The organism is Bradyrhizobium sp. USDA 3364, from assembly GCF_054056355.1.
Genome location: NZ_JBSRYG010000002.1, coordinates 2093468 through 2148625, shown reverse-complemented (window position 1 = coordinate 2148625; position 55158 = coordinate 2093468). Strand labels below are relative to the sequence as shown.

At 65.4% G+C, this 55158-nt stretch carries 58 protein-coding genes, 1 tRNA gene, 1 other RNA gene and 1 pseudogene (2 of these 61 only partly in view); 26 read left to right on the top strand and 35 right to left on the bottom strand.

The window, feature by feature from the left end; all coding sequences use genetic code 11:
• Together ACVILL_RS10015 and ACVILL_RS10010 are read right to left on the bottom strand one after the other, a co-directional pair.
• Positions 1 to 178, bottom strand: the beginning of a protein-coding gene (locus ACVILL_RS10015) for a hypothetical protein (RefSeq protein ID WP_456728906.1). Its footprint begins 308 nt before the window's first position; the window shows 178 of its 486 coding nt (coding positions 1–178); it begins with the start codon at positions 176 to 178; its stop codon lies off the left edge, out of view.
• 9 nt (positions 179 to 187) lie between these two features.
• Positions 188 to 907 carry a hypothetical protein gene (locus ACVILL_RS10010; RefSeq protein ID WP_456728905.1) on the bottom strand — a complete coding sequence of 240 codons (720 nt, stop codon included), beginning with the start codon at positions 905 to 907 and terminating at the stop codon, positions 188 to 190.
• 97 nt (positions 908 to 1004) lie between these two features.
• Here ACVILL_RS10010 and ACVILL_RS10005 point away from each other — a divergent pair, with 97 nt between their 5' ends.
• On the top strand, positions 1005 to 1244 hold the full coding sequence (locus ACVILL_RS10005; protein WP_456728904.1) for a hypothetical protein: 240 nt from the start codon (positions 1005 to 1007) through the stop codon (positions 1242 to 1244).
• 331 nt (positions 1245 to 1575) lie between these two features.
• On the top strand, positions 1576 to 3075 hold the full coding sequence (locus tag ACVILL_RS10000) for a phosphomannomutase/phosphoglucomutase (protein WP_456728903.1): 1500 nt from the start codon (positions 1576 to 1578) through the stop codon (positions 3073 to 3075).
• A 120-nt stretch (positions 3076 to 3195) separates the two neighbouring features.
• Here the strand turns inward: ACVILL_RS10000 and ACVILL_RS09995 are convergent, their stop codons facing one another.
• The 7 genes from ACVILL_RS09995 to ACVILL_RS09965 all read right to left on the bottom strand — a co-directional run bounded on the left by ACVILL_RS09995 (position 3196) and on the right by ACVILL_RS09965 (position 8096).
• Complete coding sequence (locus ACVILL_RS09995; protein WP_456728902.1) at positions 3196 to 4017, bottom strand: methyl-accepting chemotaxis protein; 822 nt, start codon at positions 4015 to 4017, stop codon at positions 3196 to 3198.
• 28 nt (positions 4018 to 4045) lie between these two features.
• Complete coding sequence (locus tag ACVILL_RS09990) at positions 4046 to 4663, bottom strand: hypothetical protein (protein WP_456728901.1); 618 nt, start codon at positions 4661 to 4663, stop codon at positions 4046 to 4048.
• Positions 4644 to 4955, bottom strand: a complete 312-nt coding sequence (locus ACVILL_RS09985; protein ID WP_456728900.1) for a hypothetical protein — start codon at positions 4953 to 4955, stop codon at positions 4644 to 4646. Before ACVILL_RS09985 ends, ACVILL_RS09990 begins: the two co-directional genes overlap by 20 nt.
• A gap of 160 nt (positions 4956 to 5115) precedes the next feature.
• Positions 5116 to 5616 (bottom strand): Lrp/AsnC family transcriptional regulator, encoded by a 501-nt coding sequence (locus ACVILL_RS09980; RefSeq protein WP_076864535.1) that lies wholly within the window; start codon positions 5614 to 5616, stop codon positions 5116 to 5118.
• A gap of 76 nt (positions 5617 to 5692) precedes the next feature.
• Positions 5693 to 6640 carry a sugar kinase gene (locus ACVILL_RS09975; protein ID WP_456728899.1) on the bottom strand — a complete coding sequence of 316 codons (948 nt, stop codon included), beginning with the start codon at positions 6638 to 6640 and terminating at the stop codon, positions 5693 to 5695.
• Positions 6641 to 6719: 79 nt separating this feature from the next.
• A complete protein-coding gene (nudC, locus tag ACVILL_RS09970; RefSeq protein WP_456728898.1) occupies positions 6720 to 7670 on the bottom strand; it encodes an NAD(+) diphosphatase in 951 nt (316 codons plus the stop codon).
• Between the two features lie 6 nt (positions 7671 to 7676).
• A complete protein-coding gene (locus tag ACVILL_RS09965) occupies positions 7677 to 8096 on the bottom strand; it encodes an HIT domain-containing protein (protein ID WP_456734223.1) in 420 nt (139 codons plus the stop codon).
• Between the two features lie 111 nt (positions 8097 to 8207).
• Here ACVILL_RS09965 and ffs point away from each other — a divergent pair.
• From ffs to ACVILL_RS09940, 5 genes are all read left to right on the top strand, one after another.
• Positions 8208 to 8304, top strand: an RNA gene (gene ffs / locus ACVILL_RS09960) — signal recognition particle sRNA small type.
• Positions 8305 to 8414: 110 nt separating this feature from the next.
• Complete coding sequence (locus ACVILL_RS09955) at positions 8415 to 10256, top strand: DNA polymerase III subunit gamma/tau (RefSeq protein WP_456728897.1); 1842 nt, start codon at positions 8415 to 8417, stop codon at positions 10254 to 10256.
• Between the two features lie 23 nt (positions 10257 to 10279).
• Positions 10280 to 10600, top strand: coding sequence for a YbaB/EbfC family nucleoid-associated protein (locus ACVILL_RS09950; protein ID WP_018269493.1), 321 nt, complete (start codon positions 10280 to 10282; stop codon positions 10598 to 10600).
• A 91-nt stretch (positions 10601 to 10691) separates the two neighbouring features.
• Positions 10692 to 11297 (top strand): recombination mediator RecR, encoded by a 606-nt coding sequence (recR, locus tag ACVILL_RS09945; protein WP_456728896.1) that lies wholly within the window; start codon positions 10692 to 10694, stop codon positions 11295 to 11297.
• A 148-nt stretch (positions 11298 to 11445) separates the two neighbouring features.
• Positions 11446 to 11874 carry a hypothetical protein gene (locus ACVILL_RS09940; RefSeq protein ID WP_456728895.1) on the top strand — a complete coding sequence of 143 codons (429 nt, stop codon included), beginning with the start codon at positions 11446 to 11448 and terminating at the stop codon, positions 11872 to 11874.
• Positions 11875 to 12100: 226 nt separating this feature from the next.
• Here the strand turns inward: ACVILL_RS09940 and ACVILL_RS09935 are convergent, their stop codons facing one another.
• Complete coding sequence (locus ACVILL_RS09935) at positions 12101 to 13477, bottom strand: AmpG family muropeptide MFS transporter (RefSeq protein ID WP_456728894.1); 1377 nt, start codon at positions 13475 to 13477, stop codon at positions 12101 to 12103.
• Positions 13478 to 13774: 297 nt separating this feature from the next.
• Positions 13775 to 14983, bottom strand: a complete 1209-nt coding sequence (locus ACVILL_RS09930; protein ID WP_456728893.1) for a DNA recombination protein RmuC — start codon at positions 14981 to 14983, stop codon at positions 13775 to 13777.
• Positions 14984 to 15153: 170 nt separating this feature from the next.
• Here ACVILL_RS09930 and def point away from each other — a divergent pair, with 170 nt between their 5' ends.
• From def to truA, 3 genes are all read left to right on the top strand, one after another.
• Positions 15154 to 15681 carry a peptide deformylase gene (gene def / locus ACVILL_RS09925; RefSeq protein ID WP_456728892.1) on the top strand — a complete coding sequence of 176 codons (528 nt, stop codon included), beginning with the start codon at positions 15154 to 15156 and terminating at the stop codon, positions 15679 to 15681.
• A gap of 166 nt (positions 15682 to 15847) precedes the next feature.
• The gene (gene fmt / locus ACVILL_RS09920; protein ID WP_456728891.1) at positions 15848 to 16783 is read left to right on the top strand and encodes a methionyl-tRNA formyltransferase; all 936 of its coding nucleotides are present in this window, start codon (positions 15848 to 15850) and stop codon (positions 16781 to 16783) included.
• A 145-nt stretch (positions 16784 to 16928) separates the two neighbouring features.
• Positions 16929 to 17666: a tRNA pseudouridine(38-40) synthase TruA gene (truA, locus tag ACVILL_RS09915; protein WP_456728890.1), complete on the top strand. Its 738-nt coding sequence runs from the start codon at positions 16929 to 16931 to the stop codon at positions 17664 to 17666.
• A gap of 63 nt (positions 17667 to 17729) precedes the next feature.
• Here truA and dapE read toward each other — a convergent pair whose 3' ends face one another.
• The 11 genes from dapE to rpmH form a co-directional block, all read right to left on the bottom strand.
• Entirely contained in the window at positions 17730 to 18896 is a 1167-nt protein-coding gene (gene dapE / locus ACVILL_RS09910; RefSeq protein WP_456728889.1) for a succinyl-diaminopimelate desuccinylase, read from the bottom strand.
• A gap of 17 nt (positions 18897 to 18913) precedes the next feature.
• Positions 18914 to 19531 (bottom strand): DUF805 domain-containing protein, encoded by a 618-nt coding sequence (locus ACVILL_RS09905; protein ID WP_456728888.1) that lies wholly within the window; start codon positions 19529 to 19531, stop codon positions 18914 to 18916.
• A gap of 219 nt (positions 19532 to 19750) precedes the next feature.
• Complete coding sequence (gene dapD / locus ACVILL_RS09900; protein WP_021079579.1) at positions 19751 to 20596, bottom strand: 2,3,4,5-tetrahydropyridine-2,6-dicarboxylate N-succinyltransferase; 846 nt, start codon at positions 20594 to 20596, stop codon at positions 19751 to 19753.
• A gap of 143 nt (positions 20597 to 20739) precedes the next feature.
• On the bottom strand, positions 20740 to 21435 hold the full coding sequence (locus ACVILL_RS09895; RefSeq protein ID WP_456728887.1) for a pyrimidine 5'-nucleotidase: 696 nt from the start codon (positions 21433 to 21435) through the stop codon (positions 20740 to 20742).
• A gap of 190 nt (positions 21436 to 21625) precedes the next feature.
• Positions 21626 to 22612 carry a DUF1036 domain-containing protein gene (locus ACVILL_RS09890; RefSeq protein ID WP_456728886.1) on the bottom strand — a complete coding sequence of 329 codons (987 nt, stop codon included), beginning with the start codon at positions 22610 to 22612 and terminating at the stop codon, positions 21626 to 21628.
• A gap of 87 nt (positions 22613 to 22699) precedes the next feature.
• Positions 22700 to 23593, bottom strand: coding sequence for an acetylglutamate kinase (argB, locus tag ACVILL_RS09885; protein ID WP_456728885.1), 894 nt, complete (start codon positions 23591 to 23593; stop codon positions 22700 to 22702).
• 178 nt (positions 23594 to 23771) lie between these two features.
• Entirely contained in the window at positions 23772 to 24140 is a 369-nt protein-coding gene (locus ACVILL_RS09880) for a DUF423 domain-containing protein (protein ID WP_456728884.1), read from the bottom strand.
• A complete protein-coding gene (yihA, locus tag ACVILL_RS09875; protein WP_456728883.1) occupies positions 24137 to 24790 on the bottom strand; it encodes a ribosome biogenesis GTP-binding protein YihA/YsxC in 654 nt (217 codons plus the stop codon). The genes ACVILL_RS09880 and yihA overlap by 4 nt, the downstream gene beginning before the upstream one ends.
• 113 nt (positions 24791 to 24903) lie before the next feature.
• A complete protein-coding gene (gene yidC, locus ACVILL_RS09870; protein ID WP_456728882.1) occupies positions 24904 to 26784 on the bottom strand; it encodes a membrane protein insertase YidC in 1881 nt (626 codons plus the stop codon).
• Between the two features lie 3 nt (positions 26785 to 26787).
• Positions 26788 to 27198 carry a ribonuclease P protein component gene (gene rnpA, locus ACVILL_RS09865; RefSeq protein ID WP_456728881.1) on the bottom strand — a complete coding sequence of 137 codons (411 nt, stop codon included), beginning with the start codon at positions 27196 to 27198 and terminating at the stop codon, positions 26788 to 26790.
• Between the two features lie 32 nt (positions 27199 to 27230).
• Complete coding sequence (gene rpmH, locus ACVILL_RS09860) at positions 27231 to 27365, bottom strand: 50S ribosomal protein L34 (RefSeq protein ID WP_008542748.1); 135 nt, start codon at positions 27363 to 27365, stop codon at positions 27231 to 27233.
• Positions 27366 to 27729: 364 nt separating this feature from the next.
• On the opposite strand from rpmH, the gene ACVILL_RS09855 reads away from it, so the two are divergent.
• The 4 genes from ACVILL_RS09855 to ACVILL_RS09840 all read left to right on the top strand — a co-directional run bounded on the left by ACVILL_RS09855 (position 27730) and on the right by ACVILL_RS09840 (position 31674).
• A complete protein-coding gene (locus ACVILL_RS09855) occupies positions 27730 to 29208 on the top strand; it encodes a sensor histidine kinase (protein WP_456728880.1) in 1479 nt (492 codons plus the stop codon).
• 152 nt (positions 29209 to 29360) lie between these two features.
• Positions 29361 to 29437: transfer RNA gene (locus tag ACVILL_RS09850), tRNA-Arg, on the top strand.
• Positions 29438 to 29754: 317 nt separating this feature from the next.
• Positions 29755 to 31149 (top strand): MFS transporter, encoded by a 1395-nt coding sequence (locus ACVILL_RS09845; protein ID WP_456728879.1) that lies wholly within the window; start codon positions 29755 to 29757, stop codon positions 31147 to 31149.
• A gap of 255 nt (positions 31150 to 31404) precedes the next feature.
• A complete protein-coding gene (locus tag ACVILL_RS09840) occupies positions 31405 to 31674 on the top strand; it encodes a hypothetical protein (protein ID WP_456728878.1) in 270 nt (89 codons plus the stop codon).
• 227 nt (positions 31675 to 31901) lie between these two features.
• Here ACVILL_RS09840 and ACVILL_RS09835 read toward each other — a convergent pair whose 3' ends face one another.
• Together ACVILL_RS09835 and ACVILL_RS09830 are read right to left on the bottom strand one after the other, a co-directional pair.
• On the bottom strand, positions 31902 to 33908 hold the full coding sequence (locus tag ACVILL_RS09835; RefSeq protein ID WP_456728877.1) for a YgiQ family radical SAM protein: 2007 nt from the start codon (positions 33906 to 33908) through the stop codon (positions 31902 to 31904).
• Positions 33909 to 34072: 164 nt separating this feature from the next.
• Complete coding sequence (locus ACVILL_RS09830) at positions 34073 to 34237, bottom strand: hypothetical protein (RefSeq protein ID WP_456728876.1); 165 nt, start codon at positions 34235 to 34237, stop codon at positions 34073 to 34075.
• Between the two features lie 123 nt (positions 34238 to 34360).
• On the opposite strand from ACVILL_RS09830, the gene ACVILL_RS09825 reads away from it, so the two are divergent.
• The gene (locus tag ACVILL_RS09825; protein WP_456728875.1) at positions 34361 to 34741 is read left to right on the top strand and encodes a hypothetical protein; all 381 of its coding nucleotides are present in this window, start codon (positions 34361 to 34363) and stop codon (positions 34739 to 34741) included.
• 75 nt (positions 34742 to 34816) lie between these two features.
• On the opposite strand, the gene ACVILL_RS09820 is transcribed toward ACVILL_RS09825, so the two are convergent.
• The 6 genes from ACVILL_RS09820 to ACVILL_RS09795 all read right to left on the bottom strand — a co-directional run bounded on the left by ACVILL_RS09820 (position 34817) and on the right by ACVILL_RS09795 (position 42339).
• A complete protein-coding gene (locus tag ACVILL_RS09820; RefSeq protein WP_456728874.1) occupies positions 34817 to 36313 on the bottom strand; it encodes a sugar ABC transporter ATP-binding protein in 1497 nt (498 codons plus the stop codon).
• Complete coding sequence (locus tag ACVILL_RS09815) at positions 36310 to 37407, bottom strand: hypothetical protein (protein ID WP_456728873.1); 1098 nt, start codon at positions 37405 to 37407, stop codon at positions 36310 to 36312. The genes ACVILL_RS09820 and ACVILL_RS09815 overlap by 4 nt, the downstream gene beginning before the upstream one ends.
• A complete protein-coding gene (locus ACVILL_RS09810) occupies positions 37404 to 39527 on the bottom strand; it encodes an ABC transporter permease (RefSeq protein ID WP_456728872.1) in 2124 nt (707 codons plus the stop codon). Before ACVILL_RS09810 ends, ACVILL_RS09815 begins: the two co-directional genes overlap by 4 nt.
• 76 nt (positions 39528 to 39603) lie before the next feature.
• Positions 39604 to 40620 carry a sugar ABC transporter substrate-binding protein gene (locus ACVILL_RS09805; protein ID WP_456728871.1) on the bottom strand — a complete coding sequence of 339 codons (1017 nt, stop codon included), beginning with the start codon at positions 40618 to 40620 and terminating at the stop codon, positions 39604 to 39606.
• Positions 40621 to 40661: 41 nt separating this feature from the next.
• The gene (locus ACVILL_RS09800) at positions 40662 to 41633 is read right to left on the bottom strand and encodes an ABC transporter permease (protein ID WP_456728870.1); all 972 of its coding nucleotides are present in this window, start codon (positions 41631 to 41633) and stop codon (positions 40662 to 40664) included.
• 13 nt (positions 41634 to 41646) lie between these two features.
• Complete coding sequence (locus ACVILL_RS09795; RefSeq protein ID WP_456734222.1) at positions 41647 to 42339, bottom strand: TetR/AcrR family transcriptional regulator; 693 nt, start codon at positions 42337 to 42339, stop codon at positions 41647 to 41649.
• Positions 42340 to 42704: 365 nt separating this feature from the next.
• On the opposite strand from ACVILL_RS09795, the gene ACVILL_RS09790 reads away from it, so the two are divergent.
• Entirely contained in the window at positions 42705 to 42854 is a 150-nt protein-coding gene (locus ACVILL_RS09790; protein WP_456728869.1) for a hypothetical protein, read from the top strand.
• Between the two features lie 101 nt (positions 42855 to 42955).
• Positions 42956 to 43147: an MJ0042-type zinc finger domain-containing protein gene (locus ACVILL_RS09785; RefSeq protein ID WP_106324358.1), complete on the top strand. Its 192-nt coding sequence runs from the start codon at positions 42956 to 42958 to the stop codon at positions 43145 to 43147.
• Positions 43148 to 43179: 32 nt separating this feature from the next.
• On the opposite strand, the gene ACVILL_RS09780 is transcribed toward ACVILL_RS09785, so the two are convergent.
• The 5 genes from ACVILL_RS09780 to ACVILL_RS09760 all read right to left on the bottom strand — a co-directional run bounded on the left by ACVILL_RS09780 (position 43180) and on the right by ACVILL_RS09760 (position 46816).
• Positions 43180 to 44442 carry an MFS transporter gene (locus ACVILL_RS09780; protein ID WP_456728868.1) on the bottom strand — a complete coding sequence of 421 codons (1263 nt, stop codon included), beginning with the start codon at positions 44440 to 44442 and terminating at the stop codon, positions 43180 to 43182.
• Positions 44439 to 44768: a hypothetical protein gene (locus tag ACVILL_RS09775; protein ID WP_456728867.1), complete on the bottom strand. Its 330-nt coding sequence runs from the start codon at positions 44766 to 44768 to the stop codon at positions 44439 to 44441. Before ACVILL_RS09775 ends, ACVILL_RS09780 begins: the two co-directional genes overlap by 4 nt.
• Positions 44755 to 45330, bottom strand: a complete 576-nt coding sequence (locus ACVILL_RS09770) for an isochorismatase family protein (RefSeq protein ID WP_456728866.1) — start codon at positions 45328 to 45330, stop codon at positions 44755 to 44757. Before ACVILL_RS09770 ends, ACVILL_RS09775 begins: the two co-directional genes overlap by 14 nt.
• A 41-nt stretch (positions 45331 to 45371) precedes the next feature.
• Positions 45372 to 45824, bottom strand: a complete 453-nt coding sequence (locus ACVILL_RS09765; protein ID WP_456728865.1) for a MarR family winged helix-turn-helix transcriptional regulator — start codon at positions 45822 to 45824, stop codon at positions 45372 to 45374.
• A 71-nt stretch (positions 45825 to 45895) separates the two neighbouring features.
• Complete coding sequence (locus ACVILL_RS09760; protein WP_456728864.1) at positions 45896 to 46816, bottom strand: LysR substrate-binding domain-containing protein; 921 nt, start codon at positions 46814 to 46816, stop codon at positions 45896 to 45898.
• A gap of 269 nt (positions 46817 to 47085) precedes the next feature.
• On the opposite strand from ACVILL_RS09760, the pseudogene ACVILL_RS09755 reads away from it, so the two are divergent.
• From ACVILL_RS09755 to ACVILL_RS09715, 9 genes and pseudogenes are all read left to right on the top strand, one after another.
• Positions 47086 to 48125, top strand: a pseudogene (locus ACVILL_RS09755) (ABC transporter substrate-binding protein).
• Positions 48126 to 48208: 83 nt separating this feature from the next.
• Positions 48209 to 49252, top strand: a complete 1044-nt coding sequence (locus ACVILL_RS09750) for an ABC transporter ATP-binding protein (RefSeq protein ID WP_456728863.1) — start codon at positions 48209 to 48211, stop codon at positions 49250 to 49252.
• Positions 49249 to 50154, top strand: coding sequence for an ABC transporter permease (locus ACVILL_RS09745; protein ID WP_456728862.1), 906 nt, complete (start codon positions 49249 to 49251; stop codon positions 50152 to 50154). The genes ACVILL_RS09750 and ACVILL_RS09745 overlap by 4 nt, the downstream gene beginning before the upstream one ends.
• Entirely contained in the window at positions 50151 to 50957 is an 807-nt protein-coding gene (locus ACVILL_RS09740; RefSeq protein ID WP_456728861.1) for an ABC transporter permease, read from the top strand. Before ACVILL_RS09745 ends, ACVILL_RS09740 begins: the two co-directional genes overlap by 4 nt.
• 8 nt (positions 50958 to 50965) lie before the next feature.
• On the top strand, positions 50966 to 52102 hold the full coding sequence (locus ACVILL_RS09735) for an NAD(P)/FAD-dependent oxidoreductase (RefSeq protein ID WP_456728860.1): 1137 nt from the start codon (positions 50966 to 50968) through the stop codon (positions 52100 to 52102).
• An 11-nt stretch (positions 52103 to 52113) separates the two neighbouring features.
• Positions 52114 to 52410 (top strand): (2Fe-2S)-binding protein, encoded by a 297-nt coding sequence (locus ACVILL_RS09730; protein ID WP_456728859.1) that lies wholly within the window; start codon positions 52114 to 52116, stop codon positions 52408 to 52410.
• A complete protein-coding gene (locus ACVILL_RS09725; protein WP_456728858.1) occupies positions 52407 to 53819 on the top strand; it encodes an FAD-dependent oxidoreductase in 1413 nt (470 codons plus the stop codon). Before ACVILL_RS09730 ends, ACVILL_RS09725 begins: the two co-directional genes overlap by 4 nt.
• Entirely contained in the window at positions 53816 to 54937 is a 1122-nt protein-coding gene (locus ACVILL_RS09720) for an NAD(P)/FAD-dependent oxidoreductase (RefSeq protein WP_456728857.1), read from the top strand. The genes ACVILL_RS09725 and ACVILL_RS09720 overlap by 4 nt, the downstream gene beginning before the upstream one ends.
• A 10-nt stretch (positions 54938 to 54947) precedes the next feature.
• Positions 54948 to 55158, top strand: the 5' portion of a protein-coding gene (locus ACVILL_RS09715; protein ID WP_456728856.1) for a RidA family protein. It continues 137 nt past the right edge of the window; only the first 211 of its 348 coding nucleotides appear in the window; the start codon lies at positions 54948 to 54950; the stop codon falls past the right edge of the window.

Genomic DNA, 55158 nt, shown 5'->3' with positions numbered 1-55158 from the left:
TTCGGTCGCAAACTGCCTTGAGGGTCCGAAGTTCGATCCTCGCAAGATCCCCGCCTTGTTGATTTTTGAAAGTCAAAGTCACGACATCCGGCTTACACCAGGGGCCGGAGTTTGCCTTGCATACCGTTGAACTGGTGAGCAGAAGGCATAAGGCTCCCGCGAGCGCGACCGTTTTCATCGGCATGACTCAATATTTGTATCGATTCCAATCGGGCATTCTCGACCCCGTCGGCTTGCCGTGAAGCCAATACAAATAGCTCCCATCCCAAGATCCAACCCACGCTCGATAATCTGGAGTTTTCTGAGAATAAGCCTCCGCATTCTTTTTATCTCCATCACTTTCAAGCTGATTTTCCCAGTGCATGTGCCCACGCGCGACCGCATCCCTATCGCCAAGCCCCACACCACCGTTTCGCGCTCCGTCTTGGAATCCACGTGCTATCTGATCGTAGTAATATAGTCCGTCGCGCTTATAAATTTCCACGCCCAGTTCCGGGATAAAGCCCCTGCTCTTGGTCTCTTCCGGGTAATGTTGGGTCCCAAGGTCTATCATTTCCTTGCGGGCAGCGTCCCATGCGCGTTCCGCGCTCTCGAAACCGATCCCCGCATTGCGGCTCGGATAGTCACCACCTTCGTCGCCGCCGAAACGCTTGATGCCGACGATGCCACCCGATCCGCTGGGGCTGTTGCCAGTCGCTGGCCCATTGACGTCGGGCTGACCGGCTCCTGTCGCGGGCTGTTGCGGCAGGGTTTGCGGCTGCGCTGGTTGAGTCGGTGTCGGCGGCTGTTGAAGCTGCGCCTGTTGCGCAAGGCCATTCGCGGCGAACGGGTCGTGGTCAACCGGAACGAGCGAGTAGTCATCGAAATCCGGCTGATGGTCCACCGGCACCAGAGAGTAATCAGGCATGATCATCACCTACAGATATTGCGGACACGTCGGATGAGTCCGTGCGTGACCGCACCTCGCGGAGAGGGCTGGGTTGGCTTTGTATGTTTGAAGGCAAGTGCTTGAAGGCAAAGCGCTTGAAGGATGGCTTACGCAACGGCGCGGAAGTGTCGCTTCCGGTTCGGCTTGCGCATCGTCTTCGCCGGGCGCCCGTCTGTCGGTGGGGGCGGCCCTGGCTGTCAGCCAGTTCGGCACGCTCGGCAGCGTACTGGCCGACAGCGCCTGTCCGATTCAAAAAGCCCGCAGCGGATTTTCCGGTGCGGGCTTAGTTGTCGCGACGGTGAAAATGTATCGGTGAGTTGCCCGACGTGTCAACCATTCGATGCGCAGATCTATTCGACGGGCAGATTGCAGAGCGCCGGGAGCGGCTGAAATAACAACCGCACGGCAATGCCTCTCCATGCCTGGAGCTACCCCCTGCAGAAACTATGCAGGGTCGGAGCGGTTAGCGGTCAAGCAGCTCGCAGGGCACAAAAGCGCGGCGTATTGCGCCGGCGTGCTGGTATTTCGCCGACGCCAAATCTGCCGCAATTATTAGCCACAAGCCGTCAATCCTGCCTTCCGCTGCGGCGATGCATTCGCTAAAGGCTGCGGCGATGTCTTTTTGCATGCGACCATAAGGCCGACCCATGTTTCCCAAGCCGAAATCCGCGCTGGTCCCGAACACCTATGCCTTCGAATCCGAGCCGATGGTGAAGCCGACCGGGTTTCGCGAATACGACGCGCGCTGGCTGTTCAACAAGGAAATCAATTTGATGGGCGTGCAGGCGCTCGGCATGGGGCTCGGCGCGCTGATCGCGGAGCTCGGCGTCAGCCGGGAGATCGTCACCGGGCACGATTTTCGCGGCTATTCCGCGTCGATCAAATACGCGCTGATCTCGGGCCTGATGGCGGCGGGCTGCAAGGTGCACGACATCGGCCTCGCGGTGACGCCGATGGCCTACTTTGCGCAGTTCGATCTCGACGTGCCCTGCGTTGCGATGGTCACCGCCTCGCACAACGACAATGGCTGGACCGGCGTCAAGATGGGCGCCAACCGTCCGCTCACCTTCGGCCCCGACGAGATGACGCGGCTGAAACAGATCGTGCTCAACGCCGCGTTCGACAACAAGGCCGGCGGCTCCTACCAGTTCCACGAGAACTATCCGGCGCGCTACATCGCCGACCTCACCAGCCGGCCGAGGCTGAAGCGCAAGCTGAAGGTCGTGGCCGCCTGCGGCAACGGCACTGCGGGCGCGTTCGCGCCGCAGGTGCTGGAGGCGATCGGCTGCGAGGTGATCCCGCTCGACACCGAGCTCGATCACACCTTCCCGAAATACAATCCGAATCCGGAAGACATGGAGATGCTGCACGCGATCCGCGATGCGGTGCTGGCGCACAAGGCCGATGTCGGCCTCGGCTTCGACGGCGACGGCGATCGCTGCGGTGTGGTCGACAACACCGGCGAGGAGATCTTCGCCGACAAGGTCGGCGTCATGCTGGCGCGCGACATGTCGGCGATCAACGCCAACGCGCAGTTCGTCGTCGACGTGAAGTCGACCGGGCTGTTCGTGACCGATCCGGTGTTGCAGAAGCAGGGCGCCGACACGGTCTACTGGAAGACCGGGCATTCCTACATGAAGCGCCGCACCAATGAATTGGGCGCGCTCGCGGGCTTCGAGAAGTCCGGCCACTTCTTCTTCAACAAGCCGTTCGGCCGTGGCTATGACGACGGCCTGGTGTCGGCGATCGCGATCTGCGAGATGCTCGACCGCGCCCCCGGCAAGTCGATGGCCGATCTGAAGGACGCGCTGCCGAAGACCTGGTCGTCGCCGACGATGTCGCCGCATTGCGCCGACGAAGCGAAATACGGCGTCGCCGACGCCGTCGTGAAGCACTTCGAGACCTTGCAGCAGAAGGGCGCGCAGGTTGCGGGCCAGAACATCCGCGATCTCGTCACCGTCAACGGCGTGCGCGTCACGGTCGAGGACGGCAGCTGGGGCCTGGTGCGTGCATCCTCGAACAAGCCGGAACTCGTGGTCGTGGTCGAGAGCCCGGTCAGCGAGCAGCGCATGCGCGACATGTTCGAGGCGATGGATTCCGTGCTGCGCACGCATCCCGAGGTCGGCGAATACAATCAGAAGATTTGAGGGCGGCGACCAGCCTCGTCATTGCCGGGCTTGACCCGGCAATCCATCGCAAGAAATCCTTTCGTGAAGATCGATGGACACGCGGGTCAAGCCCGCGTGTGACGTCCGATGTCCGCTGCCTCACGCCGCCCGCAGCGAGGCCAGGAAGCGGTCCAGCTCGGTCTTCAGCCATTCCGACTGCGAGGTCAGGCCGTTCGCCGCATCGAGCAATTGCGCGGTCGCGCCGCCCGCCTGTTCGGACGCGCGGTTGACGTTGAGGATGCCTTTGTTGACGTCGCGGGTGCGATCGGCCGCCTGCTGCAGATTGCTGGAGATCTCGCGAGTCGCCGCACCTTGCTGATCGACGGCCGCCGCGATCTCGCCGGAGACGTGGTCGATTTCCGCGATGGTGGTGCCGATGGTCCCGATCGCGCTGACGGCGGCGCCGGTCGCGCTCTGGATGTCCTGGATCTGAACCGAAATCTCCTCGGTCGCCTTCGCGGTCTGGTTGGCCAGCGCCTTGACCTCGCTCGCGACGACGGCAAATCCGCGGCCATGCTCGCCGGCGCGCGCCGCCTCGATGGTCGCGTTCAGGGCGAGCAGGTTGGTCTGGCTGGCGATGCTCTGGATCAGCGTCACCACCTCGCCGATCTTCTGCGTGCCGTCGGCAAGACCCTGGACCACGGAGTTGGTGCGGCGCGCCTCGTCGGCGGCCTTGGCGGCGATTTTCGCCGAGCGGGTCACCTGCTCGGCGATGCTGTTGATCGACGCCGTCAGCTCCTCGGTCGCCGACGCCACGGTTTCCACGTTGCTCGATGCCAGCGTCGATGCGGAGGCGGCGGCGGTGGCCTGACGGATGGTTTCGGCGTTGCTGCCGTTCATGGTGGCCGACAGGCCCTGCATCGCGTTCGCCGCCACCGCGACGGCCTCGACGACCTCGCCGATCTTGCGCTCGAAGCCCAAGGCAAGTTCGCGTCGCGCGGCGTCACGGTCATGCTTCGCCCGTTCGGCCTCGATGCGTTCGGCATTGGCGCGCGCCTCGGCGCCACTTGCGGCCTCGGCCTCCGCCGCCTCTCTGCGCCGACATCTTGAACAGCTCGGCGAGGGTGTGTGCGAGCCAGATCAGCACGCCGGCCTCGATCAAGAGAATCACGGCGTGGAGAACGACGCGGCCGAAATCGGCACCGCCGGGATAGATCGCGGCCGGCAGGATGAAATTCAGCGTCAAATGATGCAGGGCAACCGCCGCGGTGCCGGCGACGATCGGCCGGTAGTCGCAATAGGCGACGAGGCAGGCCAGCGCGGCGAAGAAGTACATGTGCATGTCGACCTGCCAGCGGTGGCCCGCGAACTGGTAGACCAGCATCGACACGCCGGCCATCAGGGCGACGGCGACGATCAGGCGCGTGGAAACGCCGTTTCCCGACATGCGCCACGAGGCCGTCGCAGTCAGCGCCATTGCGACCATGAAGCCGGCCGGGATCAGCCAGTCGGTGTGCAACGACATGCCGACGATGATCGCGATCGGAACGTGCAGCCAGAGCACCACGAGCAATATCTTGCTGGCCGTCTCGCGCAGCGCGGCCATTTCATCGCCTTCGAAGGTCATCCCCACCCCCCAGATCGTCGTTCGCCTTGAAGCAGCCAGCGATCGCCCGCGGATCCATGGTCAGCAGGACGCCGGCCTCGTACAGCCGGCTCAGCCCGCCATCGCGGTCAGGCCGCACCACCAGCAGGGCCGGGATGGCGGTCATCCGAACGATCGACGCATTGGCGGATGCGGCGGCCAGCAGCGCGCGCTCGGCGCGCCACCACGGCGGAAACGCCACGGCCACCACGTCGCTGCCCGCACGCACCTGCAGCGACAGCATCGCGACCGCGATCCAGCTCGCAATCAGCAACGCAGCCGCGCCCAGCCATGCTGGCCGTCGCCTCGCTGGGATGATCTCCCCCGGCACCATGGCAGCACAATACCGCTGGCGGCTCTAACTTCAGGTAAATGCCGGTCAGACGAACTACCTGGGGGCGTATCGACGTTCGTATGGGGTCGTGCGGCGGCGCTTACGCCGCGGGCACCGGCAGCGCCGTCACCGACTTGATCTTCTCCATCGCGAAGCGCGAGGTGACGTTCTTCAGTGGCACGGCACTGATCAGCTTCTTGTAGAACACGTCGTAGGCCTGCATGTCCGCGACCACGACGCGCAGCATGTAGTCGACATCGCCGGCCATCCGATAGAATTCCATCACCTCGGGCATCGCGCTGACGGCGTCGGCGAATTTGCGCAGCCAGGCTTCCGAATGGTCGGCGCTCTCGACCGAGACGAAAACGGAAATGCCGAGCCCGATCTTGTTCTGATCGACCAGCGCGACGCGGCGCAGGATCACGCCGTCGGCCTCGAGCCGCTGGATGCGCTTCCAGCACGGCGTCGACGACAGTCCGACCCGGTCGCCGATTTCGGCGACGGAGAGCGAGGCATCCTCCTGTAATACGGTCAGGATCTTGCGATCGATGGCGTCAAGGCGGCGGTTATTGTCATGAAGCTGAACGGCGACGTCAGTCATAGAAGAAAGTTCCACATGAAGGTCCTGTATCCCTCATATAGAGAAGAATCTTCCAAATCAAGCGATTCGTAGCCGGTCAGGCCGGCCGGGCATCGGCGTGTTCGCCCAAAAACGCTTCAACTTCAGCACGTTGCGGTGCGGCATAAGCACCTCCGAAGCGGGTGCATTTCAGCGCTGCAGCGGCCGAGGCGAAGCGCAGCGCCTGCCGCAGCTCCTGCTTTTCGGTGACGGCCAGCGCAAACGCCCCGTGGAAGACGTCGCCGGCACCGAGCGTGTCGACGGTATGGACCGGGAAGGCCGCGGTCTCCTCGAGCTCGCCCCGCTCGTTGAGCCAGATCGTGCCCATCGGGCCGCGGGTGCCGGCCAGGAAGGAGGGCGTGAGCTTGGCGAGCTTGTGCAGTGCCTGGCCGTCGTCGGTGACATCGGCGGTCTCCTGCAGCGGCTCGCTGGAAAACACCAGATGCGAGGAGGCGGTGAGCAGCCCCTCCCGCATCGACATCGCGCGGTCGACGTCGACCACCACGGGAATGCCGCGCCTGACCGCCTCTGCGCACAGCTCGGTGCAGAACGGCGCGCAGCGGCTCTCGGTCAGGATCGCGGCGCAATCCTCCAGCAACAGCTCGGTCGGCGGCAGCTTCACCTTCCAGAGCTCGGGATCGCGGAACGTGACGATGGTGCGCTCGCCGCTGTCGTCGATCATGATCGCCGAGATCGGCGTCACCAGGTCCGGCATGTGGATGAGATGGTTGGTCTCGATGCCCTCCTCGGCGAGCTTGTCGAAGATGAAGCGGCTCGAGGTTTCCCGCGAATCGCCCATCGGTCCGCAGATCGAGGCGCGGCCGCCCAGCCGGACGATGCCGATCGCGGCATTCAGCGCGTTGCCGCCGCAGATCTCGTCGAAATGGGTCGCATTCTCCTTGGAGCCGCGCGCGGGAACGCCGACCCGGAACGTCAGGTCGCGCACCGGCAGGCCGATGCAGAGGATGCGGGGCGGGACTTTCGGGGCGCCGTCTTGAAAATTCATGCGGTGATCCGTCGCAATGGTTCCGTCAATTGGCACGAGCCGTGCCAGATTTAATCGGCAGAACGATGTCCGGTTCCCGCTATTGGTCCAACGGGTTTCGGTGGTGCACCCAGCGGCCGAGCAAATGGTGGGCGATCGCGAACGGATGCGGACCGGCGAGGCCGTCGGGGTGCTGGCGCTTGAGCATCATCGTCGCCTCGGCGTGGTCGAACCAGCGCGCATCCTCGAGCTCGGTGCGGTCGACCACGATGTCCTCGTTGGTCGCACGCGCGGTGCAGCCGATCATCAGCGACGACGGATAGGGCCAGGGCTGCGTCATGTAGTAGTTGACGTCGGTGCAGCGGATGCCGGACTCCTCGAAGATCTCGCGCCGCACCGCATCCTCGATGGTCTCGGCGGCCTCGACGAAGCCGGCGAGGCAGGAATACATGCCCGGCATGAACTGCTTCTGCCGGCCGAGCAGCACCTTGTCGCCATGCGTGACCAGCATGATCACGACCGGATCGGTGCGCGGAAAATGCTCGACCTTGCAGCTCGGGCATTCGCGCTTCCAGCCGCCGTCCTTCATCGCCGTCCGGGTGCCGCAGTTCGGACAGAAGCCGTGGCGCTGGTGCCACGTCACCATCGACTTCGCCATCGCGATCGCCGAGAGCTGCTCGGGCGGCACCACGCCCTGCATCGCCATGCCGCGCAACTCGGTGATCGCGACGTCGGCGCGCCCGATCAGCTTCTCGGCCGCCTGCGGCGCGATTCCCATGCCGAAGATCGGCGCCGAATCGCGCAAGCCGAGGAAGATTGTGCCGGGATTGGCGCCGTAGCCGCGCGCTTCTTCCAGCGAGAGCAGCGCGCGGGCGCCGCCATCCTCCTGCTTCACGACCAGCGAGTCGCGATAGATCACGTAGGCTCTGGCCTGGTGGTGGCCTTCCAGCGCGAACAGTTTCTCGTCATCGGTGCGCAGATGCGCGGCGCGGTCCAGCACATGGGTGACGAAGGCCGGCTGGCCGAGCGGAAATGAATCGAATGCAGACATTGAATCTCAACCCAACCAGATCTTGCGGCGAAGCGCGCCGATGAAATTTTGCACTTCCTCGGCGTCATGCGCCAGCGGCGGCATCACGCCCCAGACGGGACGCGGCCATGCCGCGTCGCTGGTGCGGCGCGCGATGACGTGGACGTGAAGCTGCGGGACGAGGTTGCCGAGCGCGGCTACATTGAGCTTGTCGCACTTGGTGACCTCTTTGAGGGCCCGCGAGACGCGGGTGATTTCCGTCATCAGCTGTGCCTGCTCGACCTCGTCGAGGTCGATGATCTCGACCGCGCCGTCGCGCCGCGGCACCAGCAGCAGCCAGGGATAGTGCGCATCCTTGATGACGAGCACCTTGCACAACGGCAGGTCGCCGATGTCGATGGTGTCTTTCTTGAGCTGCGAATGCAGCGACCAGTTGGAGGCGGGCATGAGGGGCAAATAATGCCTTTCCATGTTCCCAGACAAGCCCCACAAAGCCAGCCTTACAAAGCCGGGTCAGGCCGCTTGCTTTCCGGCGGTTTTGGCCCCAAATAGGGACCGGGAGATTGGCGGTGGACGAGCCACTCGCCAACCGGGTCAGGTCCGGAAGGAAGCAGCCCTAACGAGGTCCGGATCGGGTCGCTCGTCAGTCTCCTACCTGTTTTTCCGAGCGAATCGCGCTGGAATGGCGGTCTCCGCGCCCGGCGCTTGATTTCGGCTCCCATCCGCACGCCGGCTGCAAGAGACCCCTAAGTTGCGGATCGACGCATGAATGACGCTGGCGACCCCTCCCACCCGTCCGACGGCGCAGGCCAAAGCGGCTTTGATCTCGGCGGCGCGCCGGATGCCGCCAAGCCCTACCGCGTTCTCGCGCGCAAATACCGCCCCTCCAGCTTCGAGGATCTGATCGGCCAGGAGGCCATGGTGCGCACGGTCTCGAACGCGTTCGAGACCGGGCGGATTCCGCAGGCCTGGATCCTCACCGGCGTCCGCGGGGTCGGCAAGACCACCACCGCGCGCATCCTCGCCCGCGCCCTGAACTACGCCAAGCCGGACGGCTCGGTGACCGGGCCGACCATCCACATGCCCGACCTCGGCGTGCACTGCCAGGCGATCATGGAAAGCCGGCACATGGACGTGCTGGAGATGGACGCCGCGTCCCACACCGGCGTCGACGATGTCCGCCAGATCAATGACAGCGTACGCTATGCACCGGCCAGCGCGCGCTACAAGGTCTACATCATCGACGAAGTCCACATGCTGTCGACGGCGGCCTTCAACGCCTTCCTGAAGACGCTGGAGGAGCCGCCGGAGCACGCCAAGTTCGTGTTCGCCACCACCGAAATCCGCAAGGTTCCGATCACGGTGCTGTCGCGCTGCCAGCGCTTCGACCTGCGCCGCGTCGAAGCCGACGTGCTGATGAAGCATCTCGGCAACATCGCCGCCAAGGAAGGCGTCGAGGTCGAGCCCGAGGCGCTCGGCATCATCGCGCGCGCGGCCGAGGGATCGGTGCGCGACTCGCTGTCGCTGTTCGACCAGGCGATCGCGCATGCCGCAGGCAACGTGAAGGCCGACGCGGTCAGGCAGATGCTCGGCCTCGCCGACCGCACCCGCGTCATCGATCTGTTCGATTCGCTGGCGCGCGGCGATCTCGCCGCCGCCTTCGCCGAGTTCCGCGCGCAATATGATGTCGGCGCCGATCCGGTCGTGGTGTTGTCCGACCTTGCCGAGTTCGTCAATTTCGTCACCCGCGTGAAGGTCGTGCCGGGGACCGCCGACAATGTCGCGTTCGGCGAGACCGAGCGCGTCCGCGCGCGCGAATTCGCCGCAAAACTGTCGATGCGAGTGCTGTCGCGGATGTGGCAGATGCTGCTCAAGGGCATCGCCGAGGTGCAGACCGCGACGCGCCCGGCCGCTGCCGCCGAGATGGTGCTGGTGCGGATCGCCTATGTCGCCGATTTGCCGACGCCGGATGAGGCGATCCGGATGATCGAGCAGAATGGCGGCGGCGCGGCTCCCTCGACATCAGGCTCCGCCGCATCGTCGCCGGCACGCGGCGCACCGGCTTCGTCCGTGTCGGCGATGCCGTCGGCCCCGGTGCGCGCGCCGCAGGCTTCCCCGCGCGCCGATCTCGCCGCGCGCCCGCAGATGGCGGCGCCGGCCAGCAATGCCGCGCCGGCGCTGCGGATCACGAGCTTTCCGCAGTTGATCGCGCTCGCCGGCGAGAAGCGCGACATCATGACCAAGGCCGCGCTGGAGGCCGATGTGCGGCTGGTGCGCATCGAGGACGGCCAGCTCGAGATCGCACTCGAGCCGAAGGCACAGCGCGCGCTCGTGACCGATCTGTCGCGCAAGCTCGAGCTGTGGACCGGGCGGCGCTGGACCGTCATTATTTCCAACGAGGCCGGCCAGCCGACGGTGCGCTCGCAGAACGAGCAGGCACGCAGCGAGCATCAGCGCGCCGCCGAAGCCGATCCGCGCGTGCAGGAGGTGCTGGCGCGCTTCCCCGGCACCAAGGTGGTCGAGGTTCGCCGTCTTGCCGCCGAGGTTCCGGCCGAGGATGCGACCGGCGAAGACCCGATTGAAACTTCCGACAGCGACGACGATTGATATTTGACGATAGGAACGCACGCATGGCTGATTTTCTCGGCATGATGAAGCAGGCAGCGCAGCTGCAATCCAAGATGCAGGAGATGCAGGAGCAACTCGGCAATGTCGAGGTCGAGGGCATTTCCGGCGGCGGTCTGGTCGCGGTGCGCATGACCGCCAAGATGGAAGTGAAGGGCATCAAGATCGATCCGTCGCTGATGAAGCCGGAGGAACGCGAGGTGCTCGAGGATCTCCTGGTCACCGCGCATGGCGATGCCCGTCGCAAGGCCGAGACCGCGATGCAGGAGAAGATGATGGCGCTGACCGGCGGGCTCGGCCTGCCGCCGGGATTTGGTCCGACTTAGAGCGCAGCGAGATGGAGATGAATCATCATCGCTCTTTAGTGAGCATGACCTTTTCGGAAAACCGCTTCGCACTTTTCCGGGTCATGCTCTAATGGCTGCAAGCGTTGCCGGCCCCGAGATTGAACGCCTGATCCAGTTGCTGGCGCGGCTGCCGGGCCTCGGGCCCCGTTCGGCGCGGCGCGCGGCGCTGCATCTGATCAAGAAGCGCGAAGCGCTGATGACGCCGCTGACCGCGGCGCTGCAGGTCGCGATCGACAAGATCGAGGTCTGCAAGACCTGCGGAAACATCGATACACAGAATCCCTGCACGGTGTGCACCGATCCGCGCCGCGATCCCTCGATCATCGTCGTGGTCGCCGATGTCGCCGATCTCTGGGCGCTGGAACGCGCCAATGCGACCAATGGCCGCTATCACGTGCTCGGCGCAACGCTGTCGCCGCTCGACGGCGTAGGTCCGCAGGATCTCACCATCGATCAGCTGGTGGCGCGCGCGCATGCGTCCGAAGTCACCGAGATCATCCTGGCGTTGAATGCGACCGTCGATGGCCAGACCACCGCGCATTACATCACCGACCTGTTGTCGGAGGCCAATGTGCGGGTGACGCGGCTGGCGCATGGCGTGCCTGTCGGCGGAGAGCTTGATTACCTCGATGAAGGTACGCTATCGGCTGCCATGCGGCAGCGGACGCTGTTCTAGCGCGCGCTCGAGAGCCGGGCGGGGCAGCATTTTGCCAAGCGATCAGTCACAAGTCGAAAAGATCGCGCTTAAACAAAATGGTAGGGTTGGATGACGATTCGGGGACGGTCATTCACGCTCTGACGGATCAGCTACGGAACACCTGAAAATGACGACACACCGATTCGGCGTACGCTTGGGCTTTGTGCTTCTGGCGGCGACATTCGTCGCGCCCTGTGCGATCGCGCAGCAGAGCGATGCGCCGCAGAAGCCCGGCAAGATGATTCGGGCCGGCGACGTGCTGTCGGGGGAGCTCAGCGCGATGAAGGTGCGTGACGCCAAGAACCGCGGCAAGCGCGTCGCGACCTACCAGATCACCAGCGAGCCGCGCCGCCTGCCGCCGCCGAATGGCCTCTGCGATCTCGAAACCGGGCCGGAGACATTCCAGCTGATCCCGACCAACGACACCCAGGCCGCGCAGCTCAAGAGCCTCTCCGGCAAGGCCATCTCGGTGAAGGTCGACGAGGTCGCCTGCGCCAAGGATGCCGGCGAGATGAGCGAAGCCATCGTCACGAAGTGGAGCGTGGTGGCGAAGTAGGTGCCGCGCCGCAATCGCCGCTCGGATGTGCAGGTGATGACACCGCGCTATTCGACATCTTGAATTGCGACCCATCCTCATCGTCGTCCTGGCGAAAGCCAGGACCCATAACCACCGGTCTTGGTTGGCGGATGGATCGCGGCCCCATCGTCGCGCAACAGTTCGCATTTGGGGTAATGGGTCCTGGCTTTCGCCAGGACGACGATCGCGGGTGACGACAGTCGGACTAAACCCGTACCGGCCCCAGCTCCTCAAAATGCCCGCGCCGCTGCAGCCAGGCGAGCAGAATCAGGCTCGGGATCGCGACCAGCACGCAGATCACGAAGAACATCGGCCAGCCGACCGCCTTGGCGACATAGCCCGCGCCTGACGACAGATAGGTGCGGCCGACCGCCGCCAGCGCGGTGAGCAGCGCATACTGGGTCGCCGTGTGCAGCGGATTGCGGCACAGCGCGGAAAGATAGGCGACGAAGATCACGGTGCCGATCGCGCTGGTGAAATTCTCCGCCGTGATCGCGAGCGCGAGCGCCCATTGATCGACGCCGACATGCGCGAGCCAGGAGAACGAGAGGTTGGCGACCGCCTGTAGCACGCCGCCGATCCAGAGGCTCTGCGCGAGCGAATAGCGCCGCGCCACGAAGCCGCCGGCAAAGCCGCCGATCAGGGTGGCGGCGAGGCCGACGCCTTTCACGATCGCCGCGTAATCGACCTTGGAAAAGCCGATGTCGATCACGAACGGCGCGGTCATGGTGCCTGAGAACGCGTCGGTGAACTTGAACAGCACCACGAAGGCGAGCGCGGCGAAGGCGTCCTTGCGGCTGAGGAACTCGGAGAACGCGCCGAGCGCGGCGTGAAACACGCGTTCGGCTGCGTTCTGCTCGTGCGTGGCCGTCTCCGCGCCTTTCGATTGCGCCGGCTCGGTCGCCGCAAGCGCGGTGACGATGCCGATCACGACCAGCCCGGCCATCACCACATAGCCCCACATCCACGCCGACGGGCGCGCGAGGCCGGCGGACTCGAACCCGCTGACGATGAACAGCGCGCCGGCGGTCGAGACCAGCATGCCGACGCGATAGGCCGCGACATAGGACGCCATGCCGGCGGCCTGCTCGCTTTCGGGCAGGCTTTCGACGCGGAACGCGTCGACCACGATGTCCTGGGTCGAGGAGGCGGTTGCGACCAGCAGTGCGGCGAAGGCCGCGAACCAGGGCGAGCGTGCCGTATCCGCCATCGCCAGCACCAGGATCGCCGCGATCAACAACAGTTGCGAGAACAGCAGCCAGCCGCGGCGGCGTCCGAACATCTGCGTGAACAGCGGCACGTGCAGCGCGTCGACCAGCGGCGCCCACAGGAACTTCAGCGTGTAGGGCGTGCCGATCAGCGCCAGCAGTCCGATGGTGCCGAGATCGACCCCGGCCTCCTTCATCCACACCTGCAGCGTCGAGCCCGACAGCGCCAGCGGCAGGCCCGACGAGAAGCCGAGCAGCAGCACGATCAGCACCCGCGGCTGCAGATACACCGCGAAACTGTCGCGCCACGAGGTGGCGGCGGGCTTTGGTTCCGGCCTTGCGGACGTGTCCGACGTCGCTTCAGGTGCTGTCATAGATGAGGTGTTACCAGATTCGGCCCCAAAAAGACTGTCATCGCCCGGCTTGACCTCCAATACGCATGCCGGGCGGCCTCCGCCGTCGTTCTGGCGAAAGCCAGGACCCATTACCCCAAATCTCAATTGTTGCGCGACGCTAGGGCCACGATCCCCTTCGCAATCCAATGCGGTGGTTATGGGTCCTGGCTTTCGTCAGGACGACGTGCGGGGAGACTCACCCGCGCTCCGGTGTCGTCGCCCGGCTCGACCGGGCGATGACACTGATTATGCCGTGCGACCTGTGGTCAGCAACGATCACTCCCCTGCCTGCAGCTTGCGCGGGGCGGGGAACAGGTCGGGGGCGGCGGGCTTGACGAAGCGCGGCACCTCGATCGGGGTCTCGACCTTGCTGAAGTCGAGTTCCTCGATGCGGCCGGCGCGTTTTTCGATCTTGTCGGCGGAGATCAGGATCTGCCTGACATCCTCGTTGACTTGGCCGAAATGGGTCTGCAGCTTGAGCACGCGGTCGCGCAGGCGGCCGAGATCATCACCAAGGTGCATCACCTCGTTGCGGATCTGGTCGGCGGCGTCGCGGATGCGGGCGTCCTTGAGGATCTGCTGCATCACCTGGATCGCCAGCATCAGGAGCGAGGGCGACACCAGCACGACGCGGGCGCGATAGGCTTTCTGGATCACATCGTCGAAACCATCATGGATTTCGGCGTACACCGATTCCGACGGCACGAACATCAGCGCGGTGTCCTGGGTCTCGCCCGGGATCAGGTACTTCTCCGCGATGTCGCTGACATGCTTGAGCACGTCGGCGCGCAACCGCTGGCAGGCCGATTTGCGCTCCTCGTCGCTGCGCGCATCGTGCAGCGCGGTCATGGCCTCGAGCGGGAATTTCGCGTCGATGCAGAGCGGGCGCTGATCGGGCAGGAACACCACGCAGTCCGGCCGCTTGCCTGATGTCAGCGTGTACTGGAACTCGAACGAGCCCTTCGGCATTCCGTCTTGGACGATCGCCTCCATCCGCGCCTGGCCGAACGCACCGCGCGATTGCTTGTTGGCGAGCACGTCGCGCAAGGTCGTCACCTGGGTGGTGAGCTCGTTGAGGTTCTTGTGCGCATGGTCGATGATGCCGAGCCGTTCGTGCAGCACGCGCAGCGAATCCATGGTGTTGCGGGTCGATTGTTCCATCGACTGGCCGACCCGGTGGGTCACCGAATCCAGCCGCTCGTTGACCGCGCGGGCCATCTCGGCCTGGCGGCCGGCCAGCGCCTGCGCCATGGCGTCGACCCGTCCGGAGGACTCGCTCTGGGCCCGCAGCATGTCGGCGAGCCGTTCCTCCAGTTCGTCGGCGCGGATGGCCTGGGCCATCGCGAGTTCCGCGCCGCGCCGGCTGGCGCGGGCAATCACCATCGCAATGGCGAACAGCAGGATCAGCGCCAGCGCGCCAAGGCCGATCAGCGCGTCGGAGACGCGGACCGGCAGGTCGCCAATGGTGAGGAGAATCTCGTTCATGGCATCCGTTGTAGCCGATTCGCGGCCAAGCGCGAACGAAGAGGGAACGCTGATGGTAAATGCTTCTCTAACCTTCTTGGTTAATGGGCCGTGAAGAAACGTGGTTAAGGTTGTCCTAACGGGTTCCTGAGCGCATTGACCCCATGAAGTCAGCAGCTTAAATCGCGGCCATGGCTTTAAGAGAAATCATTATCCTGCCGGACAAGCAGTTGCGGCTGGTGTCGAAACCGATTGAGAAGGTGACGCCGGAGATCCGCAAGCTCGCCGACGACATGCTCGAGACCATGTACGACGCACCCGGCATCGGGCTCGCGGCGATCCAGGTCGCGCAGCCTCTGCGGCTGATCACCATGGACCTCGCCAAGCGCGACGAGAACGGCGAGACCACGCCGCAGCCGCGGGTGTTCATCAATCCCGAGATCATCTCGCACTCGGAACAGTTGTCGGTCTACGAAGAGGGCTGCCTGTCGATCCCCGAATATTACGAGGAGGTCGAGCGCCCGGCGCGGGTGCGTCTGCGCTTCACCGATCTCGACGGCAAGCTGCATGAGGAGGATGCCGAGGGGCTCTACGCCACCTGCATCCAGCACGAGATCGACCACCTCAACGGCGTGCTGTTCGTGGACTATCTGTCGAAGCTGAAGCGCGACCGCGTGTTCAAGAAATTCGAGAAGGCCGCCAAGCGCGCGGCGGAGTAGGCTGGGTCGCCCTTCCGGACGCGTCATGGCCGGGCTTGACCCGGCCATCCACGTCTTGCTTCGCTGATGCTGAAAACGTGGGTGCCCGGGACTTCTTGTGCGAAGACGCGCTTCGCGCTCAAGCCCGGGCGTGACGGAGCACTCCAACTCCTGCCGAGTTCTTTCGATGCCTCTCCGCCTGATCTTCATGGGCACGCCCGATTTCGCGGTGCCGACGCTGCTGGAGCTCGTGGCCCATGGCCATGAGGTCGTGGCGGTCTATACCCGTGCGCCGAAGCCGGGCGGGCGGCGCGGCCTGCAATTGCAGCCGACACCGGTCGAGCAGGAGGCGCGCCGCCTCGGCATATCCGTGTTGACGCCGAAAACCCTCAAGACGCCGGAGGCGCTCGACGAGTTTCGTGCGCATGACGCCGATGCGGCCGTCGTCGTCGCCTATGGCATGATCCTGCCGCAGGCCATTCTCGATGCGCCAAAACTCGGCTGCTTCAACCTGCACGCCTCGCTATTGCCGCGCTGGCGCGGCGCCGCGCCGATCAACCGCGCCATCATGGCTGGTGATGCCGAGAGCGGCGTGATGGTGATGAAGATGGATGTCGGCCTCGACACCGGCGACGTCGCGATGGCCGAGCGGCTGCCGATCACGGACAGCATGACGGCATCCGACCTGCACGATGCGCTGGCGCCGCTCGGCGCCGATCTGATGGTGCGCGCGATGGGCGGGCTGCAGCGTGGCGGACTGCAGCTGGCCAAGCAGAGCGAGCACGGTGTCACCTACGCCGCCAAGATCGAGAAGGCCGAGGCGCGGATCGACTGGAAGCAGCCGGCGCACGCGGTGCTGCGGCACATTCACGGCCTTTCGCCGTTCCCCGGCGCCTGGTGCGAGCTTGCAGGCGAGGGCGAGCCGGTGCGGTTGAAGATTCTGCGCTGCGAATTGGCGAAAGGCGCGGGCGACCCGGGCGATGTGCTCGACGATCATCTCGCGATCGCCTGCGGCGATGGCGCAGTCCGGATTATCGAACTGCAGCGCGCCGGCAAGGGACCGATGAAGGCGGCGGACTTCTTGCGCGGCACGCCGCTGAAGCCGCCGGCAAGGGTTTCCTGAGATCGTCATGCGCGGGCTTGACCCGCGCATCCATCTCGAAAAAAGCTTGTCCTGAAGAGGATGGATTGCCGGGCATAGGCGAGCGGAAGCGACGTCGTCCTTTGGACGGCTATGCCCGGCAAGGACGATCAACGAGATTGAACAGATGCCCCGCTACAAGCTCACCATCGAATATGACGGCACGCCGTTCTCCGGCTGGCAGATCCAGGACACCGCACCGACCGTGCAGGGCGCGCTGGAGACGGCGGTCAAGGCGATCTGCGGCGAGGACGTGCGTGTCCATGGCGCCGGGCGCACCGATGCCGGCGTACATGCGCGCGGCCAGGTCGCGCATTGCGACATCGCCAAGCATTTTCCGCCCGGCCGCTTTCGCGACGGGCTGAACGCGCTTCTGCGGCCCAATCCGATCGGCGTGCTCGCGGCCGATATCGTGCCCGACGATTTCGAGGCGCGGTTCTCGGCGACCAAGCGGCATTATCTCTACCGCATCACCAATACGCGCGCGAACCTCGCGCTCGACATCGGCCGCGTCTGGCGGGTGCCGCGCGCGCTCGATGCCGAAGCGATGCACGCCGCCGCGCAGCGCCTGCTCGGCAAGCACGATTTCACCACCTTCCGCGACACCGAGTGCCAGGCCAAGTCGCCGGAGAAGACGCTCGATCAGCTCGACGTCACGCGCGAGGGCAGTGCCATCAGCATCGTGACGTCGGCGCGCTCGTTCCTGCACAGCCAGGTCCGCTCGATGGTGGGCTCGCTGGTCTGGGTCGGCGAGGGGCGCTGGGGTGCCGACGACCTCGCCGCCGCGCTCGCCGCGCGCAACCGCGCCGCCTGTGGCCCTGTGGCGCCGCCGGATGGGCTATATCTGGTGCGGGTGGATTACTAGAGGCCCCAATCCCTACTGTGCATGGGGTTGTTTTCGATGTTTTTGTCCTGCCGAACGGCTGGATTACCCGAAATACCGCTCCAACACGCCGCGATAGATCTTGGTCAGCTTCTCGAGATCGGCCACCGGCGTGCGCTCGTCGATCTGGTGCATGGTCTGGCCGACCAGCCCGAATTCGATCACCGGGCAATAGCTCGAGATGAAGCGCGCGTCCGAGGTGCCGCCCGAGGTGGAGAGCTCCGGCTTGCGGCCGGTGATCTCCTCGATCGCGGCGACCGCGAGATCGGTGAACGGGCCGGGCTGGGTGACGAACACGTTCGAGTTCGACGGCTGCCAGTCGATGTGGGCGCGGATGCGGTTGCCGCAGGCCTTCGCCAGCCGCTCATCGACCAGCTGCCGCAGGCTCTCCTGGGTGTGGTTGTCGTTGTAGCGGATGTTGAACTTCGCCCGTGCCTGGCCGGGGATCACGTTGCTCGCGGTGTTGCCGACATCGACGGTGGTGAATTCGAGGTTGCTGGCCTGGAATTGCGCGCTGCCGTGATCGAGCGGCTCGTCGCTCAGCGCCACGATCAGCCGCGAGATATCGGGCACCGGGTTCGAAGCACGGTGCGGATAGGCGACGTGGCCCTGCACGCCTTCGACCACCAGCGTGCCGGATTGCGAGCCGCGCCGGCCGATCTTGATCATGTCGCCGAGCACCTCGACATTCGAAGGCTCGCCGAGCACGCAATGGTCGAATTTTTCGCCGCGCTCGGCGCACCATTTCAGGAGCTTGACGGTGCCGTTGATCGAGACGTCTTCCTCGTCGCCGGTGATCAGGAAGGAGATCGAGCCGCGGCCATTCTCTTGTGGCTTGCCGCCGCGGTCCTGCAGATATTGCAGCACGGCGGCGACGCTGCAGGCGATGCCGCCCTTCATGTCGACGGCGCCGCGGCCGTAGAGATAGCCGTCCTTCACTTCGCCGGAGAATGCGCCGAGCGTCCACGCCGCTTCATCGCCCGGCGGCACCACGTCGGTGTGGCCGGCAAAGGTGATATGCGGCGCCGAAGCGCCGATGCGGGCATAGAGGTTGTCGATATCGGCGGTGCCGGGCTCCGAGAACGTCACGCGGTGGACGTCGAAGCCCGCGATTTTCAGCAAATTTTCCAGAACGCCAAGCGCGCCAGCGTCGGCCGGCGTGACGGAGGGGCAGCGAACGAGATCGCGGGTAATCGAGACGGCATCGGTCATGCGCCTCGCTTAACACGTCACCGCGCGGGTGGGCCAGCTTTGTGCGGCACGATATCGAGCTCGCTCTGCTGATCCCAGCCCTGCGTGGAGCGCGACCCGCTGTCGCGGCCGCCTCGGCTCACATGGGTTTTTCCCAGCGGATTGGGACCGTAGCGATTGGGGTATGACGTGCCGCGCAGAAAGGCGAGCTCGATGAAGCCCCAGACATAGAGCACGAAGACGACCGTGCCCGCGGCCATCACCCAATAGGAATTATCGGGAAGCCGGTCCGAGAACTGGCTCATCAAACCGGGGATCGCGAAGTACGGGACCATCCACCAGCCGCTCTTGTCGCGGTCGTGCAGGCGCTTGATCGAGACCGCGACATAGACCCAGACGAACAGCACCGTTCCGCTCGCCTTGACCAGCAGGTTCGGTAATCCGGCCCAGCTCAGCGATCTGTAGCTGTCGGGGTCGAAGGCACGGAAGATGTCGTCGACGTTGAAGCCAAACGATCCGCCCTTGCCGCCAAGGCCGGCCGAGACCGCCAGCAGGGCCAGGAACATCATCCAGCAGACGATGATCAGCGCGCCGAGCCAGAATTTGGCCCGGTTGACGCGGCCCTTGAACCCGAACAGGTAATTGGCCCAGTCCATGAAAATGAACTCCGGGCCGCGGCAATGTTTCGCGGCCCGAAGATTTGTCGCTTTGAGGAGGTGCTTGGTTCGATTCTCTGGACCCGTCATCCTGAGGCGCGAGCGTAGCGAGCCTCGAAGGATGAACGGCCGCAGTCGGGCCGTCGACCCTTCGAGGGCCGCTGAAGAAGCGGCCGCCTCAGGGTGACGGTGCCGGGTGAGGAAGTGCCGCCGCGCTTCTCAGTCCCGCAGCAGCTCGTTGATGCTGGTCTTGGCGCGGGTGCGCTCGTCGACGCGCTTGACGATCACGGCGCAGGCGGTGGCGGGGCCGGGCTGGCCGTTCTTCAACGGCTTGGCCGGCAGGGTGCCGGGCACCACGACGGCATATTCCGGGACCTCGCCGACGAAGATCTCGCCGGTCTCGCGGTCGACGATCTTGGTCGAGGCGCCGAGGAAGACGCCCATCGACAGCACCGCGCCCTTGCGCACGATCACGCCCTCGGCGACCTCCGAGCGCGCGCCGATGAAGCAGTCGTCCTCGACGATCACGGGCTCGGCCTGCAGCGGCTCGAGCACGCCGCCGATGCCGACGCCGCCGGAGATGTGCACGCGCTTGCCGATCTGCGCACAGGAGCCGACCGTCGACCAGGTGTCGATCATGGTGGCTTCATCGACATAGGCGCCGAGATTGACGAAGGAGGGCATCAGCACGACGTTGCGGGCGATGAAGGCCGAGCGGCGCACGATCGCCCCGGGCACGGCGCGGAAGCCGGCGTCGCGGAAGCGGTTCTCGCCCCAGCCCTCGAACTTCGAGGGCACCTTGTCCCACCACGATGCCTTGCCCGGGCCGCCCGCGATCTGGCCCATGTCGTTGAGGCGGAACGAGAGCAGCACGGCCTTCTTCAGCCACTGATTGACCTTCCACTTGCCGCTGGCCTCGCGCTCGGCGACGCGGGCCTCGCCCTTGTCGAGCAGCTCCAGCGCGTGGTCGACCGCCTCGCGGACCTCGCCCTTGGTCGAGGTCGAGATGCCTTCGCGGGCGTCGAACGCGGTGTTGACGGTGGTTTCGAGGGCGGACAGCGACATCGGGACGATCCTTGGACGTATCGGGGATTATGACGGGAATTTTGCAGGGCTTTTTCGGAATTTGAGGCGGCGGAGTCAAGGCTGACTCCTCCGTCGTTTTGGCGGGCGGTCTCTCTCCTTCGCCGGGACGACGTATGGAGAGATCAGGGCCTTCCGTTCAGCCGCTGCAAGAAGCCCGTGAGATCGTCAGTGACGTGGTCGACATGAGCGGCGTCGCGGCCTTCGAGCTCCCAGGTCTCGCGCACCACCTCCTGGCTGCCGTCGGGCACGACCAGCACAGTGGTCATGCCGAGCTCATGCGGCACCACCAGGTTGCGCGCGAGGTCCTCGAACATCGCAGCGTTCGCCGGATCGACGTCGTGCAGCCTGAGGAACTTCTGGTAGGTCTGCGGCGCCGGCTTCGGCTCGAGATCGGCGGCGATGATGTCGAACACGCCGTCGAAATGGTGGCCGATGCCGAGCTGGCTCAGCACCGCATCGACATGGTCGACCGAGCCGTTGGTCAGGATCAGCTTGCGCCCCGGCAGTTTTGCGATCGCCGCGCCCATCGCCGGATTCGGCTGCAGCGGCGAGTGATCGATCTTGTGCACATAGGCGAGATAGTCGTCCGCCTGCACGCCGTGCTCGGTCATCATGCCGCGCATCGTGGTGCCGTAGCGCAGGTAATAGTCCTTCTGCAGCCGCCGCGCCTCCTCGGGCGAGATCTTCAGCCAGTTGCCGACGAACTCGCCGATCCGGGCATCGACCTGCTGCCACAGGTTGACGTGATGCGGGTACAGCGTGTTGTCGAGGTCGAACACCCAGGTCTCGACATGGCTGAAGCCGCGGGGAGTTTTCATTGTCGCTCTCCACCGGTCAGTGCGAACGTCGCCGAGCTCTCCGCCGTCGTCCTGGCGAAAGCCAGGACCCATACCGCGGAATCCATCAATAAGGCACGATGCTCGTCGTTCTTCGCCAAACGCAGTCTTGTGGTTATGGGTCCTGGCTTTCGCCAGGACGACAGTGATGTATGTGGCGCCAGCGTCTCCATCACGGCATCGCAAAGCGCAGCGTCTTGCCGCCGCTGGTCATGTCGACGGTGGTGAAGCCGAGCGCGGTGAGGCCGCGGGTGGCGCAGTCGCCCTGCTCGTTGACCTCGAACTTGCTGTCGCGGGTGCAGAGCAGCACCGCGCCGCCCCAGTTCAGCGGCTTGTCCTTGATGCGGATGGTGCGGTTGTCGTTGTCGACCGCCTCGGCAAACGAATAGATCTGCTTCGGCGTGCCCGTGACGTCGGGATGCAGGCACTTGCCGGGGTCGATCCGGTACCAGCCGCGGCTGGTCACCGCCTTGCCGTCATCGGTCGCGACCGCGGCCATCACCTTGTGCGGCGTATCGTTGCACCAGGTCAGCCCCGACGGCGACGGCTTCTGCACGGCATCGACCATGGTGGTGAAGAAGGTCGGCGACTGCACGATGTCGCTCGCGAGGCCACGGCTCTTGAGGAATGCCGACAGCGCGCTCTGGGTCTTCGGCCCGTCGACGCCGTCGATCGGCGCCGCGTCGTAACCCGCGATCACCAAGAGGCGCTGGATGCCGGCGAGCCGCGCCTGCTCGTCGTCATACTCGCTGTCCTCGGCCAGATAGGCGACGAGGTTGCCGTCATCGGTCTGGGTCGGTGTGATCTGGGTGAACTGCGTCGGTGTCTGGCCGGAGCGGCATTGCCGCGCGGCGGCGATCACGAAATTGTCCTGCGCGACGCACAGCGTGTCGGTGCCGTTTTGCGGGATCGGCGAGGCCCCGTAGACGCCGAGCGCCCGCGCATTGAGCAGCACGCGGTCGGCGGTGAGCGCGCCCTGCACCACGACCCGGCAGGTTGCCGGATCGATGCGGAACCAGCCGCGCGTCGCGGTTGCTGCCTTGTCGTCGATGCCGATCGCGGCCTCGATCACATAGCTCATGCGGTTGCAGAGCTTGAGGTCGGCATGCGCCGGCGCCGACGAGAACAGGAACGACACCAGCGCGGCCGGCAGCGACATCGCGAGCCGCGCCGCCCGGCGACCGGCGAGGTATCCTCGCCGTGCGTCCCGCGATGACGGCCTCCATTCGCGCTGCCGCGTCTGCCATTACTTATGGATCAGCGTGCCGGTGCCCTGGTTGGTGAAGAGCTCCAGCAGCACCGCGTGCTGCGTCTTGCCGTCGATGATCACGACGCCCTGCACGCCCTGTTCGAGCGCGTAGATGCAGGTCTCGACCTTCGGGATCATGCCGCCGGAAATCGTGCCGTCGGCGATCAGCTTGCGGGCCTCCTTGATCGACAGGTCCGGAATCAGCTTCTTGGACTTGTCGAGCACGCCGGGCACGTCGGTCAGCAGCAGCAGGCGCTTGGCCTTCAGCGCGCCCGCGATCGCACCGGCGAAGGTGTCGGCGTTGATGTTGAGTGTCTGGCCGTCTTTCGAGGTCGCCAGCGGTGCCAGCACCGGAATCAGCTCGTAGCCGATCAGCTGGTTGAGCAAAGTGAGGTCGACCTTTTCGGGGTCGCCGACGAAGCCGAGATCGACGGCCTTCTCGATATGGGAATCGGGATCGACCATGGTGCGCGTCGTCTTCGACGCCTTCACCATGTTGCCGTCCTTGCCGGAGAGCCCCACGGCCTTGCCGCCGGCCTCGTTGATGTAGCCGACGATCTGCTTGTTGACCGAGCCCGCCAGCACCATTTCGACGATCTCGATGGTGGCGGCGTCGGTGATGCGCAGGCCGGCAGCGAATTCCGACTGGATGTTGAGGCGCTTCAGCATGGTCGCGATCTGCGGTCCGCCGCCATGCACCACCACCGGATTGATCGCGGTCTGCTCGAGCAGCACGATGTCGCGCGCGAACGCCTTGGCGGTATCCTCGGCGCCCATGGCATGGCCGCCGTATTTAATGACGATGGTCTCTTCGTCGTATTCCTGCATGTGCGGCAGCGCCTCGGACAGGATACGGGCCTGATCGAGCGGGCTGATGTGCTGGTCGGTCATGGGGCGGGTCTCGTCGTCAGCGGAGGGGTGGGCGCGGTTCTATCTGATTGCCGGGCAGGGCGCAAAGCGGGAGAGGTATTCGTTGTATCTGTAGCCCGGATGAAGCGAAGCGCAATCCGGGGCATGCACCCGCGGCACGATTCCCGGATTTCGCTTGCGCTCCATCCGGGCTACGGGGTCATCGCTTCGGCCACATGGCCGCGACCGCCAGCGCCAGCCAGCTCAGGATCAGCAGCGTTCCGCCGGTAGGCGCGGCCATCGGAAACAAGCCATGGCCGGCATATTGGCGCAGCACGAGGTCGCCGGCGAACAATGACGCCGCAATGACGAAGCCTGCCGCGGCCACGATTCCAAGTCTTGCATGGATGATCGCGCGGTCGGCGACCGCTATCGTCGCGATCGCGGCGGGTGCATGGAACAGCAGCATCGAGGACGCCGCCGCCAGCCGCGTGGCGTCGGGCAAATGGGCCGCGCCGGCCGCCAGGATCACGCCGCAGGCGCCCATGATCGCGGCAAGGCCGATCAGGAGGCGGGGTGCGCCATTCATAAGCGCCGCTCCTCGATCAGGCGCACCATGGCGGCGCGCAGCTCCGGCATGCCGTCGCCTGTGCGCGACGAGGTCACCAGCACTTCGGGGAAGGCGGCGGGATGCTTTGCGAGCGTCGTGATGGTGTCGGCGATGACGGTCTTGAGTTCGCCGGCCTTGACCTGGTCGGCCTTGGTCAGCACGACCTGGTAGCTGACCGCGGACTTGTCCAGCGTCTTCAGCACGTCGAGATCGACGTCCTTGATGCCGTGGCGCGCGTCGATCAGCACATAGACCCGCGCCAGCGTGGCGCGCCCGAGCAGGAATTTGTGGATCAGCGCCGTCCATGACGCGACCTTGGTCTTCGGCGCCGAGGCGTAGCCGTAGCCCGGCATGTCGACCAGGCGGAAGCCCGCCTTCTCCGGCCCCTCGAAGAAGATCAGCTCCTGGGTGCGGCCCGGCGTGTGCGAGGTGCGCGCCAGGTTGCTGCGGCCCGTCAGCGCGTTGATCAGGCTCGACTTGCCGACATTGGACCGGCCGGCAAAGGCGACCTCGAGGCCCGCCATCGGCGGCAGCGTCTCGATCGACGGCGAGGCCCAGATGAAGCGCCAGTCGCCGGCGAACAGCTTTCGTCCCTGCTCGATCAGCTCCGCATCGGGTTCGGTGGTCATGCGCGGCGGCTCGTTCTCGTTCCGTCATTGCGAGGAGCGTAGCGACGAAGCAATCCATCTCTCCTCGTGTTGAGGCATGGATTGCTTCGCTTCGCTCGCAATGACGGCGCTACCTACGTCGGCTTCTTGGCGAACGTCGACTTCAGATTGTCGAACAACTCCACCTTCACGCCATTCTTGCGCATGATGAAGCTCTGCTGCAGCACCGACAGCGTGTTGTTCCAGGCCCAGTAGATCACGAGACCCGCCGGGAAGCCGGCCAGCATGAAGGTGAAGATCAGCGGCATCCAGTCGAAGATGATCTTCTGGGTCGGATCCGGCGGCGCCGGGTTGAGCTTCATCTGCACCCACATCGTGATGCCCATGATGATCGGCCAGATGCCCATCACCAAATAGGCGCCGAAATGCGGGCCGAGCAGCGCGATCGGATCGAACGGGATCAGCCCGAACAGCGTGAACAGGTTGGTCGGATCGGGCGCCGAGAGGTCCTTGATCCAGCCGAAGAACGGCGCATGCCGCATCTCGATGGTGATGAACAGCACCTTGTAGAGCGAGAAGAACACCGGGATCTGCAAGGCGACGGGAAGACAACCGGCGATCGGGTTGATCTTCTCCTTCTTGTAGATCTCCATCATCTCCTGCTGCTGCTTCACGCGGTCGTCGGGATATCGCTCCTTCAGCGCCTGCAGCTGCGGCTGCACCGACTTCATCTTCGCCATCGAGGCGTAGGACTTGTTGGCGAGCGGGAAGAACAGGAGCTTCACGATCACGGTCACCAGCAGGATCGCGATGCCGAAATTGCCGACCAGGCGATAGAACCAGTCGAGCGCCAGGAACATCGGCTTGGTGATGAAGTAGAAGTGGCCCCAGTCGATCAGAAGATCGAAATGGTTGAGGCCGAGCTGCTTGTTGTAGCCGCCGAAGCCGACCAGCGGGAAGTTGAGGCCGACCGTCGCGGCCTCTTTCGCGCCGGCGAACAGCCGGGCATTGGCGACGCCGGTGCCGCCGATCGGAATGGTCTGCGCGCCGAGCATGTAGTCGGCCTGGTAGCGCTTGTCGCCGGTGGTGAAGCGGGCGGTGTCCAGCGTTGCAGTGGTTTCCGGCAGCAGCGCGGTGGCCCAGTATTTGTCGGTGATGCCGAGCCAGGCGTCGGTGACCTTCGTGAACACGACGCCGCGCGAATTGCCGCCGGTCGGGGTCTTGGCCTCGTCGAGGTTCTTGTAGGTCAGTTCCTGCAGGCCGTGTTCGCCGAGATAGCCGATCGGGCCCTCGTGCAGGATCGCGTAGCCGGAGACCGGCGGCTTGCCGCCGCGCGAGATCAGTCCGAACGGATACAGCGTCACCGGCGCGCTGCCTTGATTGTTGACCTCGTCCTTGACACTGAAGAGGTAGCGATCGTCGATCGAGATGGTGCGGCGGAAGGTCAGGCCCTGGCCGTTCTCATATTTCAGAACCACCGGGGTGCTCGGCGTCAGGCTGTTCGACCCTTCCTGCTGCCAGACGGTTTCGGCATTCGGGGTCTTCACCGACGAGCCGTTGGCGGTCAGCCACAGGAACTCCGCATAATAGGGATCGGCCGTGCCCGACGGCGACAGCAGCACGACGGCGGGTGATTTGGGATCGACCGTCTCGCGGAACTGGACCAGCGCCAGATCGTCGATCCGGGCGCCCTTCAGCGCGATGCTGCCGATAACGCGCGGGGTCTCGATCTTGATACGCGGGCCGGCCTCGAGCACCGTTTCGCGGCTCGCCACCGAAGCCTCAGCCGCCGGCGCGCCCGGTGCCGGGGAGGGAGTTGCCGTTCCGGGAGCGGCGCCTGGAGCAGCGCCGGGCGCAGCACCCGGCGTCGCCTGCGGCGCAGGCTTCAGCAACTCGGCCTGGCGCTGGGCCTCGCGCTGCTTCTCCATCTGCGGCACATTGTAGAAATATTGCCAGACGATCAGGACGAGGCCGGACAGAATGACGGCAAGGATCGTATTGCGGTTGTCGGACATCTCTTAGGGTCTCGTCATTCCATTCGGATTGGGCGCGCTTTTGTTACCCGCCTTGTCGTTACCCGTCTTGTCGTTAGACGTCTTGGGCGCAGGCCGGTCGAGGCGGCGCAGCGCCGACCGCAGGTCGTCAATCATGGTCGCAAAGTCGCGGGTCAGCGCGTCACGACGGCCGACTAGCACATAATCATGGTGCGGCCGCATGAATACGGCATCGACCCGTCTCATCACTTCGCGAAGCCGGCGGCGGATGCGGTTGCGCTCGGTCGCGGTGCCATTCTTCTTGGTGACGGTATAGCCGACGCGGATCGGGCCCTGATCGTCACGCCGGCGGCCCTGCAGCACAAAAGCTGAGGTATTCGCCCGTGCGCTATTGGCAACGGCGAGGAAATCCGCCCGCTGCCTCAGCCGATCCATAATGGGTATCTCCGGAGAGGAGACGTCCGGGCTCAGGCGCTCAGGCGCTTGCGGCCACGCGCACGACGCGCGGCGAGGACCTTGCGGCCGCCGGCCGTGGCGAGACGGGCGCGGAAGCCGTGACGGCGCTTGCGCACCAGTTTGCTGGGTTGATAAGTCCGCTTCACGGGTAATTCTCCGCTGACCGGGCAATTTGCCGTTGTATTGAGATGGAAGTCCGGAGATGCTGGCGGGCCCAGACGAGCCGTTTACGGCCCCAAAGAGCCGCCCCCGGTCAAGACCGGGCCATCGCGGACAGTTGGCGCGGCTTATAAGGGAGCGCCCTGTTTTCGTCAATGTCGCACGGCGTCGCAAAAAGGCTTCTTTGAAACGTCGTATTTGGGGCGAATATAACTGTTTTCGCGGGGTTTTTGACGGCGAGGGAGCGCTTTGGGGCGTCCGGGGAACCGCCGACATTAGCGATCCGTAATTTGACCGGCTTGGGGGCCGGGCCGCATCTTCCGACCCCTAAGCCAAACAAGGCCTTATCTTGTGGCTCTAACTGACGATCGGGCGACCGCGCAGAAGCAGCGGCCCAAGCCGTCCCTTCGGCTCGGGCTGTCGGGCAAGCTTTTGCTGCTGACTATTCCCCTGGTGATGATCGCCGGGCTCCTGATCTATGTGCCTGCGATCGCCAACTTCCGGATGAACCGGCTCAATGATCGCCTCGCCGCCGCCAATACCGCGGCACTGGTGCTGGACGCGGCCCCCTCCGGCCTGGTGCCGGATTCGCTGGCGCGGCAGATCCTGACCAGCATCGGCGCCCGTGCCGTCGCCATCAAGCTCGGACAGCAGCGCCGCCTGCTCGCCAGCGCCGATTTGCCGGCCTCGATCGACCATGACGTCGACATGCGGAGCATGACGGTGTGGTCGGCGATCGTCGACGCCTTCGAAATCATGCTGGAGCATGGTGACCAGACCATCCGCGTGGTCGGGCCCGCGCCGGGCCAGGCGCAGTTCATCGAGGTCGTGATCGACGAGAAGCCGCTGCGGCAGGCGATGTACCGTTTCTCGCGCAACGTGCTGGTCGTCGCGCTGCTGATTGCCGGCCTGACCGCGGGCCTGGTCTACCTCGCGCTGCATTACCTGTTCGTCCGCCCGATGCGGCGGCTGACCGCGAGCCTGGTCGGATTCCACGAGAATCCGGAAAGCTCGGCGCGAATCATCGTGCCCAGCCAGCGTGGCGACGAGATCGGCGTGGCCGAGCGCGAGCTGTCGGACATGCAGCGCGACCTCGTCTCGATGCTGCATCAGAAGAGTAGGCTCGCAGCGCTCGGGCTTGCCGTCTCCAAGATCAACCACGATTTGCGCAACCTGCTGGCGTCCTCGCAATTGCTGTCCGACCAGCTCGCCAGCGTGCCCGACCCGCGGGTGCAGCGCTTCGCGCCGAAACTGCTGCGTTCGCTCGAGCGCGCCATCGCCTTCTGCCAGTCGACACTATCCTACGGCCGCGCGCAGGAGGCGGCGCCCGACCGCCGCGTGATCATGGTGGAGCCTGCGGTTGCCGAGGTGCGGGAATCGGCCGGGCTTGCAACCGATGTCTCGATCACCTGGATCAGCGCGATCGAGCGCGGCCTCACCGTCGATGCCGACCCGGACCAGCTGTTCCGCGTGCTGCTCAATCTGGTGCGCAACGCGACGCAGGCGCTGGAAACCCGGCAGGACAGCGACGGCGGTGCCCAGCAGATCCGCATCACCGGCCGCCGTGAGGGGACGGTTGCGATCATCGAGGTCTCCGACACCGGCCCCGGCGTACCGGCCAAGGCGCGCGAGCATCTGTTCGAGGCGTTCCAGACCTCTGGTCGCCCCGGCGGGAGCGGGCTTGGCCTCGCGATCGCCGCCGAGCTGATCCGCGCCCATGGCGGCCATATCCATCTGGTCGAGGGCACCATCGGCGCCACCTTCCGGATTTCGATCCCGGATCGCCCGGTGGAACTGCTGTCGGTCCGCAGCGAGCGGGCGAGGGCGTAGGGCATGCCCGGAATTCCGGGGCAGCCAGACGTCGCCGAATTTGGTGCTTCCAGACCTTGCCAACCGGACCGGGAGCCTGTAGCTAGAGCGCTCTTTCGCGACGCTCCGGGGCTCCCGGAGCCATCCGGGCTTCTAGCCTGACCCGCGAAAATGCGCCCGTAGCTCAGCTGGATAGAGCATCAGACTACGAATCTGAGGGTCGGACGTTCGAATCGTTCCGGGCGCGCCACTTCGGTATGGAACCGCGAACGCCGGCAGCCGCCCGTTCAACGCCTGAGGCGGCGCTAAGCGCCGGTAGCAGTTCGGTTTTGCGACGCCAAAGGCGCTGGTCGGCCGGAGCACGCGAGCGACAACGTGTTTGTCACTTTGGCCGCCATCCAACCTTCTGAAAATTCGTCTATTTCTTTCGGAACATGCGCCGGATCCTCCAGCGAACCTGCCCGACTTTCGTGCGTTATCGACTCGGAACTCGGACCGGTCGGCTCTCCGACTTTCGAATCGCAGTCACGAGGTGACTGTTTGCTCGGTCGGTAAAGGATACGACCAATGCTCCGGACATTTCTGACCGCTGGTCGACGTGCTGCGGACGACCGCCAGCCGATGGTGGTCGACGAGCAGGAGGTCAAGCGCGCCGTTGGTGCCACCGCGATGGGAAACGCGATGGAGTGGTTCGATTTCGGCATCTACAGCTACCTTGCTGTCGTCCTTGGCAAGGTCTTCTTCTCCAGCAGCAGCGACGGATTGATCTACAGCCTGGCCGCATTCGCAGTCGCCTTTCTGGTTCGCCCGATCGGTGGGTTCTTCTTCGGAATGCTCGGTGACCGGATCGGTCGCCGGGGCATACTCGCCATAACGATCATCTTGATGGCAGTGGCCACCTTCTCGATCGGCTTGATCCCGAGCTACGCATCGATCGGCATCTGGTCGCCTGTTCTGCTCTATGTCGCCCGTCTGGTGCAGGGCTTCTCCAGCGGCGGCGAGTACAGCGGTGCCTGCACGTTCGTCACCGAGTTCGCGCCCGATCGGCGGCGCGGCTTCCTCGCATCGTTCCTGGAGGTCGGCACCATCACCGGATTTATCGCGGGAGCGGCGCTCGTCACCGGCCTGACGGCGGCGCTCGGCGACGCGGCGATGGAGTCGTGGGGCTGGAGGGTACCATTCCTGCTTGCCGGTCCATTCGGGCTCATTGGGCTCTATCTGCGGCTCAGCCTCTCGGAGACGCCAGCCTTCGCCACAATGGACGAACGGGCACATGCGCGGTCCGGCGGGGGCCGATTGCACGACATCGTCATTGAGCACAGCCGGGTCTTTCTGCTCTGCATGGCCGTGGTGGCGGCGCTCAACGTCACCAATTACCTGGTGCTGACCTACATGCCGAACTACCTGTCGGGGACGCTCGGCTACGACACCAAGCACAGCCTATTGCTCAGCCTGCTGACTATGCTCGCGATGCTGGTGGCGATCCCGTTCGTGGGGCGGCTTGGCGACCGGATCGGCCGACGTCCAGTCCTGCTGGCCGCCTGCGTCGGCTATTTGGCGTTGTCGTTGCCGTCACTGTGGCTGCTGCAAAGGGGCTACATCGTAACGACCCTGGCAGGGCTCCTGATCCTCGGGCTGTGCCAGACGCTCTTCATCGGTACGACACCATCGACGCTACCGGCCATGTTCCCAACGGCTATCCGCTACGGCGGGCTGTCGATCGCGTACAACTTGTCCGCCTCACTGTTCGGCGGAACGGCGCCGCTGGTGGCCGAGTGGCTGGTGCGCACCACAGGCGACGATTACGTGCCCGCCTACTACGCGATGCTGGCCGCGCTGGTTGGGCTGCTTGCCGTGCTGCTCATGCGTGAGACGGCCGGGCGGCCGCTGGAGGGATCGGCGCCGACCATCAGCACCGACGAGACGCACGGCCTGCAACCTGCGGCCGCCGTTGCGGAATGAGCGCGGCCACCCCGCTCAAATTGCGAAATAGAACCCGCTCAGTGGAAGGTTGGGGAACATCGTTTTGTTCGCAGCGGCGTGCCATTCATCTTTGTTTTCATTGGACTTTTAAGGCACGAACGCCTCGCGACGCGAGCGCAATGCCGTGCGTTTTCGCGCCCGGCCTCAATTTTTTGTGCAACGCATCAATATGATATTGCGTTGCAATAAATCGAGGCTACGTCTGCTTCTCGAATCCCATCGAGGAGCCTTCACGTGACCAAGATTTCCCTCTCCATCATTGCTGCCGCCACCCTCGCGATCGCGAGTGCAACGGTCGCGTCAGCTGCGGAGCTTCCGACTTATGAAGCCGCGGGCCTGCCGATCTCTCCGGTGCAGGCTGGCGTGCTCGGCGCCGCCAATGCCCACGAGCAGACGCCGACAGCCGCAACGTCGGCGACGCCGCACCAGCTCAACGTTCTGACGCCGCGAAACAAGATGACCACTGCACGGGCGTCGGTCCGCACGGACCGCTCGCTGCACTGACCGGCATAGCCGGCCCATTCGAGAGGGCCGCGACACCATCGCCGGCCTTCTCGTTTCCGCACAAGTCGCGGCGCTTGTCGGAAAAATCCACTCGCCCGTTGAACGCCTTGCGCCTCTCGCGACATACGCGCGGAACGCGTTTGCGCGGAGGTCATGCCCAAACAAAGGACCGAAGCGCGATGACGATTCAACCTCATCTCATCGCGTCTTAGCTCCACGCCGCCTGCTCACTTGCCCATCCGCAGGCCCTTGGTGGTGAAGCGCTGCGTCCGGCCGTCCGGGCGGATCGGTCGTCGCGTTCCGGCAGCCTTGCCGGTGCCGGGCGGTTGGTGTGCGGGCACCAACTGATCGGGACGCGAGCCGATCAGATCGGCGCGGCCCATCTGTTTCAGCGCCTCGCGCAGCAGCGGCCAGTTGTCCGGGTCGTGGTAGCGCAGGAACGCCTTGTGCAGCCGGCGCTGCCGGAGCCCCTTGATCGCCTCGACCTTGTCGCTCGCCCCGCGGCGCACGCCGCGCAGCGGATTGACGCCGGTGTGGTACATCGCCGTGGCGGTCGCCATCGGCGAGGGCAGGAACGTCTGCACCTGATCGGCGCGGTAGCGGTTCTTCTTCAGCCAGAGCGCGAGGTTCATCATGTCCTCGTCGGTCGTGCCCGGATGCGCGGCGATGAAATAGGGGATCAGATAGTATTTCTTGCCGGCCTGCTCGGCGGCAGCATCGAACATCTTCTTGAAGCGGTTGTAGGCGCCGATGCCCGGCTTCATCATCTTGTCGAGCGGGCCGCGCTCGGTGTGCTCGGGCGCGATCTTCAGGTACCCGCCGACGTGATGGGTGACGAGTTCCTTGATGTATTCAGGGCTCTCCACCGCAAGGTCGTAGCGCACGCCGGAGGCGACCATCACTCGCTTGACGCCTTTCACCTCGCGCACCTTGCGATAGAGCCGGATCAGGTCGTCATGCGAGGTGTTGAGGTTCGGGCAGATCTCGGGGAAAACGCAGGACGGCCGCCGGCAGGCCGCCTCGATCTTCGGATCCTTGCACGCCATCCGGTACATGTTGGCGGTCGGTCCGCCGATGTCGGAGATCACGCCGGTGAAGCCCGGCGTCTTGTCTCTGATGCGCTCGATCTCGCGCAGGATCGAGCCCTCCGAGCGGTTCTGGATGATGCGACCCTCATGCTCCGTGATCGAGCAGAAGGTGCAGCCGCCGAAGCAGCCGCGCATGATCGTCACCGAGAAGCGGATCATCTCCCAGGCCGGGATCTTGGCGTCCTTGTAGGAGGGATGCGGCGCGCGGGCGTAGGGCAGATCGTAGACGGCGTCCATCTCGGCCGTCGTCAGTGGAATAGGCGGCGGATTCAGCCAAAGGTCGCGATCGCCGTGACGCTGCACGAGCGGCCGCGCATTGCCGGGATTGCTCTCACGGTGCAGCACGCGCGAGGCACGCGCATAGGCCTCGCGGTCCTGTTCGACCTGCTCGCACGCCGGTAGCCGGATCACGACGTCGCCGGGATGGCGCGCCGCGCCCTCGTCGGCGGTGTCGAGATCATCGGCATGCAGTTCGCTGCAATCCTCGGGCACCCGACGAAACAGCGCAGTCCCTCTGATGGAGGCGAGATCGCGTGGCGCCTCGCCCGCGGCAAGCCGGTGCGCCACCTCGACGACGGCACGCTCGGCATTGCCGTAGAGCAGGATGTCCGCCTTGGCGTCCGCCAGCACCGAGCGTCGCACCTTGTCGGACCAATAGTCGTAATGCGCGATGCGGCGCAGCGACGCTTCGATGCCGCCGAGCACGATCGGCACGTCCTTGAATGCTTCGCGGCAGCGCTGGGCATAGACGATGGTGCAGCGGTCCGGCCGGCGGCCACCCTCGCCGTCCGGCGTGTAGGCGTCATCGTGGCGCAGCCGCCGGTCTGCCGTGTAGCGGTTGACCATCGAATCCATGTTGCCGCCGGTGACACCGAAGAACACGCGCGGCTTTCCCAGCGCCTTGAACGGCTCGGCCGATTGCCAGTCGGGCTGCGCGATGATGCCGACCCTGAAGCCCTGGGCCTCCAGCAACCGGCCGATGATCGCCATGCCGAAGCTCGGATGGTCGACATAGGCATCGCCGGTCACCAGCACGATGTCGCATTGGTCCCAGCCGAGCGCCGTCATCTCCGCACGGTTCATCGGCAGGAACGGCGCCGGCTTGTCGGCGCGCGCCCGGTGGCGCGGCCACGACGTCAGGGACATTTCGGCGTTGGCAAGGGTGCTATGGCGCCCACGCATAAGACTCCGGCGTCGCGAATTCAACCGATCAGCACGCCGCCCGGCCCGATCGCGCGTGTTGCCATGGCCGAACAGTTCCCGACCGGCTGAAGGGATCCGAATGGCCGTCAGCAAATCATGCCGATATCTCAATGGCATAGGAAATCAATGCCGCGCCATTCTTCGGCATCGTTCCAGCGGGCAATCCCGGCGCCCTTGCGGCGATGCCATTGGCGGCGTCCCCTGGCCTGGCCGCCGGCAGTAGCGCAAGCGCCGGTCATCGGTGGCTTGTTCAGATTGATCGGCTCTTCCAATGGGGAAGCCGGGTGAACGCGAGGCGCTTTGGCATTCGATCTCGATCGCATCCGTAGAACCTGCTCGCCGCATCCGGCGACAAATACTGCGCGATCGTCTCCAATGTGGTCCGGGAGAGTGGAATGATGTCGGACAGATTTGTTCTCACCTGCATCGTTGGTAGTGCTCTGATCCTGGGAGCTTTGGGCGCGACCGTGCACGCGCAGACGCCGTCGAACTGCAAGGAGCCGCGGGAGGGCACCAATGGCGTCCCGATATTCTCACCGCCGCTCGCCAACGTGGTGACGGGCAACGGACGACTGCAATTCTATTCGGCGCCGAATCTTCACTGCCCGATCAGCGGGGTGTTCGTGATTCCGAACGACGAGCTCGTTGCCTATGCGCAAACCGATGATGGCTGGTCGTCGGTGATGTACCTCAATCCGCGGGGCGGCAACGACGTCTCGGGTTGGGTAAGGTCGGCAAGATTGAAGACGACGGGGACCGTCGGTCCGAAGCAGTAGACGATCGGGATCGCGGCGGATGCTGCTCGGCAGCGATCGCGTGGCGAGCAGCCGTGACGGATGCCCGTTCCGGCGTCAATGGATCGCCGCGTACATGATCTTCTCTTCGGTGGCTTCGAGCGCGGAGAATTCCTCCACCACCTTGCCCTGGCGCGAGACCAGGATGCGGTCGGACAGCGCCATGATCTCGGGCAGATAGGATGAGATCACCACGACAGCCTTGCCCTCGTCGGCGAGCTGGTTGATCAACTCGTGGATCTCGACGATGGCGCCGACGTCGACGCCGCGGGTCGGCTCGTCGAAGATGATCAGCTCGGGCTCCTGCACCAGGGATTTGGCGATCACCACCTTCTGCTGGTTGCCGCCCGAAAGTTCGACCACCTTGGCCTCGTCGCCGATGGCGCGGACCTTGAGCCGCTGGGTCCAGGTCTTGCCGACCGTGTTGGTCTCGCGCCGCGACAGCATCATCCGGCCGCCGGGAAACTTCGAGAGCAGGCCGAGATAGATGTTGCGGGCGATCGAGGCGGTCTCGAAGAAGCCCTCGACCTTGCGGTCCTCGGTCACATAGGCGATGCCGGCCTTGACCGCCGGCGCCGGGACCCGGTAGCGCACCGGCTTGTCGTGCAGCAGGATCTCGCCGCCGTGGAAGAAGTCGCGCTTCAGGACGCCGGAGACGATCTTGAAGGTTTCGGTGCGGCCCGCGCCGACCAGGCCGAACACGCCGGTGATCTGCCCGGCAAACACCGACAGCGAATTGTTCTTCACCATCGGTGCCATCTTGAGGTTCTGCACCGTGAGCACACGCGCGCCGGCCGGCCGGACGCTGGTCTTGCGCGCGCCATACAGCGTGTTGGAGAGATCGCGGCCGACCATCGCCTGCACGATCGCCGCGCGGTCGAATTTCGCCGCGTCGTCGGTGATGACATGCTTGCCGTCGCGCAGCACGGTGATGCGGTCCGCGAGCAGCAGGGCCTCTTCCAGCGCGTGTGAGATGAAGACGATCGAGACGCCGCGCTTCTTGAGGTCGCGGACCAGGTCGAAGAAGTATTTTTTCTCTTCCGGCGTCAGCGACGCGGTCGGCTCGTCGAAGATGATGACCTTGGCCTTGTGCAGGACCGCGCGCGCGATCTCCACCATCTGCTTCTTGGCCGCGCCGAGCCCGCTGACGGTCGCGGTCGGCGTCACGTCGAAATTGAGCGATTGCAGGAATTGCTGGGCGGCGATGTAGATGCCGCGCAGCCGGTTGTAGAATTTCTCCTGCCCGAGAAACAGGTTTTGCGCCACCGTCATGGTCGGCACCAGGCTGTTCTCCTGGAACACCATGGCGATGCCGAGATTGCGCGCCTCGAGCGGCGTGCGCGGCGCGACGTCCGAGCCATCGACCGTCATGTTGCCCGAGGTCAACGTCACGACGCCGGCCATCACCTTGGTCAGCGTCGACTTGCCGGCGCCGTTCTCGCCGACCAGTGCGTGGATCTCGCCGCGGCGCAGATCGAAGTCGACGCCCTCGATGGCGGGCACGCCGGCGTAGAGCTTGGTGGCCTTGCGCAGGGACAGCACGGTGTCGGTCATGAGCCGATCTCCTCGGCGAGCCCGGCGAGGGGCAGCTTCAGCACGCGGCCCGGCCCCTTGGCGATCAGCACGAGGTCGCCGCCGAGTTCGAGCGCCGCGACGATGCCGTGATTGACGCCGTCGACCCGGCTGTGCAGCGAATAAAGCGGCTTGCCGTCTTCGCCGAGCCGGATGACGAGGCCGTAGGAGCGCGGCGGCGCCCATGGCTTGATGACGCCCATCGTCTTGATGTGCGCGCCCTGCATCGGCTCCTTGAACGAGAAGCCCGAGCGCAGCCGCGGCGCCACCCAATAGGCCGGATCGATCTCGGCCATCATGCGGCGCCGGTAGGCCGGTTCGCGCAGCACGAACTCGATCAGCTGGGTGCGCGCGGTGAACGCCGTGAGCCAATAGCCGCCACCCGTGGCCTTCGACAGCCGTGACGGATAGACCGGCAGGTGACCGAGCACGATCTGCGGTGCTTTCCCGTCGGCGACGAGGACGAGGCGATGCCGCCAGCTCTCGCTGACCAGCACGCCATCGCCGCGCGCGCAGGCGCCGAAGGCGTAGCCGAGTTTTGCGGCCAGCGGCTTCACCGATCTGGTCTTGGGATCGAGCCGGAATACGCGGCCGCTCCGGTTCAGCTCCATCAGGTCGCGCGCCCAATCGTCGATCCCGCAGGTCGCTGAGCCGTCGGTCGCAATCAAGGTGCCGTCGCTGGCCTGCGTCAGCGCGTTGATCGCATTGAAGGCGGCATCGGTGAAGGTCACGCCCGGCTCGCCCGACGACGGATTGGTATAGAGGCGCACCTCGCGGCCGCCGAGCGCGACGGCGATGCCGCCGTTGGCGAGTGCGCAGAGCGCCGAGACCGGCTGCTCGAAGCTGCGCAGCTCGGTAGCGGTGCTGCCGTCGAGCCGCAGCAGGCGTCGGCCGTCGGCAACATAGAGGTTGCGGCCGTCGGTTGCGAGGTCTTCGGGCGCCTCGCATTCCAGCAAGGTCGTCGCGGCCTCGAGTTTTTGATTCGGCTTGAGCGCGCCGTCGAACGACGGCACGGTGATGGTGGCCTCGCCACGGCCGAGAAAGTGGTTGGCGAATTCCCTGACGGCCGCGATCACGACAGCTTCCCCCAGCGCTTGTCATATTGCACGAAGTCCGGGTCGGCGTTTTCGAGCTTGTAGCGGCCGATCCGGTTGTTCATGATGCCGCCGAGATAGAGATAGCCGCGATGCTCGCGCATCGAGGTGATCATCGGATGGTTCTCGCCGCGCAGGTCCCAGAATGATTCGAGGATCTTGCCCTGCTCGTTGAATTTGACGACGCAGCCGGTGTTGATGTTCGGGAACAGCCATTCGTCGACCGGGACGCGCTTGGCCATGCGGCGGCGGAAGCCCGGCATCTTCCAGGCGAGGTCGAGCGAGGGGCTGCGCATGCCGACCAGCGCCAGCCAGTAATTGCCGTCGGACGCGAGGTTGATGTTATCAGGGTAGCCCGGCAGATTGTCCATCACCACCTCGACCTGGCCCTTCTTCGGCCCGGCGAACCACAGCCGCTTGATCGAGCAGCCGAAGGTTTCGGCGAACAGGATCGACACCCCGTCGCTGGCGACGCAGATGCCGTTGGGGAATTTCAGGCCGCGCAGCGCGGTATGGGTGGCGCCGGTCTTGGTGTCGTAGCAGATGATGCGGCCGTTGCCGCGGGCCTCCAGGCCGTCGATCGGCCATTCGTCCATCTCGTAACGCACGGTGGCTTCGGAGAAGAAGATCAGGCCGTCATCGGTGATGTCGAGATCGTCGGCGAGCCGCAGGCGGCTGTCGTCGTTCACCGAATGCATGCTGCGGTTGGTCTCGTCGGTCGCCTTCTCCACGGTGCCGTCGGGCGTGATCCGGTAGAGGCCCATGCCGCCGATGCAGACATAGAGATTGTCCTGCCGGTCGAAGGCCATGCCGAGCGGCTGCCCGCCGATATGGGCGAACACCTCCATCCGCTGATAGTCGGGCGCGAGGAAACGCATGATGTCGCCGTGGCGCGAGCCGGCGTAGAGATTGTTGTTGCGATCGAGGATGACGTCCTCGGGTGCCTCGATGCGGCCGAGGCCGATCAGTTCGACGTCGCGCAGCTTGTCGTTCTGCTCGAACGGGCCGCCCTGGCCGATCTCGGTGGCCGGTGGCGGCGGCAAGGCGTGATAGGTCGGCGCGACATAGACCTTGCTGATGATGCGGGTGCGGTTCTTCTGCCAGCGGATGTCGACCATGGCGGCGACCAGCAGGATGCCGGCGAGCGCCATGCGGTTGATGCCGCCGCGCGCGTTCAGCGTGGTCAGGCCGTTGGTGATCAAAAGTACGATCAGCACGCCGACCAGCGACTTGGCGACCGAGCCCTTGCCGCCGCCGAGCGTGATGCCGCCGAGCACGGTCGCGGTCAGCACGATCACCTCGAGGCCAACCCCGATGTCGCCGCCGACGGTGCCGAGCCGGGCGGCAAAGAACAGCGCGGCGATGCTGGTCAGCACGCCGCTCGCGACATAGCAGAGCGCGATGGTGCGGCGAACCGGAATGCCGGAATTATAGGCCGAGCGGCGTGAGCCGCCGATCGCGGTGATGTGCCAGCCCGGGCGCAGCCGGGTCATGAAGATATGGCCGAAGATCGCGATCGCGATATAGACCAGCGCGACGCTCGGAATGCCGAACACGTCACCGCCGCCGATGAAATTCCAGGACGGGATGTCGGGAAAGGCCGCGGCGATCGCATTGGAGTAGCGCTGGATCAGGAGATCGAACGCGGAGCGGTAGATGATCAACGTGATCAGCGTGGTGATGAAGGCGCGCAGCCGAAGATAGCCGATCAGGACGCCGTTGACGGCGCCGAGCAGCGCGCCGCAGGCGAGGGTGGCCACGACAACCGCAGGCACCGGCCAGTTCAGCACGTCGAGCAGATAGAGCGCGCAGAAATCCGTCAGCGCGAAGATCGATCCGACCGATAGATCGATGCCGCCGACGATGACGACAAGCGCCATGCCGAGCCCGATGAAGCCGATCTCGCCGGCTTGGCGAGCGGTGTCGGCAAGGCTCGCCGGCGACAGGAAGTGGTCGATGGAGCGGCTGAGCGCGAAGCCGACGATCAAAAGCAGGATCACCGGAATTGCGGTCTCGGTCCAACGCTTGGACAGGATCTCGCCGAGGAGGTGATCCGGCCAGTAGCGGTAACGCAGGCTCGTCAAGGTGTCGCGCATCGGCATTCCAGCAGGGTGTTGGATGTCGGGAGAGCGACGTCCCGGGCGAGATGGTCCGGGACGTCGAGCGGGAATGGCCGGACTATTTCTTCAGGTCACTGAGATTCCAGCACGCGGTCTGGCTGTCCGCGTTCTCCTTGGTGATCGGAATCAGGGTGGTGTATTCCGAGCCCTTGATCGAGCCGGCCTTGGCGCCGGACGACAGCAGCCATTTGATCGTGCCGGCCATCTGCGCGGCCTGGGTCGGCACGTCGTAGCTCATGTTGAGGTCGAAGGCGCCGGACTTCACGAGCTCGCAGGCGCCCTTGCGCTCGCCGCCGCCGGAGGTCGCGACGAACACCTTGCCGGTGAGGCCGGCTTCCTTCACCGCGGCCGCGGTGCCGATGTCCATGCCGTCCCAGAAGCCGACGATGCCGCACAGATCGGGATTCTGCTTCAGCACCGTCTGGGTGATCGCCTTGGCCTTCGCGGCATCCCAGTCGGCCGCCTGGCTCGAGACCACCTTGATCTCCGGATGCTTGGCGAGCACGTTCTCGACGCCCTTCAGCGTGTAGGCGCTGGCGGCCGCCGACAGCGCGCCCTGCACGATGGCAATCTTGTTCGACTTGCCCTGGCAGGCCTTGACCACGGCTTCGGTGTCGCGCTCGCCGATCTCGATCCAGTTGGCGCCGACAAAGGCCGAAGAGCGATAGGCCGACCCCATGTTGATCTGGATCACGTAGATGCCTTCGTTCTCGGCGCGCTGCAGCAGCTTGGCGTAGGTCTGCACGTCCGGATTATGGATCACCATCACGGCCGGCTTCTCCGAGATCAGCGAGGTCACCGCCTGCGCACCGGCATTGGTGTTCCAGTTGGGATCGCGGATCTCGAACTTCACGCCGTAGGGTTCGAGCTCCTTCTTCATGCCGGCGTACCAGCCTTCGGTAAGGTCGAAGTTCATGGCCACCGGCACATAGGCCACCGTCTTGCCGGCGAGCGACTCCCGGAATGGCTTCTGGAACGGCTCGTCCAGGCCCTGCTGGGCCAGAGCCGGGGCGGCGACGGCCGCAAGCCCGAGCGCCGCAACGATCACCTTCGCAGTCCTGACAACGCGCTTCATTGCTTCCTCCTTGGTCGTGATTGATCTTTCTTTGGCTTGGTTCAGATGTCGCCCTGCTGTGCCGTTTCTTCGTTGCGCGGATTCAGGAACGAATCCGTGATGACGGCGAGCAGCAGGACGACCCCCTTGACGAGATTTTGTCCCGCATAGGAGATGTCCATGATGGTCATGCCGTTCAGCATGGTGCCGATCAGCAGCGTGCCGATGACGACGTTGAGCACGCCGCCGCGGCCGCCCGACAGGCCGATGCCGCCGAGCACCACGACGAGGATGACGTCGTAGATCAGGGTCGAATTGAAGATGCGGGTCGGCATCGAGTTGACGGACGCCGCCATCACCAGGCCCGCGAAGCAGCCGATCAGCGCTGCGACGACATATTGCAGCACGATGATCGGGCGCGAGGGGATGCCGGTGACGCGGGCGGCGTAGGGATTGTCGCCGATCGCATAGATATAGGCGCCCCAGCGCGTCTGGCGCAGCAGGAACGCGACTACCACGCAGGCGATCGCGAACATCACGATCGAGGTCGGGATGCCGAGGATGGTGCCCTGTCCGAGCCGCTCGAAGCCCTTCATGCCGTCGCTCCACTGCACGACGTCGAGCTGAAACAGCGCGGCCTGCCCGAGGCCGGCGAGCAGCAGGCCGGTCGCCAGCGTCGCAAACAGCGAAGGCACCTCGGCGTAGGCAATCAGCCAGCCGTTGACCAGGCCGAACGCGATCGTCAGCAGCACGGCGGTCAGCAGCGAAGCCGGCAGCGAGTGGCCGTTCTGCACCATCTGCAGCACCAGCCCCGGAGGGACCGCGAGGGCTGCGATCAGCGAGATGTCGATGCCGCGCCCGATCACGACGATCGCCATGGCAAGCCCGAGGATGCCGAGCACCGCGACGTTCTGCAGCAGCGTCAGCATGTTCTCCGGCGTCAGGAAGCCGCGCAGGAAGATCGAGAATGCCAGGAAGAGCACGGCGAATACGGCGAAGACGATCTCCTGTTGATTGAACCGCAATCGCTTCATTGCCTCGTCCTTCCTATGGGTGCGCCGTCGGCCGGGATCTCGTGCGGGGGCCGGTCGCGACGCGGCCCGCGACCGCGGCGTCGGCAAACGTGTTGACGGCGTTGATGTAGGTTTCGATCGAGGTGCCGCGTCTGCGGTATTTCCAACGCTTGACGTACCAGTCCTGCAGCAGCGGCTTGATCAGCGAGGCCGTCAACGTGACCTGATCGATCGCGAACGCGCCGTTGGCGACACCCTGCTTCAGGACGCCGGCGATGATCTTCTCGGTCATCACCTCCATCTCGATGGCGCGCTGGCGCTCTGCCGGCGGAAACGACTTCGCTTCCATGAAGCAGAACACGAACCAGGGCTGCATCGCCTCGCTCATGCGGACATGGGTCGCGATGATCCAGTGCAGGTGCTTGCGCGCATCCTGCTTCACGTCGGCGGGCGGCGCGGTGAGCACCTCGGCCACCGTTTCGGCGACCTCGCCGAGGATCATCGACAGCAGCGTCGGCTTGCTGTCGAAATAGGTATAGAGGCCGCCCATGCTGAGGCCGGAGGCCTCCGCGAGCTGGCGCAGCGTGGTGGCGTGAAAGCCGTGCTTGTTGGAAAGCGTGAGCGTGGCGCCGATGATGCGCGTGAGGTTCGGAACGGCGAGATGCGGCTTCTGGACCCGGATGGAATCGCGATGCCGTTCGAGGATGCGTGCGCAAAGCACGTCCATCGCGAACGCATTCGTCCCCGGCCGCTGACGCGCGAGACCCACGTTGCCTCCCTGGCTGTGCTCCCGGACCATTTCATTTTGTTGCCGGTCCGGGCTGGGCTTGACGCCCTTGCATAATTCCTAGCCCGAGAATTGGTTGTCGGAAAAGGGGGATGATGAAATTTTCCGAGAGAGCGCTCGCTCGTTTTTTCGGCCGGCGGCTATCCGCTTGCCTTGGTTGCGGCGGCGCTCCGGCGATCGTCGGGAACTTTTCACGCTGAAAGGTCAGCACAAAATCCCGTCACCCTGGTCGACGTAGACGCAACAGCAACGCACGCCGCTGCCGGAAATTGTCGTCGGTGCACCGCCATCAGGTCAATCCGCCCGTGACCAACACGCTGCCGATCGACGCGAGGTCGCAGGACCTCAAGGTGGGCGTGGTCAACATCCCGGCGGTGCAGCAGCAATATGGCCGCAACTTCGGGGTCTCGGCGATTCCCTATCGCCCGCCGGCGCCCGTTTTCAGTCATCGATGACGATCGCGCGACCCGACGCCTGTTTCTCTCAGATCGTGACACCGTCACATTTCTGACGATGGGCATGTGGAAAATAGCGAGAGCAACGGCTTGCTGATTCCATGCGAAAATCTGACGTTACGTGCCCCCATTGCCAGGCCGGCTATCGCCGGATCGAATTGACGTCGAAGGGCGGCGTCGCGGGCGAGTTTCGCTGCCTGGTGTGCGGCCATACGATCGAGCTGATGGATGGTTCGACCGATGTCGCCTTCCGGCTGACCGTGCAGCCGGGCAAGACGTCCTACGCCTATTAGGCGAAGTGGATACCGGTTGACGTAAATCTTGATCAGCGCTGCTGCGGCAGGTTGATCTCACTTCTCCGCGCCTCCTGGCTGCGATGTTCGGCTTCGCCATCCAATCGGGACAGCATGCCGAGCGCAACGATCGCGGCGGCAAAGCCGGCGGCGGCGCCAACCCCGAGTGCCCAGCGCGGGCCGAGGTGGTCGGCGACCCAGCCGACGATCGGTGCGCCGATCGGCGTGCCGCCGAGCGCCACGCCGAGCCGCAGCGCCATCACACGGCCGCGCATCGCAGGCTCGGTCGACAGCTGCATCAGCGCATTCGAGGTGTTGGTGACGGTGAGCGCGGCGACGCCGATCACGACGAGGGCGGCTGCGAACAGCCAATAGCTCGGCGCCAGTGCGGCGAGCGTGCAGCCGAGCCCGAAGATCGCGGCGCCCAGCATCAGCGAAGAGAACCGCGGCTGCTCGCGGCTCGCGGCCAGCAGCGCGCCCGACATCGTGCCGAGCGCCATCACCGACGACAGCAGGCCGAAGCCGCGCGCATCGGTGTGGAAGACGCCGACCGCCATGGTCGAGATGAAGATCGGAAAGTTCAGGCCGAAGGTCCCGATCAGGAACAGCATGATCAGCGTCGCCCTGAGATCGGGGCGGGACCAGACATAGTGGAAGCCTTGCATGACGCTGCCCTTGGTGGGATGGGCCCGCGCGTTCGGACGCAGCTCCGAGGTGCGCAGCAAGGTCAGCGAGGTCAGCACCGCCAGGAAGGACGTGCCGTTGAACAGGAAGGCCCAGCCGGTGCCGACCGAGGCGATGATGAGGCCGGCGACCGCGGGGCCGATCATGCGCGCGGCGTTGAACGAGGTCGAGTTCAGCGCGATCGCGTTCGACAGATTGGCGTCGCTGACCAGCTCGGCGACGAAGGTCTGGCGCACCGGCGCATCGAGCGCGGCGGCACAGCCGAACAGGAACGCGAAGGTGTAGACGTGCCAGAGCTGCACCAGTCCGGTGACGGTGAGGATTCCGAGCGCGAGCGAGAGCGCGGCCATCGTCGCCTGGGTCGCCATCAGGAGCTTGCGCTGGTTGAAATGGTCGGCGGCAAAGCCGGTCCACGGCATCAGCAGGAGCTGTGGCCCGAATTGCAGCGCCATCACGATGCCGACGGCGGACGCGCTATGATTTGTCAGCTGGGTGAGGACAAGCCAGTCCTGGGCAGCGCGCTGCATCCAGGTGCCGATGTTGGACACCAGCGCGCCGGCCGCCCAGACCCGGTAGTTGAAGCTCGCTAACGATCGGAAAACGCGTCTCATGTTCGCTGTGGATCATTCCCGCCGTGAAACCGTCCGAACCGCCGCGCCAGGAACAGGCCGATCAGGAGGCCGCCGAGACCGAGCGCTGCGACGTCGCTGGTGGCCCTCAAGCCGAAATCGCCGACGCGGCAGACCAGCAGATATCCGACGGCGAGGTTGAAGAAGCCCCACACGATGTTGACGGTCGACGACGACAGGCCCTCGCCGGGCGGCTTTGCGAACGGGCTCTGGAACGGCTCGCCCATCGTGCCGGCGACGACGTGCGGGATCGCGTTGGTGAGGAAGGCGCCGCCGAAGAAGTAGGCGACGAGGTCAAGCCAGTTCATGCGCTTTGGTCCTTTCAAGCAGATCGATGATCGCCTGCGTCGAGCCGGTTTCGCCGAGCCGCGGGAACACATGCTCGATGCTGTAGTCATGGGCATGCGGCCGCGCATCGGTCATGGCGTCGATTGCGAGCGTGACGTTGAAGCCCGCTTCATAGGCCTGCCGCGCGGTGGACTCGACGCCGGTGCCGGTCGCAACGCCGGCGATCACGACATGGGTGACGCCGCGGGCTCGGAGCTGGCTCTCGAGATCGGTGCTGGCGAACGCGCCCCACGTCCGCTTGGTGACGACGATGTCGCTCGCTTGCCGGTCGAGCTCCGGGAGCAGGTCGGTCCAGCCGTCGGGAAATGCGCCGCCGGGGCGCGGCCGCTCGGTTCGTCCGGGTGCTGCGCCGTCGACATTGACCAGCACGATCGGCAGTCTGTGCCGCCGAAACGCGGCGATGAGGGCACGGGCGCGCGCCACGATGTCTGCGAAGGGATGGATGAAGGGCGCGCCGACGAGGCCTGATTGCAGGTCGACGACAATGAGCGCGGTGATCGGATCGAGCGTCGTCAGGGCCATGATCGTCTCCTTTCAGCGGGATTGGCGCGGCGCGGCAGGCATCAATCCTCGACCAGCCGTTTCAGCAGCCCGACGGCAGCGGCAAGTTCTTCCTGTTCGCGCGCCGACAGCCGCGCGGCAATGGTGCGCGCCAGCCAGTCCTGACGCGCGGCGCGGCCGGTGCGCAGCCGCTCGCGGCAGGTGTCGGTCAGCGACATGATGGTCTGCCGGCCGTCGTCCGGATCGGGCGCGCCGCGGACCAGGCCCGCATCCTCGAGCGCTGCGATCGCCGAGCTCATCGACTGCGGACGCATACCCTCCGCCCGCGCCAGGCTGGAGACGGTGGCAGGCCCGTCCTTCTCGAGGCGAAGCAGCACCGCGACCTGCGAAGGCGGCAGATCCTCGCGCTGGCCCTGCTCGCGCAGCCGGCGCTTCAGCTTTCCGATCAGCAAACGAAGATCCTCGGCGAGCGCGGATGTGCGCGCTGAGCCGGTGCGGGCCGGTGCGTTGTTCATGCGGAACCGATAGCAGATATGAAGGTAAACTGTAAAGATTGGCTTATCAGTTCATCTTCATAATCCGGTGATCAGCCGGCGCCGGCCGCGATGTCACCGTCGAGCACAACGAGCGCTTGCCGCAGGGTTTCCACCAGCTCCAGCGCGACAGGCGAGGGGCGCCGCTGCGGCGGGAACACGGCGGCAAACTCGAAGTCGATCCGCGGCAGGAAGCGGCGCCTGACGACGCCGCGGCTCTCGAATTCCTGCGCCGTGAACGGGTCGCAAATCGCGACGCCGAGGCCGGAGGAGACCAGTCCGCACATGATCTCCGACAACATCGTTTCGACGCGCAGGATCCGGCGCACATCGTAGCGGCCGAAGGCCTGGTCGATGAGATGCCGGCCGGTGGAGCCGGCCGACAGCGATATGAACGTTTCGTCCTCGAAATCGGGCGGCTCGAGCGTGGCCTTGCTTGCCAGGCGGTGGCCGGCGGGAAGAACCGCGACGCGCGGCAGCGCGGGCATGCGCACGCATGGCAAGCCGGAATGCGCAATCGGCCCCTCGGCGAAGCCGATGTCGCATTGATTGTTCAGCACCCAGTCGATCACGATGGGCGAGATGACTCCGAAGAAGGCGAGGTTGAAATTGGGCCGCTCCTTCAGGAAGTATCCCGCAAGGCGCGGCAGGAAGCCGTTGGACAGCGCCGGCAGCGCTGCGATGCGCAGCGTGCCGGTGCGGCGGCTGCGGATCTCTTCGGCGGCGGCGGTGATGCGATCGAGGCCGACGAAGGAGCGTTCGACCTCCATGTAGAGCGCCGTTGCAGCCGCGCTCGGCACCAGCCCGCTGCCGCGCCGCTCGAACAGCTCCATCTTCAGGAGTGCCTGGAAATCACGGAGCAAGCGGCTGACCGCCGGCTGGGTGACAGCCATCAGCTTGGCGGCCTCGGTCACGCTGCCGGTCAGCATCATGGCCCGGAAAGCCTCGACCTGCCGTGGATTGATCCTCGCCATTCCCGCTCGCTCTCATAACATTTCGGCATGCAGACCCTGCCATTATTCATTGGACGGTGAAAGCGAGGGCTGCGATCTTTTTCATCACGTTCTGATGCCGCTTGTTTTTTCAGCAGATTGGAATCGCTGAAAGAGTTTTGCGGTCTCTAAATACCGTTCGTGACTCGACCAGGGCACTGCACGAGCGCAAGGCCAACCGCAACTCCGGCCTCCCGGTGCATCGATCAAGCCGGGCTGCCGCTCCGTCATGAGAAAAGGGAGCTTGGACGATGATGCATCTTCGCCTTCTGTGCGCTGCCAGCCTCGCGGCGCGCTGGCCTCGATCTCTTCGCAAGCTTCGGCCCAGCCGACGACGCTCTACGTCGCGGGATACGGCGGTTCGTACGAGAAGACGATGCGCGAGGAGGTGATCCCCGCGTTCGAGCAAGCCAACGGTGTGAAGGTTCAATACGTCGCCGGCAACTCGACGGATACGCTCGCCAAGCTGCAAGCCCAGAAGGGCAATCAGCAGATCGACGTCGCGATCGTGGACGACGGCCCGATGTACCAGGCGATCCAGCTCGGCTTCTGCGGCACGGTCGATGGCCTGTCGTCCATCGATCTCTATGACGCCGCCCGCTTCAAGGACGATCGCGCGGTGGCGATCGGCATCGTCGCGACCGGCCTGATGTACAACACCAAGGTCTTCGCCGAAAAGGGCTGGGCGCCGCCGACCTCCTGGAACGATCTGAAGGATCCGAAGTACCGGCAGCAGCTCGTCATTCCGCCGATCAACAACACCTATGGCCTGGAGGCGCTGTTGATGCTGGCGCGGATGAACGGCGGTAGCGAAGCCAATGTCGATGCCGGCTTCAAGGTCTTCAAGAACGACATCAATCCGAACGTGCTCGCCTACGAGCCGTCGCCGGGCAAGATGACCGAGCTGTTCCAGTCCGGCCAGGCGGTGCTGGCGGTGTGGGGCACGGGCCGCGTGCAGAGCTTTGCCAGCACCGGCTTCCCGGTCGATTTCGTCTATCCGAAGGAAGGCGCCGCCACGCTGCTCACGACGGCCTGTCCGATTGCCAAGCCGAACGCGTCGCCGCTGGCCGTGGCCTTCATCAAGATGCTGCTTGATCCGAAAATCCAGCTCGTGCTGCTGAAGGAATATGGCTACGGCCCCGTGCTGAAATCGCTGGTGATCCCGGAGGGGCTCGGCAAGATGGCGCCGATCGGAGAGCGCGCGACGAAGCTCTATAACCCCGATTGGGCCGCCATCAACGACAAGCGCGAGGAATGGACCAAGCGGTGGAATCGCGAGGTCGAGCGCTGAGCCGGGGAGCGCGCCGCGCTCCGGTTTCCGCCATCCGCCAGCCCCATCGGTCCCGGCCCCTTCAGCATCCGGAAAGCACATTGATGTCCTTTCTCGAACTCGAGCACGTCGCAAAGCAGTTCGGTTCGCAGACCGTTGTCGACGATTTCAGTCTCGCGGTCCGGAAGGGCGAGTTCATCTCGTTCCTCGGTCCGTCCGGATGCGGCAAGACCACGACGTTGCAGATGATCGCGGGCTTCCTCGAGCCTTCGCGGGGCGCCATCCGCCTCGAGGGGCGCGATCTCACTGCCGTGCATCCCGCGAGGCGCGGGCTTGGCGTTGTGTTTCAGAGCTACGCGCTGTTTCCGCACATGACCGTGGCCGAGAACGTCGCCTTCGGGTTGGAGATGCGGCGCGTGCCGCGGAGCCAGCGCGCCGAGCGCGTTGCCGCCGCGCTCGCGATGGTCGGGCTCGCAGGCTATGAGGAGCGCTATCCGCGCCGGATGTCCGGCGGCCAGCAGCAGCGCGTGGCGCTGGCCCGCGCGCTGGTGATCCAGCCGAGCGTCCTGCTGCTCGACGAGCCGCTGTCGAATCTCGACGCCAAGCTGCGCGAAGAGATGCAGATCGAACTGCGCCAGATCCAGCGGACGCTGGGCACCACCACGATCCTCGTCACCCACGATCAGAACGAAGCGATGTCGCTGTCCGATCGCATCGTGGTCATGAGCCAGGGCCGCATCGAGCAGATCGGCACGCCGCAGGAGACCTATGAGCGGCCGGCATCGGCCTTCGTCTCGCAGTTTCTCGGCAAGACCAATGATTTCGCCGCCACGGTTGATCGGACCGCAAATCCGGCACGGCTGGTCGCCGGCTCCTGGCACGCGCCTGCGCCGGTCGCGGTTGCCGGGCCGGTGACGATCAGCCTGCGCCCGGAACGCATCAGCTTTGCCGACGCGGGGCTCGCCGCAACCATCGTCAGCCGGATTTTCCAGGGCAATCATTGGCTGTTCCAGTGCGAGACCGAATGCGGGCCCGCGCTCGTGGTCCGGCAGAACGACGGCAAGCCGCAGCCGGCCGAGGGCGAGGCCGTCCGCCTTGCCTGGCGGCCCGAGGACATGAGCGTGCGCCCGAGCGGAGCCGCCGCATGAGCAGCGCCGACACCGCACCGCAGGCCCTCGCGGCATCGTCCGAGCAGAGTTCGGCGGGCGCGCCGTGGCTGTTGACCGCGCCGGCACTGATGCTGTTCGTCGGCGTGCTGGTGATCCCGCTGGCCATGACCGTGATGCTCACGTTTCACGACTGGGGCCAGTACAAGGGAATCGAGCCGGTCTTCATCCTGAAGAACTGGCGCGAGATCGCAAGCGATCCTTATTACGCGGAGATGTTTTGGCGCACGTTCCGGATCGCGCTGCTCGCAACCCTGATCACCGCCGTGCTCGGCGCGCCGGAGGCCTACATCCTCAACCGCATGGGCGGACGCTGGAAAGGCTTCTTCATGCTGCTGATCCTCGGTCCGCTGCTGATCTCTGTGGTGGCGCGCACGCTGGGCTGGGCGCTGCTGTTCGGCGGCAACAACGGGCTCGTCAACAAGCTCCTGATCTCGCTCGGGCTGATCAACACGCCGCTCCCCTTCATGTTCACCGAAACCGGCATCGTGGTCGCGCTTGCCCACGTCATGATGCCGTTCATGGTGCTCTCGGTCTGGGTCGCGTTGCAGCGCGTCGACCCGCAGATCGAGAACGCCGCGATGTCGCTCGGCGCGGGCGCCTTCACCATCATCCGCCGCATCATCCTGCCGCAGATCATGCCCGGCGTGCTGTCCGGCGCGATCATCGTGTTCTCGCTGTCGGCCAGCGCATTCGCGACGCCCGCGATCATCGGCGGCCGTCGGCTCAAGGTCGCCGCGACGCTCGCCTATGACGAATTCCTCAACACGCTGAACTGGCCGCTCGGTGCGGCGGTCGCCGTGTTGCTTCTGCTGGCGCTGGCGCTCATCGTCGTCGGCAGCAACGCGCTGATCGAGCGGCGCTATGCCGAGGTGTTCCGATGAGAACCAACGGCCCGCTGGCGCTCGCCTTCCACACGATCTTCGTTGCGGTCATGCTGGCGCCGATCGTCGTGGTCTGTCTGGTCGCGTTCACGCCCGAAGGCTTCCTGTCGCTGCCGACCCATGGCTTCTCGCTGCGCTGGTTCAGGGAGATTGCGAACTATCCCGAATTCGTGCACGCATTCTGGGTCAGCCTCGGGCTCGGCATGCTGTCCTCCTTCGTCGCGTTGCTGTTCGCGGTGCCGGTGGCACTGGCGATCGCCCGCTATCGATTTCGCGGCCGCGACGCGCTGATGGCGCTGTTCCTGTCGCCGCTGATGATCCCGCATGTGGTGCTCGGCATCGCGTTCCTGCGCTTCTTCACCTCGATCGGCATGGGCGGGAGTTTCGCGGCGCTGCTGGTTGCTCATGTCATCGTCGTGTTTCCGTTCGCGCTGCGCCTGACACTGGCGGCGACGACCGGCATGGACCGCTCGATCGAGATGGCCGCCGTCTCGCTCGGCGCCGGCGGCTGGACACTGTTTCGCCGCGTGACCCTGCCGCTGATCCTGCCCGGCGTGATCAGCGGTTGGGCGCTCGCCTTCATCCAGTCCTTCGACGACCTGACCATGACCGTGTTCCTGGCGGCGCCGGGCACGGAGACGCTGCCGGTCCGCATGTTCCTCTACATCCAGGACAACATTGATCCACTGGTGACGTCGGTCTCCGCGTGCGTGATCGCGATCACCATGACGGCGCTGATTTTGCTCGACCGCCTCTACGGGCTCGACCGTGTGCTCGCCGGCAAGAGCGATCCCGGGCGATAGGAGAACCCATGCACAAGGATTACGACGTCGCTGTTGTCGGCGGCGGCCTGCTCGGCTCCGCAATTGCCTGGGGGCTCGGCCGGCTCGGCAAGACGGTGGCCGTGCTCGACGAGGGTGACATCGCCAAACGCGCCTCGCGCGCGAACTTTGCGCTGGTCTGGGTGCAGAGCAAGGGCCTCGGCATGCCGGCCTATACCGGCTGGACGGTGCGGGCGTCGGAAGGCTGGGGCCGGCTTGCGGCCGAATTGAAGGAGCAGACCGGCCTCGACGTCGCCCTGCAGCAGAACGGCGGATTTCATTTGACACTCGGCGAGGATGAGTTCGCGCAGCGCGGTCAGCTCGTCACGCGCATGCACAACCAGGTCGGCGCCGCCGACTACCGGATGGAAATGCTGTCGGCTTCCGCAGTCAGCAAGATGCTGCCGCTGATCGGTCCCGAAGTCTCGGGCGGCAGCTTCTGTCCGCTCGACGGTCATGTGAATTCGCTGCGCACGTTCCGCGCCTTTCATACCGGCATGAAGCTGTTCGGCGTCGACTATCTCCCGGAGCGGCCGGTGTCCGCGATCGCCCGCGACGGCGGCGAATTCAGGCTGTCGACGCCGCAGGGCGAAATCCGTGCGGCCAAGGTCGTGCTTGCGGCCGGCAACGCCAACCAGACGCTGGCGCCGATGGTCGGCCTGTTCGCGCCGATGGAGCCGACGCGCGGGCAGATCGTGGTGACCGAGCGCACCGTGCCGTTCCTGCCGCACCCGCTGACCACCGTGCGCCAGACCGACGAGGGCACGGTGATGATCGGCGACAGCCGGGAAGAGCAGCTCGACGACCGCACGGTCAATCACGCGGTGAGCGCGGTGATGGCGGATCGCGCGCAGCGCATGTTCCCGCATCTCGCGCGCCTCAACGTCGTCCGCACCTGGGCCGGCATCCGCGTAATGTCGCGTGACGGCTTTCCGATCTACGACCAGTCGGAAAGCGCGCCCGGCGCGTTTGTCGCCTGCTGCCATTCCGGCGTGACCCTGGCATCCAATCATGCCTTCGACATCGCGCGCATGGTCACCGTCGGCGCGCTCGATCCGGATCTGGTCGGGGCGTTCTCGGCCCGCCGCTTCGGCGCCGCCACCGCGCCGGGCACCGGCACGCATTGAAGAGGCACCACATGTTCAAACGTATCGATCAAGACAACCGGCCACGCGTGCAGATCTTTGTCGACGGTGCGGCCATCGAGGCGCGGCAAGGGGACACGGTTTCCTCGGCGCTGTTGGCCTCGGGCCGCGACGTGCGGCGCGCCACCGCTGTCAGCGGCGCGCCGCGGCTGCCTTATTGCATGATGGGCGTGTGCTTCGACTGCCTCGTCACCATCGACGGCGTCGGCAATCGTCAGGGCTGCCTCGTCCCGGTTGCCGACGGCATGCAGATCGAAATCCAGAAGGGCAAGAGGGAGATCGGCCGATGACCCCTGGTCGCGACAATTACGACGTCGTGGTGATCGGAGCGGGCCCGGCGGGGCTTGCCGCGACCGCGATGGTGGCGGCGGCCGGCCTGTCGACGCTGCTGCTTGACGAGAATCCGGGCCCCGGCGGCCAGGTGTGGCGCGCCATCGCCTCGACGCCGGTGAAGGCGCCCGAGCAATTGGGGACCGACTATTGGGCGGGCGCCGATCTCGTCGCCGAGGTGCGATCGAGCGGTGCCGAGATCGTTCACCGCGCCACGGTCTGGAGCCTTGATCGCCAGCTCGAGATCGGCGTCTCGGTCGGCGGCACATCGTCCTTCATCAAGGCACGGCGCGTGATTCTCGCGACCGGCGCGCTGGAGCGGCCATTTCCGATTCCGGGCTGGACGCTGCCGGGCGTGATGACCGCGGGCGCCGCCCAGACGATGTTGAAATCCTCTGGTCTGGTGCCCGATGGCCGTACCGTGATCGCGGGCCAGGGGCCGCTGCTTTGGCTGCTGGCGGCCCAGATCCTTCGCCTCGGCGGCCGGATCGATCGCATTCTGGATACGACGGAGCGCCGCAACTACCTTGCGGCATTGCCCCACGCCTTCGACTTCATGACCTCGCCCTACTTCGCCAAGGGCCTCGCAATGATGCGGGAGGTGAAGGCGAAAGTCCCGGTGACCACGGGGGTCAGTGAGCTCGCCGCCGCCGGCGAGGGTCGGCTTGCGAGCGTCAGCTGCGTCGCCGGTGGACGGCGCGAGACGATTCCGGCGGAATTGCTGCTGCTGCATCAGGGTGTCGTGCCGAACGTCAATCTCGCGATGGCGGCAGGGATCGAGCATCGCTGGGACGACCGGCAGCTGTGCTGGTCGCCGGTGCTCGATGCCGACGGCAACACGTCGGTTGCAGGCATTGCCATCGCAGGTGACGGCGGCGGCATCGGCGGCGCGACCGTTGCGATGGCGCGTGGCCGCATCGCCGCGCGCGCCGCGGTCGAGGCGCTCGCGCCCGCCGCCACGGCGAAACTCACCGCCGACAACGTGCTCAGAACGGCGCTGGCGCAGGCCGAGCGCGGCCGCGGCTTTCTCGACGTGCTGTTCCGTCCGGCGCCGCAGTTTCGTATCCCGTCGGGCGACACGATCGTCTGCCGCTGCGAGGAGGTGACGGCCCAGGATATTCTCGATGCGGTGGCCATCGGTGCGACAGGTCCGAACCAGCTCAAGGCCTATCACCGCACCGGCATGGGGCCGTGCCAAGGGCGTCTTTGCGGTCTCACCGTCACCCAGCTGATGGCACAGGCGCGCGGCAAGAGCCCGCAGGACATCGGCTATTACCGGCTGCGTGCGCCGGTGAAGCCGATCACGCTGGCGGAGCTCGCGGCGATGCCGCAGACGGAGGCCGACGTCAAAGCGGTGGTGCGCGGATGACCAGACTTGTGGATGCCATCATCGTGGGTGGCGGCATCCACGGATGCTCGACCGCGCTTCACATGTGCCTGGCCGGAATGAAGCCGGTGCTGATCGAAAAGGACTATGCCGGGCGGCACGCCTCCGGCGTCAACGCCGGCGGGGTGCGGCAACTTGCAAGGCATGTCGCCGAAATCCCGCTCTCGATCCGCTCGATGGAGATATGGGCGCGGATCGAGCAACTGGTCGACGACGATTGCAGCTTCGAGAGCCATGGCCAGGTGCTGGTCGCCGAGAACGCCGCGGAGCTGGAAAACTGCCGCGCCCGGGTCGCGGAATTGAACGCGCTCGGCTTCACCCATGAGGAATTGATCGACGGCACCGAATTGCGTCGGCTGGTCCCTGCCGTGGCCGAAACCTGTCCCGGCGGCGTGGTCTCGCGGCGCGATGGTGCCGCCAATCCGGCCCGGACCACCACGGCGTTCCGGCGCAAGGCCGCCGCGCTCGGCGCCACCGTGTGCGAGGGTGTCGCCGCAAGCAACATCCGGCAGCACGATGGGCTATGGCAGGTCGATGTCGGCGCCGACAGCTACGCCGCGCCAGTCCTCGTGAACGCCGCTGGCGCCTGGGCCGGGCGGATCGCCGCCAGCCTCGGCGAACCGGTGCCGGTCGAAACCGTGGCGCCGATGCTGATGATCACCTCGCCGGTGCCGCATTTCATCGATCCCGTGGTGGTCCTGCGCGGCCGCAAACTGTCGTTCAAGCAATTCGCCAACGGAACCGTGCTGATCGGCGGCGGCCATCTGGCGGTGCCGGATCAGGACCGCAACGAGACCATGCTCGATTGGCGCAGCCTGGCCGTGAGTGCGCGCACCGTGTTCGAGCTGTTTCCCGTGATGCGCGGCGCGACGATCACGCGCGCCTGGGCCGGCATCGAGGCCCGCACCAGGGACGATTTGCCCGTGCTCGGGCCGAGCGCCCGGCACAATGGGCTCTATCACCAGTTCGGCTTTTCGTTGCATGGCTTTCAGCTCGGTCCTGCCGCAGGCGCTGTCATGACCGAGTTGATCGTGAACGGCGGCACCCAGACCCGGATCGGCGATCTCGCGATCGACCGCTTCAACACCTCCCAACCCTGAAGAGGACATCATGACCATTACCCGCAGCATCCGCACGCCGATCATGCATCGCGCCGTCGAAGCCAATGGCTTCGTGTTCGTCGGCGGCACGATCGCCGACGACACCAGCGTCTCGATGGGCGAGCAGACCCGCAACATCCTCGGCAAGATCTCGGGCTATCTGAAGCAGGCCGGCACGGACGCCTCGCGCATCGTCAGCGCCTCGATCTTCGTGACCGACC

Excerpts from the sequence above, each read along its gene's own strand:
- ACVILL_RS10010 (WP_456728905.1), bottom strand. The coding sequence starts at position 907 with ATGCCTGATTACTCTCTGGTGCCGGTGGACCATCAGCCGGATTTCGAT.
- ACVILL_RS10000 (WP_456728903.1), top strand. The coding sequence starts at position 1,576 with ATGTTTCCCAAGCCGAAATCCGCGCTGGTCCCGAACACCTATGCCTTC.
- ACVILL_RS09990 (WP_456728901.1), bottom strand. The coding sequence starts at position 4,663 with ATGACCTTCGAAGGCGATGAAATGGCCGCGCTGCGCGAGACGGCCAGC.
- ACVILL_RS09980 (WP_076864535.1), bottom strand. The coding sequence starts at position 5,616 with ATGACTGACGTCGCCGTTCAGCTTCATGACAATAACCGCCGCCTTGAC.
- ACVILL_RS09975 (WP_456728899.1), bottom strand. The coding sequence starts at position 6,640 with ATGAATTTTCAAGACGGCGCCCCGAAAGTCCCGCCCCGCATCCTCTGC.
- nudC (WP_456728898.1), bottom strand. The coding sequence starts at position 7,670 with ATGTCTGCATTCGATTCATTTCCGCTCGGCCAGCCGGCCTTCGTCACC.
- ACVILL_RS09965 (WP_456734223.1), bottom strand. The coding sequence starts at position 8,096 with ATGCCCGCCTCCAACTGGTCGCTGCATTCGCAGCTCAAGAAAGACACC.
- ACVILL_RS09955 (WP_456728897.1), top strand. The coding sequence starts at position 8,415 with ATGAATGACGCTGGCGACCCCTCCCACCCGTCCGACGGCGCAGGCCAA.
- ACVILL_RS09950 (WP_018269493.1), top strand. The coding sequence starts at position 10,280 with ATGGCTGATTTTCTCGGCATGATGAAGCAGGCAGCGCAGCTGCAATCC.
- recR (WP_456728896.1), top strand. The coding sequence starts at position 10,692 with ATGGCTGCAAGCGTTGCCGGCCCCGAGATTGAACGCCTGATCCAGTTG.
- ACVILL_RS09940 (WP_456728895.1), top strand. The coding sequence starts at position 11,446 with ATGACGACACACCGATTCGGCGTACGCTTGGGCTTTGTGCTTCTGGCG.
- ACVILL_RS09935 (WP_456728894.1), bottom strand. The coding sequence starts at position 13,477 with ATGACAGCACCTGAAGCGACGTCGGACACGTCCGCAAGGCCGGAACCA.
- ACVILL_RS09930 (WP_456728893.1), bottom strand. The coding sequence starts at position 14,983 with ATGAACGAGATTCTCCTCACCATTGGCGACCTGCCGGTCCGCGTCTCC.
- def (WP_456728892.1), top strand. The coding sequence starts at position 15,154 with ATGGCTTTAAGAGAAATCATTATCCTGCCGGACAAGCAGTTGCGGCTG.
- fmt (WP_456728891.1), top strand. The coding sequence starts at position 15,848 with ATGCCTCTCCGCCTGATCTTCATGGGCACGCCCGATTTCGCGGTGCCG.
- truA (WP_456728890.1), top strand. The coding sequence starts at position 16,929 with ATGCCCCGCTACAAGCTCACCATCGAATATGACGGCACGCCGTTCTCC.
- dapE (WP_456728889.1), bottom strand. The coding sequence starts at position 18,896 with ATGACCGATGCCGTCTCGATTACCCGCGATCTCGTTCGCTGCCCCTCC.
- ACVILL_RS09905 (WP_456728888.1), bottom strand. The coding sequence starts at position 19,531 with ATGGACTGGGCCAATTACCTGTTCGGGTTCAAGGGCCGCGTCAACCGG.
- dapD (WP_021079579.1), bottom strand. The coding sequence starts at position 20,596 with ATGTCGCTGTCCGCCCTCGAAACCACCGTCAACACCGCGTTCGACGCC.
- ACVILL_RS09895 (WP_456728887.1), bottom strand. The coding sequence starts at position 21,435 with ATGAAAACTCCCCGCGGCTTCAGCCATGTCGAGACCTGGGTGTTCGAC.
- ACVILL_RS09890 (WP_456728886.1), bottom strand. The coding sequence starts at position 22,612 with ATGTCGCTGCCGGCCGCGCTGGTGTCGTTCCTGTTCTCGTCGGCGCCG.
- argB (WP_456728885.1), bottom strand. The coding sequence starts at position 23,593 with ATGACCGACCAGCACATCAGCCCGCTCGATCAGGCCCGTATCCTGTCC.
- ACVILL_RS09880 (WP_456728884.1), bottom strand. The coding sequence starts at position 24,140 with ATGAATGGCGCACCCCGCCTCCTGATCGGCCTTGCCGCGATCATGGGC.
- yihA (WP_456728883.1), bottom strand. The coding sequence starts at position 24,790 with ATGACCACCGAACCCGATGCGGAGCTGATCGAGCAGGGACGAAAGCTG.
- yidC (WP_456728882.1), bottom strand. The coding sequence starts at position 26,784 with ATGTCCGACAACCGCAATACGATCCTTGCCGTCATTCTGTCCGGCCTC.
- rnpA (WP_456728881.1), bottom strand. The coding sequence starts at position 27,198 with ATGGATCGGCTGAGGCAGCGGGCGGATTTCCTCGCCGTTGCCAATAGC.
- ACVILL_RS09845 (WP_456728879.1), top strand. The coding sequence starts at position 29,755 with ATGCTCCGGACATTTCTGACCGCTGGTCGACGTGCTGCGGACGACCGC.
- ACVILL_RS09835 (WP_456728877.1), bottom strand. The coding sequence starts at position 33,908 with ATGTCCCTGACGTCGTGGCCGCGCCACCGGGCGCGCGCCGACAAGCCG.
- ACVILL_RS09825 (WP_456728875.1), top strand. The coding sequence starts at position 34,361 with ATGATGTCGGACAGATTTGTTCTCACCTGCATCGTTGGTAGTGCTCTG.
- ACVILL_RS09820 (WP_456728874.1), bottom strand. The coding sequence starts at position 36,313 with ATGACCGACACCGTGCTGTCCCTGCGCAAGGCCACCAAGCTCTACGCC.
- ACVILL_RS09810 (WP_456728872.1), bottom strand. The coding sequence starts at position 39,527 with ATGCCGATGCGCGACACCTTGACGAGCCTGCGTTACCGCTACTGGCCG.
- ACVILL_RS09805 (WP_456728871.1), bottom strand. The coding sequence starts at position 40,620 with ATGAAGCGCGTTGTCAGGACTGCGAAGGTGATCGTTGCGGCGCTCGGG.
- ACVILL_RS09800 (WP_456728870.1), bottom strand. The coding sequence starts at position 41,633 with ATGAAGCGATTGCGGTTCAATCAACAGGAGATCGTCTTCGCCGTATTC.
- ACVILL_RS09795 (WP_456734222.1), bottom strand. The coding sequence starts at position 42,339 with ATGGACGTGCTTTGCGCACGCATCCTCGAACGGCATCGCGATTCCATC.
- ACVILL_RS09785 (WP_106324358.1), top strand. The coding sequence starts at position 42,956 with ATGCGAAAATCTGACGTTACGTGCCCCCATTGCCAGGCCGGCTATCGC.
- ACVILL_RS09780 (WP_456728868.1), bottom strand. The coding sequence starts at position 44,442 with ATGAGACGCGTTTTCCGATCGTTAGCGAGCTTCAACTACCGGGTCTGG.
- ACVILL_RS09775 (WP_456728867.1), bottom strand. The coding sequence starts at position 44,768 with ATGAACTGGCTTGACCTCGTCGCCTACTTCTTCGGCGGCGCCTTCCTC.
- ACVILL_RS09770 (WP_456728866.1), bottom strand. The coding sequence starts at position 45,330 with ATGGCCCTGACGACGCTCGATCCGATCACCGCGCTCATTGTCGTCGAC.
- ACVILL_RS09765 (WP_456728865.1), bottom strand. The coding sequence starts at position 45,824 with ATGAACAACGCACCGGCCCGCACCGGCTCAGCGCGCACATCCGCGCTC.
- ACVILL_RS09760 (WP_456728864.1), bottom strand. The coding sequence starts at position 46,816 with ATGGCGAGGATCAATCCACGGCAGGTCGAGGCTTTCCGGGCCATGATG.
- ACVILL_RS09750 (WP_456728863.1), top strand. The coding sequence starts at position 48,209 with ATGTCCTTTCTCGAACTCGAGCACGTCGCAAAGCAGTTCGGTTCGCAG.
- ACVILL_RS09745 (WP_456728862.1), top strand. The coding sequence starts at position 49,249 with ATGAGCAGCGCCGACACCGCACCGCAGGCCCTCGCGGCATCGTCCGAG.
- ACVILL_RS09740 (WP_456728861.1), top strand. The coding sequence starts at position 50,151 with ATGAGAACCAACGGCCCGCTGGCGCTCGCCTTCCACACGATCTTCGTT.
- ACVILL_RS09735 (WP_456728860.1), top strand. The coding sequence starts at position 50,966 with ATGCACAAGGATTACGACGTCGCTGTTGTCGGCGGCGGCCTGCTCGGC.
- ACVILL_RS09730 (WP_456728859.1), top strand. The coding sequence starts at position 52,114 with ATGTTCAAACGTATCGATCAAGACAACCGGCCACGCGTGCAGATCTTT.
- ACVILL_RS09725 (WP_456728858.1), top strand. The coding sequence starts at position 52,407 with ATGACCCCTGGTCGCGACAATTACGACGTCGTGGTGATCGGAGCGGGC.
- ACVILL_RS09720 (WP_456728857.1), top strand. The coding sequence starts at position 53,816 with ATGACCAGACTTGTGGATGCCATCATCGTGGGTGGCGGCATCCACGGA.